At 52.6% G+C, this 57,127-nt stretch carries 55 protein-coding genes and 1 pseudogene (2 of these 56 cut by a window edge); 29 read left to right on the forward strand and 27 right to left on the reverse strand.

Annotated elements, in window-relative coordinates; all coding sequences use genetic code 11:
* Both cpxA and cpxR read right to left on the reverse strand, forming a co-directional pair.
* Positions 1-256: the 5' end (the start) of an envelope stress sensor histidine kinase CpxA gene (gene cpxA / locus O3S68_RS22525; protein ID WP_045512355.1), read on the reverse strand. Its footprint begins 1,118 nt before the window's first position; the window shows 256 of its 1,374 coding nt (coding positions 1-256); it begins with the start codon at positions 254-256; the stop codon falls past the left edge of the window.
* Positions 253-951: an envelope stress response regulator transcription factor CpxR gene (gene cpxR / locus O3S68_RS22530; protein ID WP_269232578.1), complete on the reverse strand. Its 699-nt coding sequence runs from the start codon at positions 949-951 to the stop codon at positions 253-255. Before cpxR ends, cpxA begins: the two co-directional genes overlap by 4 nt.
* A 151-nt stretch (positions 952-1,102) precedes the next feature.
* Here cpxR and cpxP point away from each other — a divergent pair, with 151 nt between their 5' ends.
* Positions 1,103-1,606, forward strand: a complete 504-nt coding sequence (gene cpxP / locus O3S68_RS22535; RefSeq protein ID WP_269232606.1) for a cell-envelope stress modulator CpxP — start codon at positions 1,103-1,105, stop codon at positions 1,604-1,606.
* Positions 1,607-1,790: 184 nt separating this feature from the next.
* Here the strand turns inward: cpxP and O3S68_RS22540 are convergent, their stop codons facing one another.
* A complete protein-coding gene (locus tag O3S68_RS22540; RefSeq protein ID WP_269232579.1) occupies positions 1,791-2,771 on the reverse strand; it encodes a phage integrase in 981 nt (326 codons plus the stop codon).
* A gap of 69 nt (positions 2,772-2,840) precedes the next feature.
* Positions 2,841-3,134 carry a helix-turn-helix domain-containing protein gene (locus O3S68_RS22545; protein ID WP_035942304.1) on the reverse strand — a complete coding sequence of 98 codons (294 nt, stop codon included), beginning with the start codon at positions 3,132-3,134 and terminating at the stop codon, positions 2,841-2,843.
* A 135-nt stretch (positions 3,135-3,269) separates the two neighbouring features.
* Here O3S68_RS22545 and O3S68_RS22550 point away from each other — a divergent pair, with 135 nt between their 5' ends.
* The 10 genes from O3S68_RS22550 to O3S68_RS22595 all read left to right on the forward strand — a co-directional run bounded on the left by O3S68_RS22550 (position 3,270) and on the right by O3S68_RS22595 (position 9,469).
* A complete protein-coding gene (locus tag O3S68_RS22550; protein WP_007369289.1) occupies positions 3,270-3,542 on the forward strand; it encodes a Cox family DNA-binding protein in 273 nt (90 codons plus the stop codon).
* 169 nt (positions 3,543-3,711) lie between these two features.
* Positions 3,712-4,212, forward strand: coding sequence for a replication protein B (locus O3S68_RS22555; protein WP_269232580.1), 501 nt, complete (start codon positions 3,712-3,714; stop codon positions 4,210-4,212).
* Positions 4,213-4,276: 64 nt separating this feature from the next.
* Entirely contained in the window at positions 4,277-4,501 is a 225-nt protein-coding gene (locus O3S68_RS22560; RefSeq protein ID WP_007369287.1) for a DUF2732 family protein, read from the forward strand.
* Positions 4,501-4,788: a DUF5405 family protein gene (locus tag O3S68_RS22565; RefSeq protein WP_269232581.1), complete on the forward strand. Its 288-nt coding sequence runs from the start codon at positions 4,501-4,503 to the stop codon at positions 4,786-4,788. Before O3S68_RS22560 ends, O3S68_RS22565 begins: the two co-directional genes overlap by 1 nt.
* 13 nt (positions 4,789-4,801) lie before the next feature.
* A complete protein-coding gene (locus O3S68_RS22570; RefSeq protein WP_090126120.1) occupies positions 4,802-5,026 on the forward strand; it encodes a TraR/DksA C4-type zinc finger protein in 225 nt (74 codons plus the stop codon).
* Positions 5,023-5,298, forward strand: a complete 276-nt coding sequence (locus O3S68_RS22575) for a DUF5405 family protein (RefSeq protein ID WP_269232582.1) — start codon at positions 5,023-5,025, stop codon at positions 5,296-5,298. The genes O3S68_RS22570 and O3S68_RS22575 overlap by 4 nt, the downstream gene beginning before the upstream one ends.
* Entirely contained in the window at positions 5,288-7,564 is a 2,277-nt protein-coding gene (locus O3S68_RS22580; RefSeq protein WP_269232583.1) for a replication endonuclease, read from the forward strand. Before O3S68_RS22575 ends, O3S68_RS22580 begins: the two co-directional genes overlap by 11 nt.
* Before the next feature lie 485 nt (positions 7,565-8,049).
* Entirely contained in the window at positions 8,050-8,196 is a 147-nt protein-coding gene (locus O3S68_RS22585) for a hypothetical protein (RefSeq protein WP_269232584.1), read from the forward strand.
* Between the two features lie 36 nt (positions 8,197-8,232).
* Entirely contained in the window at positions 8,233-8,541 is a 309-nt protein-coding gene (locus tag O3S68_RS22590; protein WP_269232585.1) for a helix-turn-helix domain-containing protein, read from the forward strand.
* Complete coding sequence (locus O3S68_RS22595) at positions 8,519-9,469, forward strand: reverse transcriptase family protein (protein WP_269232586.1); 951 nt, start codon at positions 8,519-8,521, stop codon at positions 9,467-9,469. The genes O3S68_RS22590 and O3S68_RS22595 overlap by 23 nt, the downstream gene beginning before the upstream one ends.
* Before the next feature lie 138 nt (positions 9,470-9,607).
* Here O3S68_RS22595 and O3S68_RS22600 read toward each other — a convergent pair whose 3' ends face one another.
* The 4 genes and pseudogenes from O3S68_RS22600 to O3S68_RS22615 form a co-directional block, all read right to left on the reverse strand.
* Positions 9,608-10,978 carry an FRG domain-containing protein gene (locus O3S68_RS22600; protein WP_269232587.1) on the reverse strand — a complete coding sequence of 457 codons (1,371 nt, stop codon included), beginning with the start codon at positions 10,976-10,978 and terminating at the stop codon, positions 9,608-9,610.
* Between the two features lie 79 nt (positions 10,979-11,057).
* Positions 11,058-11,492 carry a hypothetical protein gene (locus O3S68_RS22605; protein WP_269232588.1) on the reverse strand — a complete coding sequence of 145 codons (435 nt, stop codon included), beginning with the start codon at positions 11,490-11,492 and terminating at the stop codon, positions 11,058-11,060.
* Between the two features lie 709 nt (positions 11,493-12,201).
* A complete protein-coding gene (locus tag O3S68_RS22610) occupies positions 12,202-13,239 on the reverse strand; it encodes a phage portal protein (RefSeq protein WP_269232589.1) in 1,038 nt (345 codons plus the stop codon).
* Positions 13,239-15,008, reverse strand: a pseudogene (locus tag O3S68_RS22615) (terminase ATPase subunit family protein). The gene O3S68_RS22610 and the pseudogene O3S68_RS22615 overlap by 1 nt, the downstream one beginning before the upstream one ends.
* Before the next feature lie 176 nt (positions 15,009-15,184).
* Between O3S68_RS22615 and O3S68_RS22620 the strand changes: the two are divergent.
* From O3S68_RS22620 to O3S68_RS22670, 11 genes are all read left to right on the forward strand, one after another.
* Positions 15,185-16,042: a GPO family capsid scaffolding protein gene (locus tag O3S68_RS22620; protein WP_269232590.1), complete on the forward strand. Its 858-nt coding sequence runs from the start codon at positions 15,185-15,187 to the stop codon at positions 16,040-16,042.
* A 36-nt stretch (positions 16,043-16,078) separates the two neighbouring features.
* A complete protein-coding gene (locus O3S68_RS22625; protein WP_269232591.1) occupies positions 16,079-17,899 on the forward strand; it encodes a phage tail tape measure protein in 1,821 nt (606 codons plus the stop codon).
* Positions 17,900-17,912: 13 nt separating this feature from the next.
* Positions 17,913-18,389, forward strand: coding sequence for a phage tail protein (locus O3S68_RS22630; RefSeq protein ID WP_269232592.1), 477 nt, complete (start codon positions 17,913-17,915; stop codon positions 18,387-18,389).
* Positions 18,389-19,540 (forward strand): phage late control D family protein, encoded by a 1,152-nt coding sequence (locus O3S68_RS22635; protein WP_269232593.1) that lies wholly within the window; start codon positions 18,389-18,391, stop codon positions 19,538-19,540. Before O3S68_RS22630 ends, O3S68_RS22635 begins: the two co-directional genes overlap by 1 nt.
* 80 nt (positions 19,541-19,620) lie before the next feature.
* Positions 19,621-19,839 carry a DNA-binding transcriptional regulator gene (locus tag O3S68_RS22640; protein ID WP_088237039.1) on the forward strand — a complete coding sequence of 73 codons (219 nt, stop codon included), beginning with the start codon at positions 19,621-19,623 and terminating at the stop codon, positions 19,837-19,839.
* A gap of 92 nt (positions 19,840-19,931) precedes the next feature.
* The gene (locus tag O3S68_RS22645; protein ID WP_269232594.1) at positions 19,932-21,731 is read left to right on the forward strand and encodes an LTA synthase family protein; all 1,800 of its coding nucleotides are present in this window, start codon (positions 19,932-19,934) and stop codon (positions 21,729-21,731) included.
* A 301-nt stretch (positions 21,732-22,032) separates the two neighbouring features.
* A complete protein-coding gene (gene fieF, locus O3S68_RS22650; protein WP_020455946.1) occupies positions 22,033-22,917 on the forward strand; it encodes a CDF family cation-efflux transporter FieF in 885 nt (294 codons plus the stop codon).
* 202 nt (positions 22,918-23,119) lie between these two features.
* Positions 23,120-24,082 carry a 6-phosphofructokinase gene (pfkA, locus tag O3S68_RS22655; protein ID WP_017459651.1) on the forward strand — a complete coding sequence of 321 codons (963 nt, stop codon included), beginning with the start codon at positions 23,120-23,122 and terminating at the stop codon, positions 24,080-24,082.
* A 147-nt stretch (positions 24,083-24,229) separates the two neighbouring features.
* Positions 24,230-25,219, forward strand: coding sequence for a sulfate ABC transporter substrate-binding protein (locus O3S68_RS22660; RefSeq protein ID WP_020455947.1), 990 nt, complete (start codon positions 24,230-24,232; stop codon positions 25,217-25,219).
* 121 nt (positions 25,220-25,340) lie between these two features.
* On the forward strand, positions 25,341-26,099 hold the full coding sequence (locus O3S68_RS22665) for a CDP-diacylglycerol diphosphatase (RefSeq protein ID WP_269232595.1): 759 nt from the start codon (positions 25,341-25,343) through the stop codon (positions 26,097-26,099).
* Between the two features lie 73 nt (positions 26,100-26,172).
* Positions 26,173-27,477, forward strand: coding sequence for an SLC13 family permease (locus O3S68_RS22670; protein WP_020455949.1), 1,305 nt, complete (start codon positions 26,173-26,175; stop codon positions 27,475-27,477).
* Between the two features lie 40 nt (positions 27,478-27,517).
* On the opposite strand, the gene tpiA is transcribed toward O3S68_RS22670, so the two are convergent.
* Complete coding sequence (tpiA, locus tag O3S68_RS22675) at positions 27,518-28,285, reverse strand: triose-phosphate isomerase (RefSeq protein WP_017459647.1); 768 nt, start codon at positions 28,283-28,285, stop codon at positions 27,518-27,520.
* 107 nt (positions 28,286-28,392) lie between these two features.
* Entirely contained in the window at positions 28,393-28,992 is a 600-nt protein-coding gene (locus O3S68_RS22680; RefSeq protein ID WP_269232596.1) for a YiiQ family protein, read from the reverse strand.
* Positions 28,993-29,105: 113 nt separating this feature from the next.
* Here O3S68_RS22680 and O3S68_RS22685 point away from each other — a divergent pair, with 113 nt between their 5' ends.
* Complete coding sequence (locus tag O3S68_RS22685; RefSeq protein ID WP_020455952.1) at positions 29,106-29,525, forward strand: DUF805 domain-containing protein; 420 nt, start codon at positions 29,106-29,108, stop codon at positions 29,523-29,525.
* Here O3S68_RS22685 and fpr read toward each other — a convergent pair whose 3' ends face one another.
* From fpr to O3S68_RS22705, 4 genes are all read right to left on the reverse strand, one after another.
* Positions 29,526-30,272 carry a ferredoxin--NADP(+) reductase gene (gene fpr / locus O3S68_RS22690; RefSeq protein WP_269232597.1) on the reverse strand — a complete coding sequence of 249 codons (747 nt, stop codon included), beginning with the start codon at positions 30,270-30,272 and terminating at the stop codon, positions 29,526-29,528. It abuts the gene before it with no gap.
* A 96-nt stretch (positions 30,273-30,368) separates the two neighbouring features.
* Complete coding sequence (glpX, locus tag O3S68_RS22695) at positions 30,369-31,379, reverse strand: class II fructose-bisphosphatase (RefSeq protein WP_269232598.1); 1,011 nt, start codon at positions 31,377-31,379, stop codon at positions 30,369-30,371.
* Positions 31,380-31,485: 106 nt separating this feature from the next.
* A complete protein-coding gene (gene glpK, locus O3S68_RS22700) occupies positions 31,486-32,994 on the reverse strand; it encodes a glycerol kinase GlpK (protein WP_020455954.1) in 1,509 nt (502 codons plus the stop codon).
* A gap of 21 nt (positions 32,995-33,015) precedes the next feature.
* Positions 33,016-33,864, reverse strand: a complete 849-nt coding sequence (locus O3S68_RS22705) for an MIP/aquaporin family protein (protein WP_017459641.1) — start codon at positions 33,862-33,864, stop codon at positions 33,016-33,018.
* A gap of 495 nt (positions 33,865-34,359) precedes the next feature.
* On the opposite strand from O3S68_RS22705, the gene zapB reads away from it, so the two are divergent.
* Positions 34,360-34,605, forward strand: coding sequence for a septal ring assembly protein ZapB (zapB, locus tag O3S68_RS22710; protein ID WP_086873298.1), 246 nt, complete (start codon positions 34,360-34,362; stop codon positions 34,603-34,605).
* A 172-nt stretch (positions 34,606-34,777) separates the two neighbouring features.
* Here the strand turns inward: zapB and rraA are convergent, their stop codons facing one another.
* The 7 genes from rraA to priA all read right to left on the reverse strand — a co-directional run bounded on the left by rraA (position 34,778) and on the right by priA (position 42,775).
* Positions 34,778-35,263 (reverse strand): ribonuclease E activity regulator RraA, encoded by a 486-nt coding sequence (gene rraA / locus O3S68_RS22715; RefSeq protein ID WP_020455956.1) that lies wholly within the window; start codon positions 35,261-35,263, stop codon positions 34,778-34,780.
* A 92-nt stretch (positions 35,264-35,355) separates the two neighbouring features.
* Positions 35,356-36,285, reverse strand: coding sequence for a 1,4-dihydroxy-2-naphthoate polyprenyltransferase (menA, locus tag O3S68_RS22720; RefSeq protein ID WP_269232599.1), 930 nt, complete (start codon positions 36,283-36,285; stop codon positions 35,356-35,358).
* A 66-nt stretch (positions 36,286-36,351) separates the two neighbouring features.
* Positions 36,352-37,683 carry an HslU--HslV peptidase ATPase subunit gene (gene hslU / locus O3S68_RS22725; RefSeq protein ID WP_020455958.1) on the reverse strand — a complete coding sequence of 444 codons (1,332 nt, stop codon included), beginning with the start codon at positions 37,681-37,683 and terminating at the stop codon, positions 36,352-36,354.
* Positions 37,684-37,692: 9 nt separating this feature from the next.
* The gene (gene hslV / locus O3S68_RS22730) at positions 37,693-38,223 is read right to left on the reverse strand and encodes an ATP-dependent protease subunit HslV (protein ID WP_020455959.1); all 531 of its coding nucleotides are present in this window, start codon (positions 38,221-38,223) and stop codon (positions 37,693-37,695) included.
* Positions 38,224-38,315: 92 nt separating this feature from the next.
* A complete protein-coding gene (gene ftsN, locus O3S68_RS22735; RefSeq protein ID WP_072051649.1) occupies positions 38,316-39,338 on the reverse strand; it encodes a cell division protein FtsN in 1,023 nt (340 codons plus the stop codon).
* 94 nt (positions 39,339-39,432) lie between these two features.
* A complete protein-coding gene (gene cytR, locus O3S68_RS22740) occupies positions 39,433-40,458 on the reverse strand; it encodes a DNA-binding transcriptional regulator CytR (protein ID WP_045512302.1) in 1,026 nt (341 codons plus the stop codon).
* 124 nt (positions 40,459-40,582) lie between these two features.
* A complete protein-coding gene (gene priA / locus O3S68_RS22745) occupies positions 40,583-42,775 on the reverse strand; it encodes a primosomal protein N' (protein ID WP_020455962.1) in 2,193 nt (730 codons plus the stop codon).
* 207 nt (positions 42,776-42,982) lie between these two features.
* Between priA and rpmE the strand changes: the two genes are divergently transcribed.
* Entirely contained in the window at positions 42,983-43,195 is a 213-nt protein-coding gene (rpmE, locus tag O3S68_RS22750) for a 50S ribosomal protein L31 (RefSeq protein ID WP_007369223.1), read from the forward strand.
* Positions 43,196-43,509: 314 nt separating this feature from the next.
* Here rpmE and metJ read toward each other — a convergent pair whose 3' ends face one another.
* On the reverse strand, positions 43,510-43,827 hold the full coding sequence (metJ, locus tag O3S68_RS22755; RefSeq protein ID WP_007369220.1) for a met regulon transcriptional regulator MetJ: 318 nt from the start codon (positions 43,825-43,827) through the stop codon (positions 43,510-43,512).
* A gap of 262 nt (positions 43,828-44,089) precedes the next feature.
* Here metJ and metB point away from each other — a divergent pair, with 262 nt between their 5' ends.
* The 3 genes from metB (at position 44,090) to metF (ending at position 48,783) form a co-directional block, all read left to right on the forward strand.
* A complete protein-coding gene (gene metB / locus O3S68_RS22760) occupies positions 44,090-45,250 on the forward strand; it encodes a cystathionine gamma-synthase (RefSeq protein ID WP_020455964.1) in 1,161 nt (386 codons plus the stop codon).
* Between the two features lie 2 nt (positions 45,251-45,252).
* The gene (locus tag O3S68_RS22765) at positions 45,253-47,685 is read left to right on the forward strand and encodes a bifunctional aspartate kinase/homoserine dehydrogenase II (protein ID WP_020455965.1); all 2,433 of its coding nucleotides are present in this window, start codon (positions 45,253-45,255) and stop codon (positions 47,683-47,685) included.
* A gap of 207 nt (positions 47,686-47,892) precedes the next feature.
* Positions 47,893-48,783: a methylenetetrahydrofolate reductase gene (gene metF, locus O3S68_RS22770; RefSeq protein ID WP_017459628.1), complete on the forward strand. Its 891-nt coding sequence runs from the start codon at positions 47,893-47,895 to the stop codon at positions 48,781-48,783.
* 218 nt (positions 48,784-49,001) lie between these two features.
* Here metF and gldA read toward each other — a convergent pair whose 3' ends face one another.
* The 5 genes from gldA to argE all read right to left on the reverse strand — a co-directional run bounded on the left by gldA (position 49,002) and on the right by argE (position 56,011).
* Entirely contained in the window at positions 49,002-50,105 is a 1,104-nt protein-coding gene (gene gldA, locus O3S68_RS22775; protein WP_045512293.1) for a bifunctional L-1,2-propanediol dehydrogenase/glycerol dehydrogenase, read from the reverse strand.
* Positions 50,106-50,116: 11 nt separating this feature from the next.
* Positions 50,117-50,779 carry a fructose-6-phosphate aldolase gene (fsa, locus tag O3S68_RS22780; RefSeq protein WP_269232607.1) on the reverse strand — a complete coding sequence of 221 codons (663 nt, stop codon included), beginning with the start codon at positions 50,777-50,779 and terminating at the stop codon, positions 50,117-50,119.
* A gap of 213 nt (positions 50,780-50,992) precedes the next feature.
* Positions 50,993-51,853: an AraC family transcriptional regulator gene (locus O3S68_RS22785; protein ID WP_045512290.1), complete on the reverse strand. Its 861-nt coding sequence runs from the start codon at positions 51,851-51,853 to the stop codon at positions 50,993-50,995.
* Positions 51,854-51,945: 92 nt separating this feature from the next.
* Positions 51,946-54,597, reverse strand: a complete 2,652-nt coding sequence (gene ppc, locus O3S68_RS22790; protein WP_269232600.1) for a phosphoenolpyruvate carboxylase — start codon at positions 54,595-54,597, stop codon at positions 51,946-51,948.
* Between the two features lie 262 nt (positions 54,598-54,859).
* Positions 54,860-56,011 carry an acetylornithine deacetylase gene (argE, locus tag O3S68_RS22795; RefSeq protein WP_269232601.1) on the reverse strand — a complete coding sequence of 384 codons (1,152 nt, stop codon included), beginning with the start codon at positions 56,009-56,011 and terminating at the stop codon, positions 54,860-54,862.
* A gap of 169 nt (positions 56,012-56,180) precedes the next feature.
* Between argE and argC the strand changes: the two genes are divergently transcribed.
* Positions 56,181-57,127 carry the 5' portion of an N-acetyl-gamma-glutamyl-phosphate reductase gene (gene argC, locus O3S68_RS22800; RefSeq protein WP_020455971.1) on the forward strand. 58 nt of this gene lie beyond the right edge of the window, so 947 of the gene's 1,005 nt are visible here — the first part of the coding sequence; its start codon is at positions 56,181-56,183; its stop codon lies beyond the right edge, outside the window.

Genomic DNA, 57,127 nt, shown 5'->3' on the forward strand with positions numbered 1-57,127 from the left:
GCAGACGTTGACCCGGCGGCGCCCATTTGTCGATGGCGCGGAAAAGCCTGCGCCACCACATCAGGTCGTTCGGCGGGTCGTTCGACAGTTCCGCTTCAACATGCTGTTCAATCATCACGCCCTGGCGCTGCTCGCTGTCCAGCAACTCCGTCATCTGACGGGAGTCCAGCTTCGGCACCATCAACACCAGCATCAATACCAGCGCCAGCGTTAACCAGAAAATGGCAAAGATGCGGGCGGTCAAACTTCCTATCATGAAGCGGACACCATCAGATAACCTCGGCCGCGCAAGGTTTTAAACCACGGATGCCCATCTTTACGCTCCGGCAGTTTGCGGCGCAGATTGGAAATGTGCATATCAATAGCGCGGTCGAACGGCGTTAAACGTTTACCCAGCACTTCCTGGCTCAGATGTTCACGCGATACTACCTGACCTAAATGTTGAGCCAGCAAGTAAAGCAGGGTGAATTCGGTGCCGGTCAGTTCCAGCGCCTGGCCTTCAAAGCTGGCTTCCTGACGACCCGGATTAAGACTCAGCGCGTCCACTTCAAGGGTAGGCGAGCCGTTATCGGTGCTTTGCTGCTGTTCGCTCCAGTGCGAGCGGCGCAAGATTGCGCGAATACGCGCGACTAATTCACGATCGTTAAACGGTTTTGGCAGATAGTCATCCGCGCCCAGCTCAAGGCCAAGAACGCGATCGAGTTCGCTGCCGCGTGCGGTCAGCATAATGACCGGTGTCTGGTGTGTCTGGCGTAGCTCTTTAAGTGTGTCGATGCCGTTTTTCTTCGGCATCATGACATCAAGCAAAAGCAGGTCGATGGTGTCGTCGAGGAGGTCGAGCGCCTGCTCCCCGTCATGGGCAACGAGCACATTGAAACCTTCCATGTCGAGTAGCTCCTTTAACAAGGAAGTAAGCTCTCGGTCATCATCTACTAAAAGGATTTTATTCATTGTTTAAATACCTCCGAGGCAGAAATTACGTCATCGAGACTTGCTAATCCATGACTTTACGTTGTTTTACACCCCCTGACGCATGTTTGCAGCCTGAATCGTAGACTGATTATCGTTGAATCGTGAGACGAAAAGGTTACTGGAGTAAATGATGCGCATCGTTACCGCTGCCGTCATGGCCTCAACGCTGGCGTTTAGCACCGTTAGCCAGGCTGCTGACGTCGTAACAGGCGATAACTGGCACCCGATTGATGGGGTTGCACAGCGTAGTGTTCAGAGCCATATGTTCGACGGTATTAATTTAACCGAACATCAGCGTCAGCAGATGCGGGATTTAATGAGACAGGCGCGGCACGACCAGCCTCCTGTTAATGTTAGCGAAATGGAGACAATGCATCGCCTTGTCACCGCAGAAAATTTTGATGAAAACGCTGTGCGCGCTCAGGCAGAAAAAATGGCGCAGGAGCAAGTCGCTCGTCAGGTTGAAATGGCGAAAGTCCGCAACCAGATGTACAACCTGCTGACGCCGGAGCAGCAAGCGGTTTTAAACCAGAAACACCAGCAACGGATGACGCAACTGCGCGAAGTGGCGCAGATGCAACAAAGTTCTCCGTCGATGGTTATGAGTAGCAGTAGTACCCGGCATTACCAGTAACAAACCCTGTTTTCCTTGCCATAGACACCATCCCTGTCTTCCCCCACATGATGTGGGGGTTTTTTTTATCAATTACTTACGCATCATTCTAAATAAAACAGCAACTTAGAAAAAGCTGTAACGGTATGGAACGGTTTCAAAACCCTCTGAGTGTGGACACAATGTGGACACTCAGAGAGATGATTTATACCGTCACTCCTCCGTTAAGAGGGTTCAATGCGACAGCATTTTGCAGGTAGTCAGGAGCAAGGTGCGCATAGGCCATTGTCTGCTGAATGCTTGCATGCCCGAGAATCTGTTGCAGGGCAATAATATTTCCCCCGTTCATCATGAAATGGCTTGCGAAAGTGTGACGCAGAATATGTGTTGCCTGATTGGGTGGAATGTCAGGTTTCACGTTGCGTAAGACCCCGCAAAATTTTTCATAATCAACTTTGAACAGCTTCCCGCTGGCTTCCTCTTTCACCTTCTTTTCAAGCTGTGCTGAGATAGGCACGGTTCGCTTTTTGCCGTTTTTAGTTTTCAAAAAGGTAACCCTGCAACTGGCTATCTGCGCCGGTTTTAGAGTGGCTACCTCTGTCCATCTTCCACCAGTGCTGAGGCAGAGGAGAGCAACGAGCAAAGCATCTCCGGTCAATACTCCTAACAGCCTTTCAATTTCTGACTTGTCCAGAAACGTCATTTCCGGGTTGGCTTCTGCCAGTGGCGGCAAACCATGAATGGGGTGTTGCCCGGCAAATTCCTCTAACTGGATCAGCTTAGTAAACATGCCCGATAGCCGATACATGTCACGATTTATCGTTGCCGCGCTGATACCTTCCCGTAAACGTAATGAGCGGTAATCCATTAGGCATTTCTTGCTTAACCTGCTGACTGGCAGATCTCCCAGCCCATTGATAGTTTTGAGCAAATGCCCTCGCTCTTTTTTTCCGTGTTCGTGGTTCTGCCCGTGGTATTGCCACCATGCCTCTAACAGCTCGGTTAGAGTGCGTCTGTCAGTCCGTTGGGCTGCCCATTCTTTTTGGGAAGCGTTCGCAAGCGTGTAGCGCTCAAATGCGATAGCTTCAGCTTTTCTTTCAAACTTCCGGCGAATGCGACGTCCTTCGCGCCCGCGCGGCCTAATGTCCACTTCATAGCGACCATCATCGAGCTTCTTAATTGCCATAAGAAAGCCCTCCGGCGCAATTTTCACTGTCCTGAAAACAGATAGTGAAAATGTAATGTTTATAAATAGTTAGCCAGTCTGTTTCTCTGAGGGGTTCGAGGTTGCTGACTCTTGCCCATTGTGTGCGATAGCCGGTGCTATTTGACCAGCTTGCGGGGCAGTTTTGTCAGTCATTAACCATAAAGTGTATTTCTGAAACTGAGGTGTGTTTGTTACTTGTAGCAGTACCTGCAAACCTGGTGTTTTGTATTCCCCCTCGTAGTTCTTCAATGTGCTGAGCGCTATTCCGCTAATTTCACAGAATTTTTTCTGAGTTAAACCTTCAGCCTTTCTTATGGCTTTTAGTTTTTGTCCCATAGTCATTGACATGGTTTCCCTTTGGAGACTATATTCCCTCCGAAAGGTATCCATAGGGAAACCTTTCGGGGCGTAAAAAACCAACCGCCAAAACGGCTCTAAACGGTTTTGGGAGGGTTGGATCAAGAGAGGGTAGCACAGATGGAAGCTAATGATTATGTGATCCAGTATCCGCTGGATGCGGTACATACTGAGAAATTTGCGGAGTTATTAGGCAAGCCTAAAACGGCTGTTGCAGAAATGGTGAAAGCTAACAAGCTGCCGGTTATTGAGCTGCGCGATCCAAGTAAACCGAATGCTCGCGCCGGTGAAAAGTGGGTTTTCATCCCGGAGTTTAATCGCGCTGTACGTGAAGCGTTCTACAACAGGCCAGTAGAACAGCGTGACGCGTGGCTGCTTTGGATGGGGCTTTGATTATGAACGAACCACGTTGCATAGCTCAGTTATTGCGTAATGAAAGCTCAGTGGCGATAGATTTCACTATCACCCACGGAAAAGGGCGAAAGGGCATCATCATTCGCACTAAAAAAACGGGCGCTTTAAGCGCTATTTTTGCTTTCCTGAAATCGTGGAGGTTCTGGAAATGCCTGTAATGACGCTCGGTATTGTGTCCACACAGCCTGCCGGTTTGCGTAGCCTGGTCAGCAAATATCTGGCCGCGCCTCGCTGGCAGGATTCTTGTGATTTTTATAATCAGATGATGGAGCGTGAGCGCTTAACAGTTTGCTTCCACGCTCAGTTAAAACAGCGTCACGCTACGATGCGTTTTGAAGAAATGAACGATGTTGATCGTGAACGTCTGATAACTGCTATTGATGAATTACGCTCTGCATTTTCAAGATTCCGTCAGGTTGGGATTAGCTTGGTTAAATATATTGGGCGATTAACCATTAGTCAGCGTCGCACATTGTTTATGCATGCGGGATTAACAGAGGAAGAATTTAATCAACCTTACTGGCGTATTAATGAAGACTCCTGTTATTGGCGTGATGCATTGTTTCGCGCGTTGCGTGAGCTATTTAATTTATTCGAATATGCGCCAACAATTTTAACCTCGGTAAAACCCGAGCAATATCTGCATTAAATAATTAACGGTTAAATTTTAACGCACTTAATTGTGCGGGGCTTCTTTTTGTCTGGAGAAAGTCATGCATACAGTAACAGGAAAGCAGTGCGGTAAATTTTCACTAATGTTGCAGCAGGCCAGAGCCGAAGCACAGGCCGATGCGGCTACGCGCTTTTCCTCTCACCTTGACGGCTTAATCCGTCATATAGCTGGCGCTGAGTTATCGCGCGTTGAGATTGTTGAGTTACTCAGTCAGGAATCTATCAAGTTTCATAATATCGGCCTTTCTCGCGGAGAGTCTCTTTAATGTCTCTGATGCACTCCGTATTACTTAATAACTGGCTAAAGATTGCAGTTATGAAAAACGGTGAATTATCGCTTGCCGATCTTAAGCGCGATAAAAAAACCGGAGCGATGACAGAGTCAATTATCGCTATTTATTCGAGTGAATTAAACCTCCTGACGGATGTGGTCAGTTTGCTTGTGAAACGCGCCATTTTTCATAAGCAAACCACCACCGTTGATGAATTATCGAAATTAACCATCGAGCTAACTGGTTATTGCGCCAGTGAGTTAAAAAAACTGAACAGATAGAGGAACTAAATCAATGCCAGATTATATGGATCACATTCAAGAACGGCAGTCAGAGTCACTGGCTCGCCAGGTCAACGCCGCGCGGGTAAAACCCTGCGGCGCTGCTGCGTTGGTTTGTGAAGAATGTGACGCTCCGATTCCTGCTGATCGCCGTGCAGTTTATCCATCTGCTACTCGCTGTGTTTACTGTCAGTCAGCGCATGAGGCGAAAGCAAAGCACTATCGGGGGCGCGCATGAGCATTCGTATCGATATTGGCGAGCGTTATGTCGTCACCAGTGATCGCTTTCAATTTATTTTGCAGGAAAAAAAGACCGCTGAAACAGGCAAGAATGCCGGTAAGGAGTGGCTCGATGTTGTCGGCTATTACCCCAAATTAAACCAGCTCGTTTCCGGCTTGGTGCATCACGATCTCTTGACTGGTGACGCCAGCTCGTTTGAGGCACTAAGTACGCAGGTTGAGCTCCTCAGTCAGCAATGCTTAACGGCTTTTGGTTCAAATGGGCGTTGAAGTTCGGGGGCGTTACGCCCCTACACCGCCACCACCATTCGCAAAAGGCACCGCTAAAGAGTTTGCCGGTGCTTACTCATGGAACGCGCCGCGTGATGCTATTGGGCGCGATAGACCCCTTACACGTGACGAGTTGCGTCAGGTGCAAGGCGTTTTATCCAGGATTGACCGCCTGCCTTATTTTTTACGCTCCCTTTTCACATCGCGCTATGAATACATCAGGCGCAACAAAAGCCCGGTTCACGGATTCTACTTTCTCAAGTCGACTTTTTTACGCCGTTTATGGCCGCGCATAGAGCGAGTAAACCAGCGCAACGAAATGAACACTCAGGCGTCGCTACTATTTCTGGCGGAAAGCGAAACTTATGCGCGCTTGCCGGGAATGAACGATAAGGAGCTGAAAAAATTCGCGACGCGTATAGCCTCGCATTTTTTCGTTATGTACGAGGAGTTAAGCGATGCATGGGCGGAGGCGCACGGTGGTAAAGAATCACTTTTTACCGATGAGGCGCAGGCGCATCTTTATGGTCATGTTGCTGGGGCAGCTCGTGCTTTCAATATCTCCCCGCTTTTTTGGAAGAAGTACCGCAAAGGTCAGATGACAATCCGCCAGGCTTTTTCCGCTGTGTCTCGGCTGATTAACGATGAATGGTGGATTAACCAGCTCAAAGCGCAACGTATGCGCTGGCATGAAGCGCTTTTAATTGCTGCCGGTGAGGTTAATAAAGACCGTTCGCCGTATGCCAGCAAAAACGCAATCCGCGATGTCCATACACGCCGCCTGGCTAACCTTGAATACCTCAAATCCTGTGATCTGGAAAATAAGGTGACGGGCGAGCGTATCGATCTCATTAGCAAAGTCATGGGGAGTATTTCTAACCCTGAGATACGACGCATGGAGCTGATGAATACTATCGCCGGAATTGAGCGTTACGCCGCTGGCGAAGGTGATGACGGGATGTTTATTACATTGACCGCGCCATCGAAATATCACCCGACGCGTCAGGTCGGCAAGGGTAAAGATAAAACTGTGCAGCTTAATCACGGCTGGAATGACGAGGCTTTTACCCCGAAAGATGGGCAGCGCTACCTATGCCGTATATGGAGCCTGATGCGTACCGCTTTCAAAGATAACGATTTGCAGGTTTACGGTATGCGCGTCGTCGAACCGCATCATGATGGCACGCCGCACTGGCATATGATGCTGTTTTGCAAACAAGAACAACGGAAAGCAATTACCGAAATTATGCGCCGCTACGCTCTCAAAGAGGATGGTGACGAACGCGGAGCAGAGCGTAATCGCTTTCAGGCTAAACACCTGAACAAAGGCGGCGCAGCGGGCTACATCGCGAAATACATTGCTAAAAATATCGATGGTTATGCGCTTGATGGCGAGCTCGATCATGATACTGGCAAGCCCTTAAAAGATACGGCTGCCGCTGTGACAGCCTGGGCGTCTACATGGCGTATTCCTCAATTTAAACCGATTGGCCTGCCGACAATGGGCGCATATCGTGAACTGAGGAAATTACCTCGCGGTGTTAGCGTTGCTGATGAGTTTGATGAGCGTGTAGAAGCGGTTCGCGCCGCTGCGGATAGTGGTGATTTTGATTTATATATCGCCGCACAGGGTGGGGCAAATATCCCGCGAGATAGTCAGACTGTGCGCGTAGCCCGCAACGTGACTGATGAGGTCAACGCATACGAGGAAGATATTGAACGGGTGGTAGGAATTTACGCGCCACATCTCGGCGCGCGTCATGTCCACGTCACCCGATCATCGGAATGGCGCATTGTTCCAAAGCTTTTGGCCGTTGAGCCTTTGACTTTAAAAAGCGGCATCGCCGCGCCTCGGAGTCCTGTCAATAACTGTGGAAAGCTCGCCGGTGGTGGCGATCCAGTTATGATCCCCACACCGTCTGAGCATGCCGCAGCGGTGTTGAATCTGGTTGATTGCGGGTTTCTCGCTTGGGATGACCCCGAGGTCATGACGCGGCTCAGAAGTGCATTAAAACACTGCACATCACGACCAAATCGACAGCAAAGAAGTGATGAACCATTAGAACCGCATGACGTCGCGCCATCTGGTAGGTTAACAAAATACGAACGCACAAAAATCCCTCGTATTCGCTCTGACCTCGCTCAATATGGTATTACGCCGAAACGCTGGGAGCTTGAAGTGTTGGCTCGTGGTGCGACCGTGGCTTATGACAGGAAAAAATTCATATATCCGGTTGCAGACGAGTGGCCGGGATTCAAAACTTAGCCCATCCTCTCTAAAAGGAATTACCTTATGCTCTTAAATTACAGTGATGTGCATCCCAAGTTTTAATAGTGAAGCTCTTGGTCGGGTTATTATTGTTTAGAAGGATATATTTTTTATTCTTGTTTTTTATTAATTAATTAAAACTAATGCCAACAAAATATAATTCAATACATAAAGCGAAGCGGATTACTTGCTATGATGCAGACATTGGTTAGTTAGTGAGATAAATCGCCACCAATTGGGTATGCATTACCCGTGGAAAGCAAATGCTTTCTAACATTTACCCCGCGCAACGCCTCTGAGCGACGCAGCTCGTGAGAGTCATCGCTGCTCCAGATGGTATGGCGTATGGGTATTCGAACCCTTTGGGCGACCAAGGGTTCGTGGAGCAGGGGGCTAGTGCTGTTCAATCTCATCCTTATGACGGCGAACCATGGCGCTTGAGCAAACATTCGTTTGCACGCCATGGGCATAAGGAAAAAGTCATGAAAAATGATAAAGTAACCAACGAACAGCAGGCGCAGAACAAGTCAAACCGGAAGAAGTGGGTTTGGGAAGCGATTAAGTGGGGTATTCGACTGCTTGATTTAATCACATGGTTAGTTGACCGCTTCGAAGGGGGAGATGAGTAATGCGCCCTCCCTAGTTTCAATAATGTGGAGTTGCCTATGTTACATAAAGCACTTCGTTTAATAAGGCAATACCATAAAGAATCATTAGTTGAATTATCAATATCTTTAGGTATTCCAAAAGAAAAGATAGTAGAACTTGAAAGCGGAGTTTGGTCACCGTCGATTGAAGTTTTACAGCGATATTCATCCCATTTCGACATACCAGTATCTTCTTTAGTATTTTTTTCAGAATCACTAGGCACACAAGGGCGTTTGTCTAAGCGGTTACGTTTGCATTTGGCTGGAAAAATTCTGGATATCGTAGAGTGGGTAAGTAATAAAAATGAAAAAACGGAAAAAGCTTAAGATCTGCACTAAAAATAAATCTTATGGCATTATAGATTCGCCATTTTATAAACTCAAAAGCAAGAGAAAACTTGCAGAGCTTCTTGGCGTTAGTATGAATGATTTATCCATTTTGAGAAAAGATGAAGGTAATTATTCCGTTTTTGAACAGTTATCTAAAAAAGGCAAGCCCCGAAAAATACAAAAGCCTTTAGAAAAATTAGATGTAGTGCATACTCGCATTGCAAGTTTATTATCACGTATTGTTATGCCAGAATATCTGCATTCTGGGAAGAAAAATTGTTCTAATGTAACGAATGCTAATGCTCATCGTAACCATGAAAAGATGATGACAACCGATATTAAGGCATTTTTTCCATCGACAACAAGAGTAATGATATTCTCCTTTTTCTTTTCAGTGATGAAAACATCACCTGATGTTGCTGATATTTTGTCACATATATGTACCTGTCATGACAGGTTGCCTACAGGAAGTCGAATCAGTATGCCTTTAGCCTACTTTGCAAATTCCAGAATGTTTGGTGAAATATATGAAGTTTGTCAAAAGTTAAAGGTTGAAATGACAGTTTATGTTGATGATCTAACCTTTTCGGGGGCTAATGTAAATCGATTGTTCTGTGCTGTAATTCGTAAGATTATCGGCAAGCATGGTCATATTATGCACCCTACTAAAACGAAATTGTATGCGAAAGATAAACCCAAATTGGTAACCGGAGTTATTGTATTAGGTGACTGTTTAAAAGTTAGAAATGAGCAGCATCGTTTAATGGCTAGGGACATTGAATATTGGAAAATAATTAAAGATGTGGAAAATGCTAAAGAAACATCAATTGCAAAAACACTCTTTGGTCGTTTGCATTCAATGGGGGTTATTGAACCGCGCTATAAATCAAAGGTGCTTACTTTGAAATCTAATACTTCGAGTTAAATTGTACGTTATATGATGGCATGAGGAAATATGATCTGTAGGCATTTCATAAATATAAAATGAAAAAACCATCAATATCAACATTTATTGTTAACATTGATGGGTGTTAGTTTTGTTATTAAGTGTTACAGTGCGCAATCAGTTTTCTGAAGAGTATTTATTTGCTATTAATTTCATTGTTCTTTCCAGGCCCTGATAAACTGTTGCATCTGTGATATTAAGAGTGGCTAAATCCTCAAGAATCTTCTGTTTGTTTTTTATGGTTATCCTTTCTGTCTTAAAGTTGTATAGCGAATCTGATTGTGATTCAGAAGTAATGTCTGGAAATACTGCGTTATTACCAAACAATAAAAAAGCACCAGATTGAGATGAAATTCTTTCATTGTTTATTCGGCTTTTAACAAATATTATCTTTTCCAGATCTTCAGGGTTTATAACATTTTGGAAATAGGGCTTTTCATCTTTAATGTAGTGAGTTAGTTTTAAGCACGCTTCAGTTTCGTTAAATTTTGATTTTTCTATAGTAATATCGAGCTTATCCTTAAGTTCTTGGGAAAGCATGGATAAATTGGATATGCAACTAACGGTATCTGAATCAAAGAATTTTATTCTTTTCCTTGGCGTTTTGAATATTATTACCTGACCATCGATTTCGTTTCCATTCTCATCAATCTTAATAGAGTTACAAGCAAAATAAAGAGCCATTAACGGATTTGATGTAATATCTAATAAGCGTGTAGGTAGGCCATAATGTTGCATTCTGACGAGCTTATCAAGCATTGTTCGGTCATCAATAAATTCCGATGGTCTTGCACTTAAGGCTTCGCGGACTAAACTGGCTTCGGCATGTAAGTACCTGAAATTGCTGTTTTTATTCCTTCTGAAGAGAGAGGGTGCTAATTCATATGATGAATCAGAATGGCCTCGATAAAATGTTTCTTCGTCTTCAGCAGATTGAGAATCAAGAACTATTTTGATAAACGTCTGTAGGTTATCAATGGATGTATTTGTAATTTGTTCATCTGGTAGTGGGGCGGGAATATCAACAGCTTTTTCATCTGTCTCGATACCAAACAACTTAAGTATTTCATCGATGCCTTTTTCTTTTATGGCCCAGTGAGTTCTGTTTAAACCATAAGAGCCAAAGTCTAATTTTTTTATAATAAAGTTTTTGTTTCTGATTTGTATTTTATTGTATTCTTTGTTAATTTCAAAGTGAAAGTTAATGTTTTTACCAGACAGAGATACCTTTGAAATTTTTCCAATGCGGATGTCTACATAAAGAAAATCTTCGTCATCAATATTATAAGCTTCAGTCATAAATATGACGGGGAGGTTTTCAATATAAGCAATTGCACTGCTATTTAATGGTGTGAGTTTTTTGCGAATGTTCTCTGGTGTTCCCTCAAAAACTCTTGCTAGTGGGAAAAAAAAGTCCCCACTTTTTTGTTTAAATGTTATCCAGTAGTCGTAATGCTCTGGGAAACCACCCATGATGAAGTTAATCATTTTGTTTTAACCTATTTTTAAATTAATCCGGCTCACTATTATTTTTTACATCCTACGGTGTACAATACTTGAGGTTATTTTAAGAGGGAGTGATCAAATTCACACCAAAGGTAAGGAGGTTTGTTACTGCTCCTGCAATGACACTAGGTGTCCCATCCTTCACCGCATTGATAACCTTTTCGCCCATCGTTTCATTGCCATCAAGTGCCTCAGGTTTTTTGTTGAGCACCGCCAGTGCCTTCTCGGTCAGTCGTACATCTCGAAAATATGTTTGATAATCTGTTTCGTACTTGATGTATCCATTTTCATCAAGGAAGGTGAATGTGCCCTCAACCACACAACGTAATTGACTTAATGCTTTCATTTCCGGTGAGTTAAGTTGGTCGAAGTAGTCATCGGGTAAAGCGGCATTAAATTTTTCATAGGTAATAACTTGTGGCACGGGAAAGTTTTCCCATAACACTGCAAAGATTTCCGCCGTCTGCTGGTTAAATAAATCGAGGTTTTTCGACATGCAAAATTCCATTTCTTCTGATGGTGAGTGGGTTAAACGCTGGTCAGCGCACCTTGCCTGTTTGGCGCAGAACAATGACCTTAGTTCGCGCGAGGTCGACATGTATACTGACAAGCTGGTCGAGCAGGCAAGCAGCGCAGAGCTAGGTCAGATCATTAAAAATCTACTGAATCACATTAGAATGCACAAATAAAAGGATCCATATCAAGATATTATCTCTCGTTTATTAAAATCCGTGGGCGACTTTTTTGCTGATTGTCGCCAGCGTATGGCATGTGCCTCACAATGTTATTAGCGTATTATGCGTTGAGTAATCCCTTTAAACCTCGACCAAACCGGCACTCTGAATGCCGGTTTTTTTATGCAATTTCCCGTTAGTTTTGCATTCATTAGCCGTGCGTGCATTAGGTGTATGGTTTTGCATGCATCATGCTTGTCCATTCTGACTATGTACCGCCAAAGCTAGCGCGGGTTCAGGGTGTCCATGCAACTGCATTAAAACCGACCCGTAAAGCGGGCAGGCGTGGCGGGGAAAGCATTGCGCGCTGGGGCGGGTATTTATATATTTTATTCGCGCCTGAGCGCGCCGCTGGAGCATTGTCTCGGCGTAAGGCATGTGAGCATGTCGGGGATGTTGCGCGGCGTGTGGTGTCTCTGAGGCTGTCAGGGCGGGGGCATGAAAAAGCCGCCCGCAGGCGGCTGTGATGGTTTACGCGTTGTCGTCCTCAAGGCTGTATTTTTCAAACCGGATGATCTCGTCGCCCGCCCACTCGTTGAGCTCCAGAAAGCGCGACTGCAAAGGCTTCAGTTCGTTTCGCACAAACACCTTTGCCACCTTCTCAACGTCGCCAATAGAGCCCGCCGTCTCGGGCTTGGCTCCCATCAACTGGAACGGCACGCGGTGCGCGTCGAGCAGATCACCGGCGCTGACTTTTTTGATGTTAAAAAAGTCGTCTTTGGTGGCAACTTCCGACAGCGGCACGATTTTAATGCCGTCGGCTTTTCCGTTCGGCGCGTAGAAAAACAGGTTCTTAAAATTACCGAGCCCTTTCGAGTCGCGCATCGCCTTGCGCAGTGCTTCAACGTCCGTACTACTCTGCGCAGCGTCCGTCACGTACATGATGTAACCCGCGTGCGCCCCGTTCTGGTAATACTTACGGCGAAACAGCGTCGCCGATTCATTCAGCCAGGCCGAATTAAGCGCGCTGAGATATTCCGGTATCCCGTAAAGTTCCTGGTTGATATCCGGCTCAAGCAGGTGGAAAACCGACCCGGGCGCAAACTGGTGCGGCTGCGTGTAGTTCTGAATAAACCAGTAGGTGTCGTCCTCCACGCCGCGCCGGGTATATTTCGCCGGTGAGGTTTCGTATTTAACCGGTCTGCCGGACAGGCTTAACCGCGTCTCAATAAACGCGTTGCCGAAAACGATGTAATCCAGGGCGAACCGGCTGAAGTCCTGCCGTGACAGACGGGCATGCGGTATAAACGTCGATACCAGAATATTGCGCTTAACGTACATCGGCGAGCTGTGGTGAACGGCGGCGCGCATGCTTTTTGCCAGGCCGGAAAAACTGATCGGCGGCTCGTACCACTGGCCGTTATCGATGCACTCCACATAATCAAGGATTTCGCGTTTATCCAGCACCGGCACCGGCTCGCCGAAGGTAAACGCCTCCATACTCTGGGCGGGCGCGGCGGTGTGCTGACGCGGTTTCGGTGTGTTTTTTTGCTTTTTATTTTTGCTCATCAGTTGAAGTCCAGAATGGAGGATGACGACTGGCCGGTCGCGGCGGTCAGCGGTTCGTTAATCAGTACGTGCATGATCGCCCAGGCGAGATCCGCATGGCTGGCTTCCTCGGTGCGGCTGGCCTCATAGGTGGCGCTGCGCCCACTGCTGGTCATGGTTTTGCGGATGGACATAAACGACTGCGTGATGTCGGTTGCGCTCACGTCGTATTCCAGGCAACCGCGCGTGATGGTGTCTTTGGCCTTGAGCACCATGGCGGTTTTCATTTCCGGGGTGTAGCGGATGTCACGCGCAGCCGGGTAAAACGAGCGCACAAGCTGAAACACGCCCTGACCGAGCCCGGTTGAGTCGATGCCGATGTAATCCACGTTGTATTTTTGCGTGAGTGCGCGGATAGACTCGGCCTGTGTGGCGAAGTCCATCCCCTTCCACTGGTGGCGCTCCAGAATGCGGAACTTGCCCCCGGCCACCACCGGCGGCGCGATAACCACGCACCCGGCGCTGTCGCCACGGTGCGACGGGTCGTAACCAATCCATACCACGCGGTGACCAAATGGCCGGTCGGCGAACGGGGCGAAGTCCTCCCACTCTTCCATGCTGTCGACCATGCATCGTTGCAGTTCTTCAAACGGAAACACCGATGCTTTGTCGTCGACAAACTCGCACATAAACAGGTTGCGGAAGTCGTCTGCGCTGTTCTCCATGCGGAGCGCGTCAATGTCAAAGAGGGTGCAGCCCCCGGCGAGCGCGTCCTCAATGGTGACAATCTGCCGCCACTGACCATCAGGACACGCCACGCCCCGCGCTAATGCCGCGTGGCTGATATCAATGCTGACCCGTTCGCTGGCGCTGGCGCGCCCCCTGTTAAACAGGTCGCCCGACCAGAACGGATAGGCACCATGCCCGAGCGAGGAAGGGGTCGAAAAATAGGTCGTGCGCAGATGGCTTTGCGACGCCATGCCCGACGCCACTTTGCGCAGTTTCTGGAAGTTGGGGATCCAGAAAATTTCGTCGACATACAGGTCGCCGTTATGGCTCTGCGCGGTGTTGCTGTTGGTGCCGAGAAATAACAGCTCCGCGCCGTTATTGCCGATGACAATCGGGTCGCCGGTCAGGTCGACATCGACCAGGCGCGCAAAGGCGATGATGTATTTGCGGAACACATACGCCTGTGTTTTGGACGCCGATAAAAATATCTGGTTATGGCCGGTTTTCAGGGCGCGTAACAGCGCCTCGCGGGCGAAATAAAACGTTGCGCCAATCTGGCGGGATTTGAGGATGTGCCTGATGCGGTGCTCAAGCCCCGCTTTATGCCATCCGAGCTGATATTCGAAAGACTGGTCGAAGAAAATTTCCTCCAGCTTTTCGACCGCCTACTCGCTGAAAAAATTCTTTTTCGGCTTTTTGCGATCCCCTTTATTGCGGTTGGCCACGTTCGGATTGAGATCCGCCTCATTGCCCGTCTGGCCATAGCGGTTAATGCGGGCAAAGCGTTCCATCTGGCGCGCCAGAAAATCAGCGACTTTGAAGTCGTGTGCGGTCAAGTCCGGCTTGGCGTAAAGCTGGATGAGCCGCGCCTCTAACGTATTTTCGACGCGGTTTAAGGGCGCAGTGTCGTCCCATCCGTCGCGCTGTTTCCAGCTCTGAACCGTGGGGCGTTTGGTCTGCAACATTTCCGCGATTTGCGGCACGGAAAACCCCTGCCAGTACAGGAGCGCCGCCTGTCGTCGCGGGTCGTTTAAGAGTGTCGTGTCGGTGGTGATGGTCATGCCTGCCTCGCCGTTGTTGGTACACGGCAAGGCTACTTAAGCGGGAGCGGCGATTCGCTAAGGTGCTGATGTGTCGCGGGCAAGCCATCCGTGACTGATGGCGAACCAACGGACGAGCCGGGAAACTACCCCCTGACAAAACGTGATCCTTTCTCACACAATCAGGACTCCTGACGATGGCAAAAAAAGTATCAAAATTCTTCCGTATCGGCGTCGAGGGCGACACCTGCGACGGGCGCATTATCAGCGCGTCGGATATTCAGGAAATGGCCGACTCATTTGACCCGCGTGTCTATGGCTGTCGTATCAACCTCGAACACCTGCGCGGCCTGTTGCCGGATGGCGCTTTCGCCCGTTATGGCGATGTGGTCGAACTGAAAGCGGAGAAAATCGAAGATGATTCCGCGCTGAATGGCAAGCTGGCGCTGTACGGCAAAATTGCCCCGCTCGACACGCTGGTCGATATGGTGGCGAAAGGCCAGAAGGTTTACACCTCAATGGAAATTCAGCCGAACTTTGCCAACAGCGGCAAGTGTTATCTGGTTGGCCTGGCGGTCACTGATGACCCGGCAAGCCTCGGCACTGAATATCTGGAATTCTGCCGCACTGCGAAACACAACCCGCTTCAGCGTTTCAAATCCAGCCCGGAGAATGTTTTCTCTGTTGCCACCCTCGCCGAGCTGGAATTCGAAGACCAGCCCGAAACCCTGCTGAACAAGCTGAGCGATTCCGTAAAGGCGATTTTCAGCCGCAAACAGACCAGCGATGACGCGCGTTTTAACGACGTGCACGAAGCGGTGACCACTATCGCCGAACGTGTGCAGACCAGCGAAGACAGCGCCGGTGCGCGTTTTGCCTCACTGGAAACGGAGCTCGCCGCGCTTAAGCAAAGCGTGACCGACGAGGCCGCAAAAAACAGCGCACAGTTCAGCACGATCACCGCCACCCTGGACAAAACCCCCAGCCAGACGCAGCCGCGCCGGAAACTGAGCACCGGCGGCGATGGCGCGGACGCAACCCTGACCGACTGCTAACCGGCCTCCCTTTTTAAGAACAGGAATACAGAGAAAATGCGTAAAGAAACCCGTTTTAAATTTAATGCGTATATGAGCCGCCTTGCAGAGCTGAACGGCGTCGGCGTCGAAGACCTCAGTAAAAAATTCAGCGTTGAGCCGTCGGTAACGCAGACGCTGTTTGACAAAATCCAGCAGTCTTCTTCCTTCCTCCAGCAGATTAATATGGTCGTGGTGCGCGAGCTGACCGAGGAAAAAGTCGGCATCGACGTTAACGGCACGATTGCCAGCACTGCCGACACGGCAAACGGTGACGAGCGTAAGACTGCCGATTTTTCGAAAATGGACGCTTTCCTGTCGATGACGATGAATAAAACCGCGACGGACTTTGACGGGCTTAACGATGCGCTGACCTACGCCGCACCGGTCGCCAAAAATGCCGGGGTCAGTATCGAGCAGGCCGCCGCGATGGTGGGGGCATTGCATGACGCGAAAATCACCGGGTCAATGGCCGGTACGGGGAGCCGCGCGGTGATCACCCGTCTGCAAGCGCCAACCGGCGAAGCGTATAAAGCGATTAAAGAGCTGGGTATCAGCACCGCGGATAAGAAGGGAAACACCCGACCGATATTTGCCATCCTCAAAGAGATTCAGGCCAGCTTTGAAAAAAACAAACTCGGCACCGGCCAGCGCGCCGAATATATGAAAACGATTTTCGGTGAGGAAGCCAGCTCGGCGGCGGCGGTGCTGATGTCTGCCGCCTCGGGCGGAAAGCTTGATGCGCTCACCGCTGCGTTTAAAGCGTCTGACGGCAAGACCGAAGAACTGGTCAAAGTCATGCAGGACAACCTCGGCGGCGACTTCAAAGAGTTCCAGTCGGCTTATGAGGCGGTCGGGACTGACCTGTTTGACCAGCAGGAATCGTCCCTTCGCAAACTGGTGCAGACAGCGACCGGCTACGTACTGCAACTTGACGGCTGGATCCAGAAAAATCAGGGACTGGCGCAAACCCTCGGCGTGCTGGCCGGGGTGGCAACTGCCGTGATTGCCGTCATCGGCGCTATCGGCCTGGTTGCGTTTCCCGTTATTTCGGGCATCAACGCGATTATTGCGATTGCCGGTGTGCTCGGGACGGTCTTCAGCGTCGTGGGCGGTGCGATCATGACGGTACTCGGTGCGCTGACGTGGCCGATTATCGCGATTGGTGTCGCCATCGTCGCCGGTGCCCTGCTTATCCGCAAATACTGGGAGCCTATCAGCGCCTTTTTCAGTGGTGTCATTGAGGGGCTCACGGCGGCCTTTGCGCCGGTCGGTGAAATGTTCTCACCGCTTAAACCGATGTTTGACTGGCTGGGCGAAAAATTAAAGGCGGCGTGGGACTGGTTTAAAAACCTGCTTGAGCCGGTCAAATCTTCACAGGAGCAGCTTAATTCCTGCAAGGATGCCGGTATCGCGTTTGGTCAGGCGCTGGCTGACGCGCTGATGTTGCCGCTCAAGGCGTTCAACAAACTGCGATCCGGTATTGAATGGGTGCTGGAAAAACTCGGCGTGATTAACAAGGAGTCTGACGGTCTTGACGAGAAAGGCGAAAAGGCCAGCCAGGCGAAATCCCGGTCGGAACAGCCAGGCAATGCCACGCCGCCGGGGTCGTATTACCCTCTCACCTCTTCGTATGGTGGCTATCAGGCCTATCAGCCGGTGACCGCGCCCGGTGCCGGTAAAGCCTATAACGACAACCGGCAGAGCACATACAACATCACACTGCAAAACGGCGGCGCACCCGGTGGTGAGCTCGGGAATCAGTTACGGGATGCCGTGGAGCGCGCCGACAGGGAAAAACGCGCCCGCGAACGCGCTGACATGAGAACAGACGGATAAGGGGAACAGAAAAATGATGCTGGCTTTGGGGTTGTTCGTTTTTATGCGTCAGACACTGCCGTTTCAGAATATGCAGCGCGATGCGGAATACCGCTGGCCGTCTAATGCCCGCGTGGGTAAACGTGACGCTTTTCAGTTTCTCGGCGTGGGCGAGGAGAAAATTACGCTCGGCGGTGAGCTTTATCCCGAACTGACGGGCGGCCATCTGTCCTTAACCGCGCTCCGGCTGATGGCCGAGGATGGTAAGGCATGGCCGTTACTTTCCGGCTCCGGGATGATTTACGGCATGTTTGTTATCAACAGCATCAGCGATACCGGCACCGAGTTTTTTTTCGATGGTTCTCCGCGAAAAATCAGCTTTACGCTGACATTAACGCGGGTCGATGAATCACTCGCGGCGGTGTATGGCGATCTGAGTAAACAGGCCGAAACCCTCGTCGGTAACGCGAAAGACGCGGCAACAAAATTAACTTCAACGCTGGGGTTCTGATGTCCGAAATACTCTATAGCAAGGCGGGGAGTTCCCTTGTTCCCGACTTTATGCTGAAACTCGAAAGCAAGGATATTACCGGCAATATCAGCGCCAGACTGATAAGCCTCACCATGACCGACAACCGGGGATTTGAAGCCGATCAGCTTGATATCGAGCTCGACGACGCCGACGGGCTTGTCGCCCTTCCGGTGCGCGGTGCCGTGCTGACGCTCTGGCTTGGGTGGAAAGATTCGGCGCTGGTGAATAAGGGCAGTTTCACCGTTGATGAGGTTGAGCACCGGGGCGCGCCGGATACCGTGACCATCCGCGCCCGCTCGGCTGATTTTCGCGGGTCGCTGAATTCGCGCCGGGAAGAGTCCTGGCACGATAAAACGCTGGGGGCAATCGTTGAGGCCATTGCGGCACGGAACAAATTAACCGCCGCTGTTGCGCCGGAACTGGCAAAAATCCCGCTGCCGCATATCGACCAGGCGCAGGAGTCCGACGCCAAATTTCTGACACGGCTTGCTGACCGCAACGGCGGCGAGGTATCCATCAAAGCCGGTAAGTTACTTTTTCTGCGACCGGGTAATGCCGTTAACGCCAGTGGTAAGCCGATTCCCCAGGTGACGATCACCCGCAGCGATGGCGACCGGCATCAGTTTGCGATCGCTGACCGGGGCGCTTACACCGGCGTGACGGCGCAATGGCTCCATACCAAAGAGCCGAAGCCGAAAAAAGTGAAGGTGAAGCGCAAGCCTAAAGAGCAGCATCTGCGCGCGTTGCAGCATCCCAAAGCAAAGGCAAAAAAGAAGGAGGCCAAAGTCCCCGAGGCGCGGGAAGGTGAATACATGGCCGGTGAAGCGGATAATGTTTTTGCGCTGACAACCGTGTACGCCACAAAAGCCCAGGCGGTACGGGCTGCGACGGCCAAATGGGACAAACTACAGCGCGGCGTTGCTGAGTTCTCAATAAATCTCGCGGTCGGGCGCGCCGAGTTGTACCCGGAAACGCCGGTGAAAGTCTCGGGCTTTAAGAGCGTCATAGATGAGCAGGCATGGATAATCAGTAAGGTGACCCACAGCCTCAATAATAATGGCTTCACGACGGGCTTAGAGCTTGAGGTAAGGCTATCAGACGTTGAGTACGAAGCAGGTGAGGATATATAGATTTTTATTTATATCTTTTTGTTTTATAAGGTTTTATTTGTTAAAATTGAAGCGTCAGTTAAACCGTTGAGGTGCTCACTATGTTTCATTGCCCGTTATGCCAGCACGCCGCACATGCGCGCACCAGTCGTTACATGACAGAGACCACTAAGGAACGTTACCATCAGTGCCAGAACGTAAATTGCAGCGCGACCTTTGTGACGCTGGAGTCCGTGCAGCGTTATATTGTTAAGCCCGGAGAAGTAAAACCGGTCAGACCGCATCCTACCTCGTCAGGGCAGCAAATTTTGTGGATGTGAGTAAAACCCCGCAATTGCGGGGTTCGTTTATGGTAACAAATATATATTTTTGAATTTTTCAGTGGAAAAATAATTCAAGGGGTGTGGGGGACATGAGGTCTAGTTTTAAAGGTGTTGATGTCACTAAAGTCAGTCTTGGGATGCTCAAAAATATCTTTGTTGAATTGTTGTGCATTTTTGTTATTGTCATTTTTATGAAAGAATTTCTTGGGATTACTGGCGATAGTCCTTATGGTATAAATCTTTATGAAGTAATTAGAATTTTATGGCGGTCAGCGCCAGTTATTTTTTTATATCTCGTTTTTCGGTTGTTCGGTTTAAGAGTTATTTTTTCTTTGTATATCATTGCCTTGGTTTTTGGTCTGCTCTCTTTTATTAATGAAAAAAAACTAGCCCTCACCGGTCAGCCACTTTCATATAATGATATTGTTGCTGGCTCAAATATTTCTCTGGCGTCTAAATATCTTTCTTCTAGCAATATATTGCTCTGTGTTGGTGTGATTCTGACCGGAATACTTATGTTATTTTTAGATAGTAGACTAAAGATTCATAAAGCCAGTAAGACAGTTGTAAGCTTACTTTTAATACCTACTATGCTAATGGCTTTTTCAGCCTATTCTAGTGCTTTTAAAGTACTGCCTGACTGGTTGGTTGAAAAGGTTAGCGTTCTCACTAATAAATACGATGTTTATTACGTTTCATGGGATTGGCCGGGTAATGTGAAACGGCATGGCTTACCTCTGCATCTGATTCAAACCAGCCTTCGCTTATCAGTCCCGGATTTACATAAAGACGAATTGAATAACTACTATTCTTTACGTGACCAGTATATTAAAGGTGAGCCAAAGAATAAGACGGTAATATTTATATTGTGTGAGTCATGTTGGTATGATGATAACAACTTCAAAGACCTATATCAGCCTTTAATGGATAATGGCTTTACTGCAATGCGAGCAACTTCTCCGCACTATGGTGCTGGTACGGCAAATATAGAGTTTGAAATGTTAACTGGATTGCCAAGCACTAGTAAGCATCTTTCAGGCATTATTTACCAAGAATATGTTGATACATTCAAGGACAATGCTGATTCCTTTGCTAGTGTTTTAAAAAGGAAAGGTTATATTACATTTGCTGCTCATAACAACAGTCGGTCATTTTGGCGAAGAGACGATGTTTATCGTAAGTTTGATTTTGATGAGTTTGTTGATATAACCCAAATGGGTGATGTGCCGGTCGATATTGCAAAAAATAAGAAACCTTGGCAGTGGCAAGCAGATGATATTTTACTTTACCGTTCAGCGTTAAAAAAATTGCGTGAGAGACAGGGGCAACCACTTTTTATGAATCTCATTACCATGGGTACTCACGGCCCTTACCAATATCTAAATGATTCTGGCGAAACAGTCTATAAATACGAAGTTGCTGAATCAATTTCTCGATTAACAAGTTTTGCTCAAGAGGTTCAACGGGTCGATAAAGATGCAGTTATTATCGTCTATGGTGATCATAAGCCTGCGCTTAACAAATATTTCTATGAACATAATGTTATGCCTCATGATATATTTTCGACTGTTGGAGATAAGGATGAGGATTTTAACTTTAAGCTCAGTGCCTCTCCTTTGGACTTTGGTGATGTACCAGTATTTGTCAAATCTAACGATAAAAGTGCTGTTTCGGAATTTTTACAGCATGCAAATAATAAGCCATACTTTTGTGTAGCTGCGCTTGTGGATAAGTATTTTGTAAACTCGGGGATGTTCGCCGTTAATTACACTCAGCACCATGGTTGCCAGAATCCAATATATACTGACTATAGCGGCTATCAGTCTCTGATAAATAGCGTCCCCTCATGGGTTTACGCGGCATCGTTGTTCGATAATATACCTCAATAAGTTTTTGGGAGTATGAGCCGTTTGGCTAATACTCCCCCTACCTCGTCAGGTCAGCAAATTTTGTGGATGTGAGAAAAGCCCCGCCATTGCGGGGCTTGTTATGTGTCGATGTGGTCAATGTGTGGACATTGAAAGAAACAAATCCTTTTGTTTCATGATGATAGTGATGATGCTAAAACACCATCCCTGTCTTCCCCCACACGATGTGGGGGTTTTTTGCCCGCAATTCCACTGCTTAATTTTCCCATTGCTGTTGCCTGCCTTTCGTTATAATCCCTGCTGGATCCAGGCAGGAGCGTTTATGAATCAATCCTATGGGCGTTTGGTTACCCGGGCAGCAGTTGCGGCGACCGTCATGGCGTCGTCACTGTTGATCATTAAAATATTCGCGTGGTGGTTTACCGGTTCGGTCAGTATTTTGGCGGCGCTGGTTGATTCGCTGGTAGATATCGCCGCGTCGCTAACCAACTTGTTAGTGGTACGCTATTCGCTGCAACCGGCCGATGAAGAACATACATTCGGCCACGGAAAGGCGGAATCGCTGGCGGCGCTGGCACAAAGTATGTTTATTTCTGGTTCGGCGTTGTTCCTGTTTTTGACCGGTATTCAGCACCTTGCTAAACCTGAACCGCTTCGTGATGCTGGCATTGGTATTACGGTCACGCTGATCGCGCTGTTTAGTACTGTGATCCTTGTCACTTTTCAGCGCTGGGTCGTGCGGAAAACCCACAGCCAGGCGGTGCGGGCGGATATGCTTCATTATCAGTCTGATGTTATGATGAACGGCGCAATTCTCATCGCGCTGGGTCTCTCCTGGTATGGATGGCATCGTGCAGATGCATTGTTTGCGCTGGGTATTGGCAGCTATATTTTGTATAGCGCGTTACACATGGGGTATGACGCCGTTCAGGCATTGCTGGACAGAGCCTTACCCGACGAAGAGCGACAGGAAATTTTCACCATTGTCACCTCCTGGCCGGGCGTCAGCGGCGCTCACGATCTTCGCACGCGGCAGTCAGGGCCGACCCGCTTTATTCAAATACATCTGGAAATGGAAGATAACCTGCCGCTCGTTCAGGCGCATCTTATTGCTGAGCAGGTAGAACAGGCGATTCTGCAACGTTTCCCGGGTTCTGATGTGATAATCCATCAGGATCCTTGTTCGGTAGTACCTCAAGGACGATAAGCACGTAGAGGCTTTCGTATTTCGTTGTAAAAAAGTGAGCCAGACCAACTTTTTGTGTATAAATTACCGCCATTTGGTCTGACCTGAATCAATTCAGCAAGCTGGGATTGATATACTATTTGCAGCATAGTTGTTCGCTCCCACAGGGGAGTCGCTTCGGGCCACAGAATTTTATTTTGCATTCCTAAGTTCAGAGGTAGTCATGATTAAAAAAATCGGTGTGTTGACAAGTGGCGGTGATGCGCCAGGCATGAATGCCGCGATCCGCGGTGTCGTCCGCGCAGCATTGACAGAAGGTCTGGAAGTGGCAGGTATCTATGACGGTTACCTCGGCCTGTACGAAGACCGCATGATCCAACTTGACCGCTATAGCGTGTCCGACATGATCAACCGCGGCGGCACATTCCTCGGCTCCGCCCGCTTCCCGGAATTCCGTGAAGAGCATATCCGCGCCGTGGCTATTGAGAACATGAAAAAACGCGGTATCGACGCGCTGGTGGTTATCGGCGGCGACGGTTCCTATATGGGTGCTAAACGCCTGACTGAAATGGGTTTCCCGTGCATCGGTCTGCCGGGCACCATCGATAACGACGTTGCCGGTACTGACTACACCATCGGTTACTTCACCGCGCTGCAAACCGTGGTTGAAGCCATCGACCGCCTGCGTGACACCTCTTCTTCTCACCAGCGTATCTCCATCGTTGAAGTCATGGGGCGCTACTGTGGCGACCTGACGCTGGCAGCGGCGATTGCGGGCGGTTGCGAGTTTATCGTACTGCCGGAAGTGGAATTCAACCGTGAAGACCTGGTAGCAGAGATCAAAGCGGGTATCGCCAAAGGTAAAAAACACGCCATCGTGGCGATTACCGAGCATATCTGCGATATCGACGAGCTGGCGAAGTACATCGAAAGCGAAACCCAGCGTGAAACTCGCGCTACCGTTCTTGGCCATATTCAGCGCGGCGGCTCTCCGGTACCTTACGACCGCATTCTGGCTTCCCGTATGGGTTCTTATGCGATCGAGCTGCTATTGCAGGGCTACGGCGGTCGCTGTGTCGGTATTCAGAACGAAAAAATGGTACATCACGACATCATCGACGCTATCGAGAACATGAAACGCCCGTTCAAAGGCGACTGGCTCGACTGCGCGAAAAAACTCTACTAAGTGCAAAAATGCCCTCAATAGCGAGGGCGTTTTTTTATCCCCATTTATTCTCCAAAGTTATAGCCAATCTTTTTTTATTCTTTAATCATTGGATGCCTTTCTGGCAGTCTGACGACATCAAAATCGATAACTTTAAGAGAGCGGGCGATGAATAAATGGGGCTTGGGGATTACATTACTGCTGGCTTCCACCAGCGTTCTGGCAAAGGATATCCAGTTACTAAACGTCTCTTACGATCCAACGCGTGAGCTGTATGAGCAATACAACAAAGCCTTCAGCGCGCACTGGAAACAAGAGACTGGCGACAACGTTGTGATTCGTCAGTCCCATGGCGGCTCCGGCAAACAGGCAACATCGGTTATCAACGGTATCGACGCCGATGTGGTAACTCTGGCGCTGGCCTACGATGTTGACGCGATTGCAGAACGTGGCCGTATCGATAAAAACTGGATCAAACGCCTGCCAGACAACTCCGCTCCGTACACCTCGACCATCGTTTTCCTGGTGCGTAAAGGCAATCCGAAACAGATTCATGACTGGAACGACCTGATTAAACCGGGTGTTTCGGTGATCACGCCGAACCCGAAAAGCTCCGGTGGTGCGCGCTGGAACTACCTGGCGGCCTGGGGTTATGCGCTGCATCAGAACGGCGGCGATCAGGCAAAAGCGCAGGAGTTCGTCAAAGCGCTGTTTAAAAATGTAGAAGTGCTGGATTCCGGTGCGCGCGGTGCGACCAATACTTTCGTTGAGCGCGGTATCGGTGATGTACTGATTGCGTGGGAAAACGAAGCGCTACTGGCAACCAACGAACTGGGCAAAGACAAATTTGAAATTGTCACCCCGAGCGAATCTATTCTCGCAGAGCCGACCGTCTCCGTTGTCGACAAAGTGGCAGAGAAGAAAGGCACTGAGAAAGTAGCGGAAGCCTACCTGAAATATCTCTACTCGCCGGAAGGTCAGGAAATCGCCGCGAAGAACTTCTATCGCCCGCGTGATGCGCAGGTGGCGGCGAAATACGCCAGCGCGTTCCCGAAACTGAAACTCTTCACCATTGATGATGTGTTCGGTGGCTGGACGAAGGCGCAAAAAGAGCACTTCTCCAACGGCGGTACGTTCGACCAAATCAGTAAACGTTAATCTCCCCAAACGCCCTCGTAAGAGGGCGTCTTCTTTTCTGTCTGCGTAAAATCCAGGATTTTCAACTTGCCGGGCAATTTGCGCTATCATTCCGGTTCTTTCAGCAAAGGAAGCGGAAAAAATGAAAACAGTGCGTCGCGTCGTCATTGTTCTGTTGGTGCTGGCCTTACTGGCAGCGGCGGGAGCGTGGTTGTGGTTTAAAAACAGCGGTAACCCGGATGGGCTGCGCCATATCGTTACCGAACAATGTTTACCAAACATGCGTGAGCATAACTCGCCAAAACCCTGCGCCCAGGTGAACCTGAAAGGCGGCTATGTGCTGATGAAAGATCGCAATGGGCCGCTGCAGTTTTTGCTGATGCCAACGTACCGCATCAACGGCACGGAAAGCCCGTTGCTGCTGCAACCGACAACGCCCAACTTCTTTTGGCAGGCGTGGCAATCCCGCGATGTGATGAGCAAACTGCGTGGCAGCACGGTGCCGGACAACGCCATCTCCTTAACCATTAATTCACGCTCCGGGCGCACACAGAACCATTTTCATATTCATATCTCCTGCCTGCGTCCTGATGTGCGCACGCAACTGAATGACAATGCCGCACGTATCAGCAGCCAGTGGTTGGCATTTCCGGGGGGGCTGCTCGGTCATCAATATTTAGCGCGCCGCGTGACGGAAGCGGAGCTGGTGCAACGCAGTCCGTTTTTGATGCTGGCAGAAGAAGTGCCGGAAGCAAAAGCGCATATGGGCCGCTTCGCGCTGGCATTGGCGCAGCAGGCCGATGGCTCGTTTGTGCTGCTGGCCACCGAGCGTAATCTGTTAGCGCTTAATCGCGCATCGGCAGAGGAAATTCAGGATCATCAATGCGATATCCTGAAATAACCCCACCATAATTCACGTTTACTCCGCCTGCCTGTCACCGTAGACTTGCTGAAAAAAACTACAGGAGACAGGCATGTCGCTCTGGTTTTCTCACCCTCTGTTCCTTCCCTCTGTCATTGTCGGCATCACTATTGTGCTGTGGGCCACCTCGTTATTGCCGGAATTTATCACCGCGCTGCTGTTTTTTACGGCGGCGATGGTGGCGAAAATTGCTCCGCCGGAGGTGATCTTTGGTGGCTTCGCGTCATCGGCTTTCTGGCTGGTGTTCAGCGGGTTCGTGCTCGGTGTGGCAATACGCAAAACCGGGCTGGCGGATCGGGCGGCGAGAGCGTTATCGGCAAAGCTGACCGACTCATGGCTGCAAATGGTCGCAAGCGTCGTACTGCTCAGTTACGCACTGGCGTTTGTGATGCCTTCGAACATGGGGCGCATTGCGCTGTTGATGCCGATCGTCGCGGCAATGGCGGCGCGCGCGGGTATTCACGAAGGCACCCGTTCGTGGTACGGGCTGGCGCTGGCGGTCGGTTTTGGCACTTTCCAGTTATCGGCAACCATTTTGCCCGCTAACGTACCAAACCTGGTGATGAGCGGCGCGGCAGAAGGCTCTTACGGCATTCATCTTAACTATGTGCCTTATCTGCTGCTGCATACGCCGGTGCTTGGCATTTTAAAAGGGCTGATCTTGATTGGCCTTATTTGCTGGCTTTTTCCCGGTCAGCCACGTGCGCCCCGCGAGCAAGCCCCTTCTGAACCGATGAGCCGGGCAGAAAAACGGCTGGCGTGGATGCTGGCGGTGGTGCTGACGTTGTGGGTTACCGAAAGCTGGCACGGCATCGGGCCTGCGTGGACGGGGCTAGCTGCCGCCTGCGTGACGCTGCTGCCGCGCGTGGGGTTTATCACGGGTGATGAATTTTCCAGCGGCGTGAACATTCGCACCTGTATCTATGTGGCGGGAATTCTTGGCCTGGCGATTACGGTGACGCAAACCGGGATCGGTAGCGCCGTTGGTGATGCGCTGCTGCATGTGATGCCGCTCGATCCGGCGCGGCCGTTCACCAGTTTCCTGGCGCTGACCGGCATTACCACCGCCCTGAATTTTATTATGACCGCTAACGGCGTACCGGCGCTGTTTACTACGCTTGCGCAGAGTTTTGCCGACGCCACCGGTTTTCCGTTGCTGTCAGTGATCATGATTCAGGTGCTGGGATATTCCACGCCGCTGTTGCCGTATCAGGCGTCGCCGATTGTGGTGGCGATGGCGCTCGGCAAAGTCCCGGCGAGATCGGGGATGCTGCTCTGTCTGGCACTGGCAGTGGTGACGTATCTGGTGTTATTACCGCTGGATTACGCGTGGTTTAGCGTGCTGGGGAAATTGTGAGGTAAAACCCTCTCCCTGTCCGGGAGAGGGTAAAACAGAATTACGCCTGTTTTGCAGCTTCTGCCGCTTTAACGATCACCGCAAAAGCGTCCGCTTTCAGGGATGCGCCGCCAACCAGTGCGCCGTCGATATCCGGCTGGGTGAACAGCTCTGCTGCGTTGCCAGCGTTAACGGAACCGCCGTACTGAATGATCACTTGTTCAGCCACTTTCGCGTCGGCTTTTGCAATGTGGTCACGGATAAATTTGTGAACAGCCTGTGCCTGTGCCGGGGTCGCGGATTTGCCGGTACCGATAGCCCAAACCGGTTCGTAGGCAATTACCGCGCCTTCGAATGCCGCAGCACCCTGCGTTTTCAGCACGGCGTCGATCTGACGTGCGCATACTTCTTCGGTTTTACCGGCTTCGTTTTCTGCTTCGGTTTCACCGATGCACAGAACCGGCGTCAGACCCTGCGCTTTCAGCACGGCGAATTTCTTCGCGATCAACTCGTCGGATTCTTTGTGGTAAGTACGGCGCTCAGAGTGGCCGATGATGATGTATTTCGCGCCAATATCTTTCAGCATTTCGGCAGAGGTTTCGCCGGTGAATGCGCCAGACAGGTTAACGTCAACGTTTTGCGCGCCCAGTACAATGTGGCTGCCATCAGCGGCGTGTTTGGCCAGATCGAGGTACATTTCCGGCGGAGCGATTGAGACAGCACAACCCGTTACGCCAGCCAGCTCGGTACGCAGGTTTGCAACCAGTTCGTTTACCATGTGGCGGCTGCCGTTCAGTTTCCAGTTACCCATCACTAAAGGATGTCGCATTTTTACTCTCCACGCGCTTGGCGAATTAAGGAATATGGCCGCCCCTCAGGGCAGCATGGTCTGTGAAACAGTATAGAGATTCATCCCCTGAAAGGCTTTGCTTTTTGTCATTTATTGTTCTCTTCCAGCGAATCAGATAGCGTCAGCTTAATCGGTTCAACAGCGAAGGTCAGCCCTTTTTCACCGTTGTCTGCTACCACATAGCGAATCGCGCCTTCCGTTTCGGCGTAGTAAGGTTTGTTTTTGCCGTTAGTCAGCAACTTTTGCAGCTTTTGCGTACTCTGTGCGGCGGTTAACGTCGGTGAAAAGGCGCGGATAAACGCCGCCATATACTCCTGAGCTTTTGCTTTCGCCGCTTTTTGCTCCGGACCTTGCACCGGCAGCCAGGTTATCTGCATCGATTTGATTTTCAGCGTACCGCGCTCCAGCGCCGTCGAGGCGTAGAGGTAATCATTGATTTTCGTGGCTGCGCGCGTCAGGTTCGCCTGATCGCCCCGGCTATCTACCGCGCGAAATTCACTGAGCGCCAGCGTCGGGTTATCGGTGTTGAATTTTTCGCGAAACTGACTAATCGACTGATCAAATGTCGGCGCGCCCGGCAATAAATAGGGCGCAGTGGTGGCGGTCGACGGCTCTTCTGCATGAACCGGTATGCTGAAAACCAGCGCGGAAAAGAGCAGCCAAATGGGATAACGCCATGCTTTCATTCACATCGCCCTCTGTTGAGTTTGCTCACGATTAAAACGATATCGGGCTGGCTTGTCAAAAACTCCCGCCGCCAGGGTAAACTACGCGGCACTACGATAATAAGGAACCTTACATGGGCATACAGCAGTGGTTGTTCTCTTTTAAAGGGCGCATTGGGCGTCGCGATTTTTGGGTCTGGATGATCCTCTGGCTATTGAGTATGACGGTGCTGTTCACGCTCGCCAACGGCGGCATGCTCGATTTTCAGATGGCGGCATTTATCCTTGTGTGCCTGATCTGGCCGACAACCTGCGTGATGGTAAAACGTCTGCATGACCGGGGGCGTCACGGCGCGTGGGGTTTTTTGCTGGTGCTGGCGTGGATGCTGCTGTCGGGCAACTGGCAGGTACTGGGCGGTACGCTGGAGTGGACGGTGGGGCGTCTGATCCCGGTGGTGATTATCGTCATGATGGTTATCGACCTGGGCGCATTTGTGGGCACCCAGGGGGAAAATAAGTACGGCAAAGAGACACTGGATGTGAAATACCGCTGATCACCAGTAGTGTTCGGCGGTGATATGCCCGGGGCGGCGGCGCAGGTGTTTTGCCATCTGGCGGGTATCTTTCAGTAACTGTGTGGTATCGCGCACCATTTGCGGGTTGCCGCACAGCATTACATGGCTGGTTTCGGCGTTCAACGCCAGCCCAACGGCCTCTTCCAGCGCACCGCTTTCAATCAGCGCCGGAACGCGCCCGGTCAGCGAACCGGAAAGTGTCTCCCGGCTAACCACCGTCTGGATCTTAAGCTTCCCTTCGTAGCGTTTTTGCAGCTCCAGCATCAGCGGCAAATAACTTAAATCCGCCGCGTAGCGCACCGCATGTACCAGCACCAGTTTTTTGAAACGTTCCAGATCTTTGCCTTCCTGCAAAATCGACAAGTACGGCCCAATCGCGGTGCCGGTTGCCAGCATCCACAAGGTGTCGCAGTCCGGCACTTCTTCCAGCACGAAGAACCCCGCCGCTTCGCTCACCAGTAACACCTCGTCTCCCGGCTGGAGTGCGGCCAGGCGCGGGCTAAGTTTCCCTTCCGGCACGGTGACAAGGTAGAACTCCAGATCGGGATTGCTCGGGGCGTTCACGTATGAGTAGGCGCGCTGGACGCGCTCGCCGTCAATTTCCAGCCCAAGTTTGGCGAATTGTCCGGCAGTGAAGGGGTGAACGGGGGCATGAACGGTGAGGCTGAATAGCGCATCGGTCCAGAACTGCACCTTTGTGACTTTTCCTGTTACCCAGTCCGCCATGGTTTTCTCCTGTTCTGTAGCGTTGCCTTATCTTCGTGTCTGTCGTGCGAGATTTCCAGCCCGTGAAGGCCGGAAAGCTCAATTGAACAAATACCCTTATAGTATATGACGCTGCACTTCCGGGTCTTTACGATCCAGATAGTGAATAGACTGAATACGGCGAATGGTGCGCGATTTGCCGCGGATCAGCAGCGTTTCGGTGGTGGCGATATTGCCCTTACGGGTGATGCCGTCCAGCAGGTCGCCTTTGGTAATGCCGGTAGCGGCGAAAATAACATTGTCGCTGCGCGCCATTTCATCCAGACGCAGCACATTGCCCGCTTCAATGCCCATGCCGCGGCAGCGTTTTAATTCATATTCGCCAATACGACGGTTCTCTTCGTTATCGCCTTTCACCTGATGGCGCGCCAGCAGGCGGCCCTGCATATCGCCATCAAGCGCGCGGATGACCGCCGCGGAAACCACACCTTCCGGCGCACCGCCAATGCCGTACAGGACATCCACTTCGCTATCCGGCATACAGGTGAGGATGGAGGCGGCAACATCGCCATCGGGAATCGCGAAAACACGTACGCCCAGCGCCTGCATCTCGGCAATAGTATCGTCGTGGCGTGGTTTAGCCAGAATGGTGACCGTCAGTTCACTCAGCGGTTTGCCGAGCGCAGCGGCGACATTACGCAGGTTATCGGCCAACGGCAGATTGAGATCGATAGCGCCTTTTGCACCAGGACCGACAATCAGTTTTTCCATGTACATATCCGGCGCATTCAGGAAACAGCCCTTATCGCCGACCGCCAGCACCGCCAGCGCGTTGGCCTGGCCCATCGCCGTCATGCGCGTCCCTTCGATCGGATCAACGGCAATATCGACCGCATCGCCTTTACCGGTGCCGACTTTTTCACCAATAAACAGCATCGGCGCTTCGTCGATCTCGCCTTCGCCAATCACGATGGTGCCGTCTATATCGACATTGTTGAGCATGATGCGCATAGCGTTAACCGCCGCGCCATCCGCGGTGTTTTTATCGCCACGCCCCAGCCATTTGTAGCCAGCCAGCGCTGCGGCTTCGGTCACGCGGGAGAATTCGATGGCAAGTTCTCGTCTCATAACAAACTCTATAGTGAAAGAAATTGAGCGAAGTTTATCACAGCGAGAAGAGGAGGGTTGGTAGAGCAGCCCTCTCTCCGGGGAGAGAGGGCAAGGTTGAGGCTAATTACTCGTCACGCTCTTCCCACGCCATCGCGCGTTTGACGGCTTTTTTCCAGCCGTCGTAGCGGAAGTTACGCTCGGTGGTTTCGATACCCGGGCGGAATTCGCGTTCGATAACCGCTTTTTCCTGCAGCTCATCCAGATTCTGCCAGAAACCAACCGCAAGACCCGCCAGGTACGCCGCGCCCAGCGCCGTAACTTCACGTACTTCCGGACGCTCTACGCGCGTGCCGAGAATGTCAGACTGGAACTGCATCAGGAAGTTGTTGGCAACTGCGCCACCATCCACGCGCAGCGCGTGTAAACGAATGCCGGAATCCGCCTGCATCGCTTCCAGTACATCGCGTGTCTGGAAGGCGATAGACTCAAGCGTAGCGCGAATGATGTGGTTCGCATTGACGCCACGGGTCAGACCGAAAATAGCACCGCGCGCATACGGATCCCAGTACGGTGCACCCAGACCGGTAAAAGCCGGTACTACGTACACACCGTTGGTATCTTTCACTTTGGTGGCGAAATATTCGGAGTCGAACGCGTCGCTGATAAGTTTCATCTCGTCGCGCAACCACTGAATTGACGCCCCCGCCATAAACACCGCACCTTCCAGCGCGTAGTTCACTTCACCTTTCGGACCGCAGCCGATAGTGGTCAGCAGACCATGCTCAGATTTCACCGCTTTCTCACCGGTGTTCATCAGCATAAAGCAGCCGGTACCATAGGTATTTTTCGCCATCCCTTCTTTCACGCACAGCTGGCCAAACAGCGCCGCCTGCTGGTCGCCCGCGATCCCGGCGATAGGAATACGTGTACCGCCTTTACCACCAATGTTGGTCTGACCGTAAACTTCAGACGATTTACGTACTTCCGGCAGCATGGCGCGCGGAATATCCAGCGCCTCCAGCATTTTGTCATCCCAGTCCAGCTCGTGGATGTTAAACAGCATGGTACGCGAGGCGTTGGTGTAATCCGTCACGTGAACGCGGCCCTGGGTCATTTTCCAGATAAGCCAGGTATCAACAGTACCGAACAGCAATTCACCGCGTTTCGCACGTTCGCGGGAGCCTTCAACGTGGTCGAGGATCCATTTCACTTTGGTGCCAGAAAAATACGGGTCAACCACCAGACCCGTGGCGTTGCGCACATACTCTTCCATGCCGTCGCGCTTCAGTTTTTCGCAAATATCGGCGGTGCGGCGACACTGCCAGACGATGGCGTTATAAATTGGCTTGCCGGTTTCACGTTCCCAGACGATCGCGGTTTCACGCTGGTTAGTGATACCGATAGCGGCGATCTCGTCGGAATTGATATCCGCTTTCGCTAACACTTCGACCAGCGTTGAGCTCTGCGATGCCCAGATCTCCATCGGGTCGTGCTCAACCCAGCCTGGCTTCGGATAAATTTGTTCAAACTCGCGCTGTGAGACGCTGATGATGTTGGCGTCATGATCCATCACGACGGCGCGGGAGCTGGTAGTGCCCTGGTCGAGCGCAACGATATATTTTTTGTCAGTCATGGTTATGTTCCCGTAGTCACATTACAGCGAAGCTTTTTGTTGAGTCGTGGAGGCGGTGCCTTTTTCTTCTGCCGCCTCACTGGTTCCAGACGGCAGATGGCGACCAATCAGTTTACGATAACCGAATGCGCCGAGCGCCGCGCCTACGATCGGCCCGAACAGCGGGACGAGGAAGTAGGGAATATCTTTGCCGCCGGTAAAGGCAACGTTGCCCCAGCCAGCAAGCCAGGCGAACGTTTTCGGTCCAAGGTCACGCGCCGGGTTCATGGCGAATCCCGTCAGTGGCCCCATGGATGCACCGATAACCGCAATCAACAAACCGATGAGCAAGGGTGCCAGCGGGCCGCGCGGAATACCGTTACCGTCGTCACCCAACGCCATGATGACGCCCATCAGCACAGCGGTAATCACCATTTCAACGGCGAAGGCCTGCACAAAGTTGATGTGCGGGTTCGGGTAGGTAGAGAAAATACCAGCCAGATCAAGACTTTCAACACTGCCGCGCACCATATTGTGCGTGTGTTCGAAATCGAGGAAAAGATTGTAGTAAAGCCCGTAAACAAGTGCAGCCGCGCAAAACGCGCCGGCAAACTGAGAAATGATGAAGGGAACAACTTTGCGCCCATCAAAACTAGCGAAGAGCCATAATGCAATAGTCACAGCCGGGTTCAGATGTGCGCCGGAAACCCCTGCAGTCAGGTAGATGGCCATCGCCACACCCAAACCCCAGATGATACTGATTTCCCATTGGCCGAAGGTGGCGCCAGCCACTTTCAACGCCGCGACACAGCCGACACCGAAGAAAATCAACAACCCGGTGCCGAGAAACTCGGCGATGCACTGGCCTTTTAAGGTTGATGTCTGACTCATAATCGGATCCTGCAAAAGAGTAATGGTTATTGTTAGCACGGGCGATCGCTCCCCCATGATGTCGTGTAGACATAGTGTTAATTTATCGTTAACGAGCAAAAACGAGAAATATCGAAATTAAAATGTGTGTACTGCGTCAATAAAATGAGCGTTTTCGAGCGCTGAAGCGCGTTTTTGCACCATAGCGAAATGTGAGCTGAATCATTTTTGTAACCCAGGCCTTAACAATTTAGTGGTAGGCGTGCGCGTTGCACCAGGATGAGGACGAAAAGTGTTGCAAAGCGCAAACAGCGCGGCTCTGCGCTGGACAGGGGCTGGTGGGCTTCATACAATCGGGGACAAGCGAGATCCGCTCAATATCATAAGGCGTCGCCGATTTTCGGGACGGGGATTTTTAAAGACACGCATTATTCGGGTTGCAAGAAAGCGGTGACGCACCTGCAACGCGAAGATATTAAGTGTGTATCCATCAGCGCCTTGCAACTCAGGAGAGGTATGACAATGTCATTAGAAGTGTTTGAAAAACTGGAAGCGAAGGTGCAGCAGGCGATTGATACCATCACGCTGCTGCAGATGGAAATCGAAGAGCTGAAAGAGAAAAACAATAGCCTGGCGCAGGACGTACAGTCTGCTCAGCAGAGCCGTGAAGAGCTGGAGCGTGAAAACCACCAGCTGAGAGAGCAGCAGCACGGCTGGCAGGAACGCTTGCAGGCGCTGCTGGGGCGTATGGAAGAAGTCTGATTACGCTTTTCGTGCTGTCGCGGCACTGGCTGCGCGTATTCACCCCGGTAACGGCGTTGCCGGAGAAACGGGCTTAGCTACAGCGCGAAATGGGCAGGGAAAGTACTGCGATGTCGGATAAGTGAAGCGCCATCCGGCAAAAAGAAAAAGGGCACCTGACGGTGCCCTTTTTTTACTCGATATCGAGGGGATCTTCGGAAAGGATAATGCCAGTGCTATCGGCATAAAGATGGTCGCCGGAGAAGAAGGTCACGCCGCCGAAATTGACACGTACGTCGCTTTCGCCGATACCTTCGCCCGCTGCGCCAACCGGAATGGCGGCAATTGCCTGAATCCCAATATCCAGCTCTTCAAGATCGTCTACCTGGCGTACTGAGCCATAGACTACAATTCCTTCCCACTCGTTTTGCACCGCAGTGCGGGCGAGATCCGCGTCGATTAACGCACGACGCATTGAACCACCGCCGTCGACCAGCAGGACGCGACCACGGCCGTTTTGTTCGAGCAGATCGTACAGCAACCCGTTATCCTCGAAACATTTCACCGTGATGATTTGTCCGCCAAACGACGACCGTCCGCCAAAATTGGAGAACAGCGGTTCCACGACGTTGATCTCTTCCTGGTAAATATCACAAAGCTCAGAAGTATCGTATTTCATAGGATTAGCGTTCAGTTGCTGCGAGAACCGTCAGTATATCGCGCATCACGCGCTGTTGGCAAAATCATCAATTGTTCGTTGATATTTATCAGTTAAAGATGCGTTTGACTGAGGATTATTCCTAATACAAACAAGAGATTAGTTAACAGTGCACCTTTTACCGTGCGTTCCAGCATCGGCGGCATAGCGCGCGGGTCGAGCTCGCGCAGCACAAAGCGCGCCTGTTTGATAAGCAGTGGTGCTGCCAGCACAAACAGCCAGCCCCACAGGCTTTGCAGCGAAAGCAGGTTAAACAGCGCAAGGCATAACAGCGCGCCAACCAGCAGGCCAGCATGGTAACGGCGTGCGTTAATTGGTCCTAAACGGACGACAAGCGTATTTTTGCCGTTTTCGCGGTCACTTTCGATATCGCGCAGATTGTTGATATTCAATACCGCCGTCGCCAGCAGACCACAGGCGGTCGCGGGCAGAATAACGGCCGGGATCAGCATATGCGTCTGCAAATACCAGCTACCCATTACGCTTATCCAGCCGAAGAAAAGCAGCACGGAGATATCGCCAAGGCCAAGATAACCGTATGGACGCTTGCCGACGGTGTAGGTAATGGCGGCAATAATCGACAGCACACCGAGCGCAAGGAAACCGATGAAATCCGCCATCGTTTGTGTCGCCGCGGTTACCAGCAGCAGCCCGGAGATACAACTCAGCACGATGACAATCATCAGCGCGCGCTTCATCTGCGCAAGGGAAATGGCGCCTTTTTGCATGCCGCGCAACGGACCAATGCGATCCGGTTTATCGCTGCCTTTGACCGCATCGCCGTAATCATTGGCGAGGTTGGAGAGGATTTGCAGCAATCCGGCGGTGATAAGTGCGAGCACCGCCACCAGCGGATCAAAATAGCCCTGCCACCAGGCCAGCACTGTGCCAACGACAATCGCGGCGAAAGCCAGCGGTAATGTTTTCGGTCGCAGGCTTTCCAGCCAGGCCTGGGTGAGGCTAAGAGATTGCGTTTCGTTCATAAGGTCAGCCAACAAAAATGGGGGCAAAAGCCCCCATCGAGTGTGATGAAAACGTTGTGGCCGGGATTATAAGATAAAACGGCTCAGATCTTCATCTGCCACTAAAGCATCAAGGTGCTTACTCACATAGTCTGCATCAATGGTGATCGTCTCGCCGCCCAGATCGCTGGCGTCATAGGAGATATCTTCCATCAGACGTTCCAGCACCGTATGCAAACGACGCGCACCGATGTTTTCGGTGGTTTCGTTCACCTGCCATGCGGCCTGAGCAATACGTTTGATGCCGTCTTCGGTGAAATCAATGTTTACGCCTTCGGTCGCCATCAGCGCTTTGTATTGTACGGTGACAGACGCGTTTGGCTCGGTCAGGATGCGTTCGAAATCTTCCGTGGTTAACGCTTTCAGCTCAACGCGGATTGGCAAACGGCCTTGCAGTTCCGGGATCAGATCCGACGGGCTGGCAATCTGGAACGCGCCAGAGGCAATAAACAGAATGTGGTCGGTTTTCACCATGCCGTGTTTGGTCGATACGGTGCAGCCTTCCACCAGCGGCAGTAGATCGCGCTGCACACCCTCGCGGGAAACATCCGGGCCCGAAGTGTTACCGCGTTTACAGATTTTGTCGATCTCATCGATAAACACGATCCCGTGCTGCTCAACGGCTTCGATAGCGTCCTGTTTCAGCTCTTCCGGGTTCACCAGTTTCGCCGCTTCTTCTTCAATCAGCAGCTTCATCGCGTCTTTGATTTTCAGCTTACGCGGTTTCTGCTTCTGGCCGCCCAGGTTCTGGAACATGGACTGGAGCTGATTGGTCATCTCCTCCATGCCCGGAGGCGCCATAATTTCTACGCCCATCGGCGCGGCAGCGAGATCGATTTCAATCTCTTTGTCGTCGAGCTGGCCTTCGCGCAGTTTTTTGCGGAAAGACTGGCGCGCAGCGGATGGTTCAGCGGCTTGTTCCGGCTGGCCCCAGTTGTTTTTCGCTGGTGGGATCAGCACGTCGAGAATGCGCTCTTCGGCCATCTCTTCCGCGCGGTAGCGGTTTTTCTCGATCGACTGACTACGCACCATTTTCACTGCCGCATCGGTCAGATCGCGGATGATAGAATCCACTTCTTTCCCAACGTAGCCGACTTCGGTGAACTTGGTCGCTTCAACTTTGATAAACGGCGCATTGGCCAGTTTTGCCAGGCGGCGGGCGATTTCGGTTTTACCGACGCCGGTTGGGCCAATCATCAGAATGTTTTTCGGCGTGACTTCATGGCGCAGCTCTTCATCAAGCTGCATGCGGCGCCAGCGGTTACGCAGGGCAATCGCCACAGAACGCTTCGCCGCGTCCTGGCCGATAATGTGTTTGTCCAGTTCGCTGACAATTTCGCGTGGGGTCATTTCAGACATGGGAGATCCTTACGCTTTATAGGCTAATTCTTCGATGGTGTGGAAGTGGTTGGTGTAGATGCAGATATCGCCTGCAATCCCCAACGCCTTCTCAGCAATTTCGCGTGCGCCAAGCTCGGTGTTTTCCAGCAACGCGCGGGCAGCGGCCTGGGCGTATGGCCCGCCGGAACCGATGGCGATCAGGTCATTTTCCGGCTGGATCACATCGCCGTTACCGGTGATGATCAGCGACGCGGTTTCGTCGGCAACCGCCAACAGTGCTTCCAGCTTGCGCAGCATGCGATCGGTGCGCCAGTCCTTTGCCAGCTCGACAGCCGCTTTCACCAGATGACCCTGGTGCATTTCCAGTTTGCGTTCGAATAATTCAAACAGAGTGAAGGCATCGGCCGTGCCGCCGGCAAAGCCCGCAATGACTTTGTCGTTATACAGGCGGCGAACTTTTTTCACGTTGCCTTTCATTACGGTGTTGCCCAGTGTGGCCTGGCCATCACCGGCGATAACGACATGGCCGTTACGGCGTACGCTTACGATTGTTGTCACGAGCAGACCCCTTGGTTACAAATGCACAATACAGCGCCCCGCACGGTGTACGGGGCAGAATGCAATTATAAATGGGGGGTGTTTTAGGGGTTTCAACCCCCGGCGGCAAGACGGATGCAGTTTGCGTGACCGGCCATTTTCAGGCGGCTGATGGTGGCATCGGCGCTCTCTTTGCCTTTCACCGGGCCCATCACCACGCGATTCCAGCCGTTGTTGCTGGTAATACGCGAGTCGAAACCTTCAAATGCCAGCTGTGCACGTACGGTTTCTGCCTGATCCTGGCCTTTAAACGAACCGCACTGGATAAGCCAGCGGCGATCGTCCTTTTTCTCAGCCGTTTGCGGTTGCGCCTTCGGCGTTTCCACTTCACGCGTTACCGGCGCGGCTTGTTGCGTTTTCGGCTGTGACGCAGCGGTATGCGGCGGCGTTTGCAGCAGATCCTGATACGGTTGCGAGGTGGCCGGTTTTTGCTGCGTTGTGCTTTGCGTCTGGCGCGGCGGTGGCGTGGTTTGCGTAGTACGCGCCTGCTGCTGCACCGGCTGCTCCGTCACGCGCGGTTGCGTGCGCGGCTGCTGTGCTTGTACCGGCTGCGACTGCGTCCACTGCTGTTGCTGCTGTTGCATCTGCACCTGTTGCTGCGCCTGGCGCTGACGTTGCAGCGTTTGCTGGCGTTGCTCCGGCGTCTGTTCGTTCCACGGCACTTCGTTGAGCTGCGTCGGCTGCTGGCGCATGTCGGCCTGCATCTGCGCTAAAAGCTGACGCTGTTCGTCGGTCAACTGCTCCGGTTTTTGCACTTCACCACCGGCCGTCGGCTCGGTTGGCGCTCGTACGCCAGGCTGGCGGCTTTCCAGCTCTTTAATGTAGCGCCAGCGCTCTTCCGGTTTCGGCGGCAGGCCGTTGCCGGTCATTTTCTGGTTTTGCAGTGACTCGGATTCTTCTTTTTTGTGGTGCGTAATAAAGTACAAACCACCGATAAAGGCGACCAGCACGGCGGCCGCAATGGCGACCATAGCTGGAGAGACCGCAGACTTGCTGCGCTGTTTTTTCCTTGAGTTACTCGTCTTTCGCCGCGCAGGAGCCGACTGGCTGCGGCGTACATAATCTCGTTGTGCCACTATCGTTTCGCTGTATTTATTTCGTTTATCAGCCCGCCATGTTACTTAAGCGACGGGGTTTTGACCAGAAGAGGGCGTCTGAAAGGCCGCGCCTTTACTTCAGCGCCCGGGTGCTGCCGCGCAGGATCAATTCACACTCCAGCAAGCGCGAACCGCTGCTTACGTTATGCCCCTGCAACTGCTCCAGCAGCAATAACATGGCTTCGCGACCAATCTGATAACGCGGTTGCGAAACGGTGGTCAACGGCGGGTCGCTGAATTCAGCCAGGGAAATGTTATCAAAGCCGATGATCGATAAGTCGTCCGGTACTTTCAAACCCCGGCGTTTAGCTTGCGACAGGGCGCCAAGCGCCATCACATCGCTGTGACAGAACACGGCCGTTGGCGGCTTCGGTAGCATCAATAACTGATCCAACGCCCGCGCGCCCGCCTCAAAAGTGAAATCACCGCGCGTGATGTAATGCGGATCAACGGTCACGCCAGAGCGGCGCAGCGCCTGAACATAGCCCTGCAAGCGGTAATGGCACAGCGGCATCTCTTCCGGACCGGCGATACAACCGATCCGCTGGTGACCTTGTTCCTGCAAATAGTTAACGGCATTAAAGGCGGCGGTCAGGTTATCAATATGCACCGTCGGCAACTCCAGCTCCGGCGCGAATTCGTTAGCCATCACCATTGGCGGCAAATTGCGTTGCTCTTCAATGCTGGCGTCAAACGGCAAACGCGAGCCGAGCAGCAACATGCCGTCGATTTGCTTGGTGATAATCAGGTCGATAAAGGTTTTTTCCTGCTGATTTTGATGGGCGCAGTCGCCAATCAGCACCAGATAGCCGTGTTCCGCGGCGGTCACTTCAATGCCGCGAATAATCTCGCTGAAAAAGGGATCGCAAATATCCGGCACAATCACCAGCAGTGTGCGTGATTCATTGCGTTTGACGTTGCGTCCCATCGATTGAGGCAAATAACCCACTTCCATTGCCGCTTGTTCCACCCGATTGCGGGTAGCCTGCGACACTTTTTCCGGGTTCATTAATGCACGTGACACAGTTGCCGTCGAAACCTTTGCTTTCATGGCAACATCTTTCATGGTCGCTGCCGCAACCTGATTTTTGGGTTTCACCTTGTTCTCCTCGCATGCACGGCGCAGGCGTTGTCACATTTTTATCAGATAGTTAAGCGCACCGGTTACAGAATTTTCATGAAAAGTGTGATGAAAGTTGAATTTTATACGCCGGCTCGCAGCGTTAACTTTCAATCGGGTCGACATCCAGCACCCATTTCACCCGCCGAGCGTCCGGCAGGGTGTTAATCAGGGCCAGCGCGCCGGTGACGATATGCTGCAGGCGAATACGGGAAGGATGTTGTAGCAGCAACTGCCAGCGGTAACGCCCGGCGCGTTTGGCCGCCAGCGCCGGAACCGGGCCCAGGATCCAGAGCTGGTTGTCCGCCAGTGGGCTGGCTTGCAGCAGATTTTTAAGCTGTTGCAGAAACAGCGGCGCGTGCTGGTTGTTCTGATCTTCCGCGCGGATCAGCACATGGCTGGTCCACGGCGGCAATTGCATGGTTTGCCGCTCCGCCAGCGCCTGTTCCGCGAAGGTGTCATAGCCTTTATGCAGCAGCGTTTGCAGAAGCGGATGTTCCGGGTGGTGCGTTTGCAGTACCACTTCGCCCTGTTTGCCTGCGCGCCCGGCACGGCCGGAAACCTGGGTATAAAGCTGGGCGAAACGCTCGGCAGCGCGGAAATCTGCCGAAAATAACGCGCCGTCGACATCCAGCAGCGCAACCAGCGTGACATCCGGGAAGTGGTGGCCTTTTGCCAGCATTTGCGTGCCAATCAGAATGCGCGCACCGCCGCGATGTACTTCGGCAAGATGCTGCTCCAGCGCGCCTTTGCGGCTGGTGGTATCGCGGTCAATGCGTGATAGCGGCACACCGGGAAACATCGGCGTTAACGCGTGTTCCAGCTGTTCAGTGCCAAGGCCAACAGGCAATAAATGTGTAGAACCGCAGGACGGACACTGGCGCGGCACCGGGCGCTGGCTGTCGCAGTGGTGACAGCGCAAATGCTGCTGCGCCTGGTGGAAGGTGTAATAGTGGTCGCAGCGCGGGCATTCCGCTATCCAGCCGCAGTCATGACACAGCAATGCAGGCGAAAAACCACGGCGGTTAAGGAACAAAATAACCTGATTTCCCGCCTGTAAATGCTGGCGCATACGGTTGATGAGCGCTGGCGCCAGGCCGGCCTGTAACGGCTGGCCTTTCAGATCCAGCACATGCTGCATCGCCGGTCGCGCGTGGCCTGCCCGGCGTGTCAGGCGCAGCAGATGGTATTTGCGTGACCGCACGTTGTGCAGAGTTTCCAGCGCAGGCGTTGCCGAGCCAAGAATGATCGGGATCTGCTCACTGTGAGCGCGGTAAACCGCCAGATCGCGGGCGTGATAACGCCAGCCTTCCTGCTGTTTATAGGAGCTGTCATGCTCTTCGTCGATGACGATCACGCCAAGGTTCTTAAACGGGGTAAACAGCGATGAGCGTGTGCCGATCACAATCGCCGCTTCACCGCTCTTTGCTTTTTGCCATGTGATCAGGCGTTCGCTGTCGTTCAGCCCGGAGTGCAGCACTTCAACTGGCGCGTTAAAGCGCTCGCGAAAACGGGCGATAGTTTGCGGTGTCAGACCAATTTCCGGCACCATCACCAGCGCCTGCTTTCCCTGCGCCAGCACGTTTTCCAGCACGCTTAAATAGACTTCTGTTTTACCTGAACCGGTCACGCCCGCCAGTAACCAGGCGGAAAAGCGATCCGCTGCGCTGTGAATAGCGCCAACGGCGGTGGCTTGCTCTGTGTTCAGGCGCAGCCGGTCGCCGCTTACGGAAAATGTCGTGCGCCAGTCATTAAAGGCTGGTGTTTCGCTGTTCATCTCCGCCAGCCCTTTGGCGCGCAGCGCTTGCAGGGTAACGCTTTTCAGATCCAGCGCTGCCAGTTGATGCTGCCAGATTTTGCCTTTTCGCAGCGCCGAGAGCGCCTGTTGTTGTTTGGCTGATTTGACGCGGTTGATGTCCATCGCCTGGCCCTGCTCGGTCGCAAACCAGTAGCCCTGGAACTCCGCGCTGGCGGGCTTAGTCTGGCGCAGCAGAACGGGAAGGGCGTTGAACAACACATCCCCGATCGGATGGTGGTAATAATCCGCAGCCCACAGCAATAACCGCCAGACCGCCGGGGAAAAAACCGGTTCGCTGTCGAGCACCTCTTCCACGCTTTTAAGATCGGCCAGCGGCAGCTCGCTTTCGTCGCCCACTGACAGCACAATGCCGACGCGGTGCTGGTTACCAAACGGCACACGCACGCGACAACCCGCGCGCGCGGACATCTCATCCGGCAACAGGTAATCGAACGTGCGGGGCAACGGTACAGATAGCGCAACGCGGGCGACGGGCATCTCATCATCCTGACTTGAAAACTGGCGGGATAGTATACACATTGTTGCTACCGGTGAGCGGATCAGTTTGCATGTGCTGGCTAATTTCTGTATGATTCGCCGCCTTTGATGCGTTTTGAACGTGCCAAAGATACACTTACATATTAACTCGCGTGGTGTCTGGCGTTAGGGCTGGAAGAGCGACGCGGCCTTAAACTGAGGTTTCCCATGAAAAAAGGTATTCACCCGAATTATGTAGCGATTACTGCAACCTGTTCTTGCGGTAACGTGATCAAAACCCACTCCACCGTGGGTCACGACCTGAACCTGGACGTATGCGGCAAATGCCACCCGTTCTTTACTGGTAAACAACGTGTTGTTGATACCGGTGGTCGTGTTGAGCGTTTCAACAAACGCTTCAGCATCCCGGGCAGCAAATAAGTTGCCAAAGAAAAAAGCGCCGAAAGGCGCTTTTTTTGTCTCTGCGTTTTGCCGAAGGGGCGATTTTTTGTGATAAAAGTCACAAAAATATTGCTCTGCTTAAAAAGCGAGCATATGCTTTTCGCCATCCATTCCTGTGACATTGAGCGGAAAAAATGAGCGATTTGCTGACGGCTGTGAAAAACGTATTTATGTCTTACCTGCTCTCGCTGGCGGAAGTGCACCCGGAAGTGACGCGCTTCTGAGTGAGCCGATAAGATAAACAGATTGAAACAAAAAGGGCGGAAGATATCTTCCGCCCTTTTTTGTTGCGATCAGTATTCCCACGTATCCGGGTCGATCCCCAGTTCACGCATAATCACTTTCGCCTCTTCCGGGATTTCGTCGCTGCGCTCTTTACGCAGGTCTTCATCGTTCGGCAGGGGTTGACCGGTAAACGCATGCAAAAACGCTTCACACAACAGCTCGCTGTTGGTGGCGTGACGCAAGTTGTTCACCTGACGACGGGTACGTTCATCGGTGAGGATTTTTAACACCTTAAGAGGAATGGAAACCGTAATTTTTTTTACTTGCTCACTCTTCTTGCCGTGCTCAGCGTATGGGCTGATATATTCGCCGCTCCATTCAGCCATGAGATACCTTTAATCCTCTCAGTCATTAGTCTAAACCCGGACACCGCCGGGCCGTAATTCCGCGTAGTTTACCGTAGAGTCAACATGGTGACACGGTGTATCGCTCAGCTACCGGTACTAAAGCGTATAATTTTAACGGCTATTGTACTTTTGCTCAATCTATACGCAAAGAAGTTTAGATGTCCAGATGTATTGACGTCTATTGTCGCAATGATTACTCTGTCGTGAGACTTTTCATCCATTAAGCCAGGAAGCCTTCACCATGACGCGTAAACAGGCCACCATCGCAGTGCGTAGCGGATTGAACGATGACGAGCAGTACGGTTGCGTTGTCCCGCCTATTCATCTCTCCAGTACTTATAATTTCACCGGCTTTAACGAACCCCGTGCGCATGACTATTCGCGTCGCGGCAACCCAACGCGTGATGTGGTTCAGCGTGCGCTGGCAGAACTGGAAGGTGGCGCGGGCGCGGTATTGACCAATACCGGCATGTCGGCAATTCATCTGGTGACGACCGTCTTTCTCAAACCAGGCGATCTGCTGGTTGCGCCGCACGACTGCTATGGCGGTAGCTATCGCCTGTTCGATAGTCTGGCGAAACGCGGTTGCTACCGGGTGAAATTTGTTGATCAGGGCGATGAGCAGGCATTGAAAGCGGCGCTGGCGGAACAACCGAAGCTGGTGCTGGTCGAAAGCCCAAGCAACCCGCTTTTGCGCGTTGTGGATATCGCGAAAATCTGCCAGCTTGCGCGTGAAGCTGGCGCAATCAGCGTGGTGGATAACACGTTCCTGAGCCCGGCCCTGCAAAACCCGCTGGCGCTGGGCGCGGATTTGGTGCTGCACTCCTGCACCAAATATCTCAACGGCCATTCCGATGTGGTGGCGGGCGTGGTGATTGCAAAAGATGAGGCGACTGTCACCGAACTGGCATGGTGGGCGAATAACATTGGCGTCACCGGCAGCGCCTTCGACAGCTATCTGCTGTTGCGCGGTCTGCGTACGTTGTCGCCGCGCATGGAAGTGGCGCAGCGTAATGCTCAGGCGATCGTCGATTTCCTGCAAAAACAGCCGTTGGTGAAAAAACTGTACCACCCGTCTCTGCCGGATAATCAGGGGCACGAGATTGCTGCGCGTCAACAAAAAGGCTTTGGCGCGATGTTAAGTTTTGAGCTAGATGGCGACGAACAAACGCTGCGTCGTTTCTTAAGTGGTCTATCGTTGTTTACGCTGGCGGAATCATTAGGCGGGGTTGAAAGTTTAATCTCCCACGCCGCGACAATGACCCACGCAGGCATGGCGCCGGAAGCGCGCGCCGCAGCGGGAATTTCTGAGACGCTATTGCGTATCTCAACCGGTATTGAAGACAGTGAAGATCTAATTGCCGATCTGGAAAATGGCTTCCGGGTCGCAGCTGAGGGGTAAACATGAGTGTGATTGCGCAGGCAGGGACGAAGGCTCGTCAGCTGCACAAATTTGGTGGGAGTAGTCTGGCGGATGTGAAATGTTACCTGCGTGTCGCAGGGATCATGGCGGAGTATTCACAACCGGGCGACATGATGGTTGTCTCGGCCGCAGGCAGCACCACCAACCAGCTGATCAACTGGCTGAAATTGAGCCAGACTGACAGGCTTTCTGCGCATCAGGTTCAACAATCGCTGCGTCGTTATCAGAGTGATTTAATCAGTGGGCTGTTGCCCGCCGCTATCGCCGACGGTCTGACCAGCGAGTTTATTCACGATCTTGAACACCTGGCGGTGCTGCTGGATGGTGGCATCACCGACGCGGTTTACGCCGAAGTAGTTGGCCATGGTGAAATCTGGTCGGCGCGTTTAATGGCCGCCGTGCTGAACCAGCAAGGTCTGGATGCCGCCTGGCTGGATGCCCGCGATTTCCTGCGTGCCGAACGCGCGGCACAGCCGCAGGTAAATGAAGGTGCGTCTTATCCGCTGCTGCAACAACAGCTGGCGCAGTATCCGGGCAAACGTATTGTGGTGACGGGCTTTATCAGCCGCAACGAAGCCGGTGAAACCGTGCTGTTGGGACGTAACGGTTCGGACTACTCGGCCACGCAAATTGGCGCGCTGGGCGATGTTACCCGCGTAACCATCTGGAGTGACGTGGCCGGTGTTTACAGCGCGGACCCGCGTAAGGTGAAAGATGCCTGCCTGTTACCGCTGCTGCGCCTTGATGAAGCCAGCGAGCTGGCACGTCTGGCGGCACCGGTGCTGCATGCGCGCACGCTACAACCGGTCTCCGGCAGCAATATCGATCTGCAATTGCGCTGTAGTTACCACCCGGAACAGGGGTCGACACGCATTGAACGCGTGCTGGCTTCCGGCACCGGGGCGCGGATTGTCACCAGCCATGATGACGTCTGCCTGATTGAGTTTGTTGTACCGTCCGGGCAGGACTTCAAACTGGCGCACAAAGAGATTGACCTGATCCTTAAACGTGCGCAGGTACGCCCGCTGGCGGTTGGCGCACATGCTGACCGCAACCTGCTGCAGCTTTGCTACACCTCGGAAGTGGTCGATAGCGTCTTTAAACTGCTTGATGAAGCCGGTTTACCGGGCGAATTGCGTTTGCGTCAGGGGTTGGCGCTGGTAGCGATGGTTGGTGCGGGTGTTTGTCGCAATCCGTTGCACAGCCACCGTTTCTGGCAGCAGCTTAAAGGCCAGCCGGTGGAGTTTATCTGGCAATCTGACGAAGGTATTAGCCTGGTCGCCGTGCTGCGCGTTGGCCCAACGGAAAGCCTGATTCAGGGGCTGCACCAGTCGCTGTTCCGCGCGGAGAAACGCATAGGTCTGGTGCTGTTTGGTAAAGGCAATATTGGTTCCCGCTGGCTGGAGCTGTTCTCGCGCGAGCAGAGCGCGTTGTCGGCGCGTACCGGTTTTGAATTTGTGCTGGCGGGCGTGGTGGATAGCCGCCGCAGTTTGCTGAGCTATGAAGGGCTGGATGCCAGCCGTGCGCTGGCGTTCTTTAATGATGAAGCGGTAGAGCAGGATGAGGAGTCGCTGTTTTTGTGGATGCGCGCCCATCCGTACGACGATCTGGTGGTGCTGGATGTCACCGCAAGCTCGCAGCTGGCGGAGCAGTATCTGGATTTCGCCAGCCACGGCTTCCATGTGATCAGCGCCAACAAACTGGCCGGAGCCAGCACAACCGATACCTATCGTCAGATCCACGATGCGTTCGAAAAAACCGGTCGCCGCTGGTTGTATAACGCCACTGTTGGCGCCGGTCTGCCGGTGAATCATACCGTGCGCGATCTGCGTGAAAGCGGTGATTCGATTCTGGCGATCAGTGGAATTTTCTCCGGTACGCTCTCCTGGCTGTTCCTGCAATTCGACGGCACCGTGCCGTTTACCGATTTAGTGGATCAGGCCTGGCAGCAAGGGTTGACCGAGCCGGATCCGCGCGTTGACCTTTCCGGCAAAGATGTGATGCGCAAGCTGGTCATCCTCGCCCGCGAGGCGGGCTACGATATCGAACCAGACCAGGTGCGCGTAGAGTCTTTAGTGCCTGCGGGTTGCGAAGAGGGATCGGTCGATCACTTCTTTGAAAATGGCGATGAGCTGAATGAACAGATGGTGCAGCGCCTGGAAGCCGCCCGTGAAATGGGGCTGGTGCTGCGTTATGTGGCGCGTTTTGATGCCAACGGTAAAGCGCGCGTCGGCGTCGAGGCCGTTCGGCCGGAACACCCGCTGGCGGCGGTTTTGCCGGGGGATAATGTTTTTGCCATTGAAAGCCGCTGGTACCGCGATAACCCGCTGGTGATCCGCGGGCCGGGCGCGGGGCGAGATGTGACCGCTGGCGCTATCCAGTCGGATATCAATCGCCTCGCACAGTTACTGTAATTCCTTTCTTTTATCCTCTCCCGGGACAGGGAGAGGATGCTGTGCGGCATCATGAACTTTTTTCATCTTCGCTGAACATTCCTCACACAGAATAGTGATTTTCCTGTTGACGCCCCGATCGTTTTCCGTCATTTTTACATCTGGACGTCTAAACGTATAGAAGTTCACAAAACAACAGACAATGACACGCGATTGATGAGGTAAGGTATGAGCTTTTTTCACGCCAACCAGCGGGAAGCCCTGAATCAGAGCCTGGCGGAAGTTCACGGCCAGATTAATGTTTCCTTTGAATTTTTCCCGCCGCGCACCAGTGAAATGGAACAGACCTTATGGCACTCCATCGATCGTTTAAGCAGCCTGAAGCCGAAATTTGTTTCGGTAACTTACGGTGCAAATTCGGGTGAGCGCGATCGCACACACAGTATCATTAAAGGCATCAAAGATCGCACCGGGCTGGAAGCGGTGCCGCATTTGACCTGCATCGATGCCACACGTGACGAGTTGCGCACTATCGCGCAGGATTACTGGAACAACGGCATCCGCCACATTGTGGCGCTGCGCGGTGATTTACCCCCGGGCGGCGGTAAGCCGGATATGTACGCCGCCGATCTGGTGACGTTGTTAAAAGAGGTCGCCGATTTTGATATCTCCGTCGCCGCTTACCCGGAAGTTCATCCGGAAGCGAAAAGCGCACAGGCCGATCTGCTGAACCTGAAACGTAAAGTGGATGCGGGCGCGAGCCGCGCGATTACGCAGTTCTTCTTCGATGTGGAAAGCTATCTGCGCTTTCGCGATCGCTGTGCAGCAACCGGTATTGATGTTGAGATCGTGCCGGGCATCCTGCCGGTCTCCAACTTTAAGCAGGCGAAAAAATTCGCCGATATGACCAATGTGCGTATCCCGGCGTGGATGTCGCAAATGTTCGATGGCCTGGATGACGACGCGGAAACCCGCAAGCTGGTGGGCGCAAATATCGCCATGGATATGGTGAAAATTTTAAGCCGCGAAGGGGTGAAAGATTTCCACTTCTATACGCTGAACCGCGCCGAAATGAGTTACGCCATTTGCCACACGCTGGGCGTTCGCCCGGCAGTGTAAGAATCCTTGCAGTGGAAAAATTAAAGAAAAGCCGGATTGCGATCCGGCTTTTTTATGGCTGACTGAAAACCACGCCTTATGTATGCGCGTGGTCATCAACCGATTTTAGCTCTGCCTTGTTTTGGATTTACATCTCACAGGGTTGGCAGAGACGCTTTTTAGGCGCTTGATACTCCTCGTGAGGGCGCAATCAGAGCCACCCACTGTAAACCTGAGCGCTATTCCCACTCTTCAAGAAAACGCTGCCCGTACTGATCGGCGACCAGTAGCGCGGCATAGACCTGATCCGGTGTCGCACCGCCCGGCATATTGTGAATGGTTTCCCCTTGTGCACAGGCAGCCTGCGCCACGATGCGCATTTTCTCTGGAATGTCAGTTTTAATCCCCAGTTGCGCCAGCGTTATTGGCAAACCCACGGTATGACACAGGGCGGCGACGGTTTCGATCTCTTCCAGCGGCGCGTTTTCCAGTACCAGTTGAGTTAAGGTGCCAAACGCCACTTTTTCGCCATGGTAGTAATGATGCGCTTCCGGAATTGCCGTGATGCCGTTATGAATGGCGTGTGCTGCCGCCAGACCGCCACTCTCAAAACCGACACCGCTGAGGTAGGTATTGGCTTCCACCACGCGCTCCAGCGCAGGCGTCACCACATGCTGTTCGGCGGCGAACATCGCTTTTTCACCCTCTTCAAGCAGCGTGTTGTAACACAGCTCCGCCAGCGCGAGGGCGGATTGAGTACATTGACCGCCCGCCATGGTTTTTGCGCCGCTGCGTGAACAAGCACGCGCTTCAAACCAGGTCGAGAGTGCATCACCAATCCCGGCTGCCAGCAAACGCGCAGGGGCTCCGGCGACAATTTTGGTGTCGACAATCACCCGATCCGGGTTGTTGGGTAGCAGCAAATAACGGTCGAACTCACCACTGTCGGTGTAGATAACCGACAGCGCGCTACAGGGCGCATCGGTCGATGCGATAGTGGGGGCAATCGCCACCGGCACGTGCATGAAATGCGCCAGTGCTTTGGCAGTATCCAGCGTTTTACCGCCGCCGATGCCGAGTACCGCGCCGCAGCGGGCGCTTTCTGCCACACCGCGCAGCCGGTCAATTTCGTTTTGTGAACATTCGCCGCCGAACGGCGCGATTTCACAGGCCAGCCCGGCATCTACCAGGCTTTTTTGCAGCGTTTCCTGCGCAAAACCGAGAACAAATTTGTCACCGACCACCAGCCAGCGATCGGCCAGCGGTTTGAGATAGTCACCGAGGCGGGTGATAACGTCTGCACCCTGGATATACTTGCCCGGCGACTGGATGATGCGGTCCATATACTACCTCCTTACAGGTTGAGGTTGCCAAAAGCTGTTTTCCAGTCCTGTTCAAACTTCTCAATGGCTGACTCTACTGCGGGTGTATTGAGCATTTGTTGCGCTACATCTAATGGGAGCGTGATCGCTTCGCATCCGACCAACAAACACTCCAGTGCCTGGCGCGGCGTTTTAAAACTCGCGGCCAGCACTTTGCTCTCTGGCGCATGGAGTTTCAGCAGGGTTTGCAGCTCCTGCACCATGCGGATCCCGTCTCCGCCCTGTGCATCGACGCGGTTAACATACGGGGCGACATATTTTGCGCCAGCCAGCGCGGCAAGCAGCCCCTGCGCGGCGCTGTAAACTGCCGTACCCAGCGTGACAATGCCCTCTTTTTTCAGTTGCTTGATGGCGGCCAGGCCTTCAGCAGTGACCGGAATTTTGACCACAATATCCGGCACGGCGTTATTGAGGCGTTTGGCCTCCGCCACCATGCCATCCGCTTCGCGGCTCATCACCTGGGCAAACAGCGTTCCTTGTGGGCCAATAGCGCGCTGCAGGCGTGGCAATACGTCCCAGAGGGAGTCTTTACCGGCGGCGATAATGCTTGGATTGGTGGTTACACCCGCCAGCGGGTAAATCCGCGCCAGGCGCTCCACTTCCGCTACGTTTGCGGTGTCGAGATACAGTTCCATCATGCTTCCTCATATAGCGTTTCTGCACACAGCATAAGAGCGCGGGTTGTGTGCTCGCCATATAACAAATCTGCCAAACACTGGACAAATGTGATCGAGAGAGCAAAGTGCGAGCTGGCTCACAAGTTGCGTGATAGCGGATGAAAAGAGGCCTTGTAGGGTGCTGTTGAAACAAAAGTGGTTTTTTTAACGTACAAAAATCCAGTGCTGGCGTTATTCGTCCAGCGGGGACTTTTCGCTGAGATGGCTGTGATACTGCTGGCGGTATTCCGAGGGGGAGCGTTCCGTATTTTTACGAAACAGGCGGCAGAAGTAATTACTGTCAACAAACCCGCAGCTGTGCGCCACTTCTTTCACTTTTAAATCGTACCCTTTGAGCAGCGTTTTAGCGTGCTCTAGCCGGGTATGAGTCAGATATTCGTTGAAGCCAACAGAACCGGTTTTCTGAAACAGGTGCGACAGGTAATTGGGTGAGATATAAAACGCCTGCGCCACCGATTCACGCGTGAGCGGCAAAGCGTAATTTTCGTCGATATAGTCGCGAACAGCTTCGAACAGCGCCTGACTGCGCGATGCGGTTTGGATCTGGCTACCAAGCAAGTCATGACAGTGACTGAGCAGGCTGGTGACGATCAGGCGTGCGGTTTGCTGTTCGTGCGGCTGCATCTGCATTTCATGCAGCGTTTGCAGCAAGAAAGAGCCGACGCGCGGGCCGCGACGCGCAACATGTTGTTTCGCCAGGTTTTGCAGCATGGCGCCATCCCACTGCGTGACGTTAAAACTGAGCTGTTGCTTGCCAAACAGCACGCTTAATGTGGTGGCCGGTAGCTGCCATTGTGGATGATTCCAGCTACCTGCGGGAACATACAGCACGTCGTGCTGCGACATCCGCGCGGTTTCGCCGTTGATCCCCGTATCGGTCACCGTTCCTTCCAGCACAATTTCCAGACGCGGGAAATCCACCTGGCAGGCCTGCGCAGGCGCGGTTCCGGTCACGCCCGCAAAGTATATCTGCCGTAGCGGGGCCGGGCCGTTTATCAGGCGCGAGATAAGATGGCTGACATCGAGACTCATGATGTCCCTTTGGTTGCTGGCGAAGGGACAACCTTAACTGGCGGGATCAAAAAAGGCCACAACCAGTGTGGCCTTTTGCGATGATAGCGAAATTAACCGGTATTACGCATACCCGCTGCTACCCCGGCGATCGTGACCATCAGCGCTTGCTCAACGCGGTGATCCGGCTCTTTGCCTTCTTCTTCCGCAAGGCGCGAGCGGTGCAGCAGCTCGGCCTGCAACACGTTCAGCGGGTCGGTATAGATGTTACGCAACTGGATGGATTCGGCGATCCACGGCAGATCGGCCATTAAGTGCGAGTCGTTGGCGATTGCCAGTACCACTTTGATATCCGCTTCCAGCAGTTTGCGCAGCTCACTACCCAGCGCCCACAGTTCAGGTTTCACCAGACGCTGATCGTAATATTCCGCCAGCCACAGGTCGGCTTTCGAGAACACCATCTCCAGCATGCCCAGACGAGTGGAGAAGAAGGGCCAGTCGCGGCACATGGCTTCCAGCTCGCTCTGTTTGCCGTCTTCCACCACTTTCTGCAACGCCGCGCCCGCGCCCAGCCAGGCTGGCAGCATCAGGCGGTTTTGCGTCCAGGCGAAGATCCACGGGATTGCGCGCAGCGATTCAACACCGCCGGTCGGGCGACGTTTCGCCGGGCGAGAACCCAGCGGCAGTTTACCCAGTTCCTGCTCCGGCGTGGCGGAACGGAAGTACGGTACGAAATCTTTGTTTTCGCGCACATAGCCGCGGTACATATCGCAGGAGATGGTTGAGAGCTCGTCCATAATATGGCGCCACTCGGTTTTTGGCTCCGGCGGCGGCAGCAGGTTGGCTTCCATAATCGCGCTGGTATAGAGCGACAAACTACTGATGGTGACTTCCGGCAGACCGTATTTGAAGCGGATCATTTCGCCCTGTTCGGTAACGCGCAAACCCCCTTTCAGGCTGCCTGGCGGTTGCGAAAGCAGTGCGGCGTGAGCCGGCGCGCCGCCACGACCAATCGAGCCGCCGCGACCGTGGAACAGTGTCAGTTCGATTCCTGCTTTTTCGCAGGTTTTGATTAATGCGTCCTGCGCCTGGTACTGTGCCCAGGAAGCGGCCATCACGCCCGCGTCTTTCGCCGAGTCGGAGTAGCCAATCATCACCATCTGTTTGCCCTGGATAAAGCCGCGATACCAGTCGATATTCAGCAACTGGGTCATCACGTCGTCGGCGTTATTCAGGTCATCAAGGGTTTCAAACAGCGGCGCGACCGGCAGCGCAAAACCGATACCGGCTTCTTTAAGCAGCAGGTGAACTGCCAGCACGTCTGAAGGCGTCTTCGCCATTGAGATCACATACGCGGCGATGGATCCGCGCGGCGCTTCGGCGATCACCCGGCAGGTGTCCAGCACTTCGCGGGTCTCTTCGCTTGGCTCCCACTGGCGCGGCAGCAGCGGACGTTTAGAGTTCAGTTCGCGGATCAGGAATGCCTGTTTGTCCGCTTCCGACCAGCTTTCGTAGTCGCCAATACCCAGGTAACGCGTTAATTCGCCCAGCGCTTCCGTATGACGGGTGCTCTCCTGGCGAATGTCGATGCGTACCAGCGGCACGCCAAAACTCTTCACGCGGCGTAATGTATCGAGCAGTTCCCCGTTGGCGATAATGCCCATGCCGCAGGCCTGCAACGATTTATAACAGGCGTAGAGCGGTTCCCACAGTTGCTCGTTTTGCACCAGCAGTCCGGCCGGTTTCGGTAATTTCTGGCCTTTCAGGCGCGCTTCCAGCCAGGCCTGGGTGGCCATCAGATCGCCGCGCAGCTTCTTCATCAGATAGCGATACGGTTCACGCGCGCCTTCTGCGCCCGCCAGTTCGCGCAACTCGTCGGTACACTCCACCATCGACAGTTCGGAAATCAGCAACTGAACGTCCTTCAGGAACAGATCGGTTGCTTTCCAGCGGCTGAGCAGCAGGACATGACGGGTGATATCAGCGGTAACGTTCGGGTTGCCGTCACGGTCGCCGCCCATCCACGAGGTAAAACGCACCGGCACAAAGTCCACCGGCAGTTTGTAATTGAGGTTCTCTTCCAGCTGTTCGTTCAGCTCGCGCAGGTAATTTGGCACGCCTTCCCACAGGCTGTTTTCCACCACCGCAAAGCCCCATTTGGCTTCATCTACCGGGCTTGGGCGGTTTCTGCGGATTTCATCGGTATGCCAGGACTGGGCAATCAACTGGCGCAGGCGGCGCATCAGTTGGTGGCGTTCATAATCGGCGATATCGCTGTTATCTAGCTGCTTTAAGCAGTTATTCACTTCCACCATTTTGTGGATCAGCGTACGGCGAGTAATTTCGGTCGGGTGCGCAGTCAGCACCAGCTCCAGCGACAGTGATTCAATCGCTTTAATAATTGTGGCTTCGTTGAGATTGGGTTGGTCTTTCAGCTTTCTGATGGTCTGGGCAATCACTTCCGGGTTGCTGGCCGCTTCGCCTTTCGCTGAAATGCTATGGTATTGCTCAGCGGTGTTAGCAAGGTTCAGGAACTGGCTAAACGCGCGGGCTACCGGCAGCAGTTCGTCATTGGACAGATTCTGCAAAGTGGTGAGCAGTTCCTGACGGCTGGCTTCATTCCCGGCGCGGGAGGATTTGGACAGCTTACGGATTGTTTCTACCCGGTCGAGAATGTTCTCGCCGAGAGCATCCTTAATGGTATCTCCCAGCAGTTTGCCGAGCATACTGACATTACTACGCAAAGCGGAATATTGTTCGTTCATGTTACCCCAGACACCCCATCTCATTTTATTTTGTTATACCTGCCGTTGCGCAGATATAAGACACCGTCTTTTATAAAGCCACGTAAAACCCACCGCGTCAATTGTTGCGAAATCGCTTCAGCAAACGAATAAATGTCGGCAATTTACGAAATTTAATTCGCATCGTGTCCAATAAGTATTGCTTATGGGATCGTGACAATTGTCACGCTTTTTCGCACATAAAAACCCCCTCCTACGAGGGGGTAAAAAAGCGAAAATCACTTCAGTGCCAGCAGAAATGATGAACGACCTGGGTGATGAGTTCGCGTGTTGGTTTAATAAAGCGGGTTTCCAGATATTCATCCGGCTGATGTGCCTGGTTAATAGACCCCGGCCCCAGCACCAGCGTCGGGCAAAGTGTCTGAATAAAGGGCGCTTCGGTGCAGTAGTTCACTACGTCGGTTTCGACGCCGAGCAGTTTTTCTACTACTTCTACCAGTTGGTGATCCGGCGGGCATTCGTACCCCGGGATCGGCGGGTGCAGTTCAGAAACGGTCAAACGACCCGGCCAGCGGGAACTTACCGGCTCCAGCGCATCGTTTAACAGCCCATTGAGATCGTTAAGTGTCATGCCCGGTAGCGGACGAATATCCATATGCAGTTCGCAACAGGCGCAGATACGGTTTGCCGCATCACCACCGTGAATATGCCCAAGGTTCAATGTTGGATACGGCACGGTGAACGCGTCGTAGTGATAACGTTCTTTCAGGCTGTCGCGCAGTTGCAGAATATGGCCGATGGCATCGTGCATCAGTTCGATGGCGTTGACGCCGCGCGCCGGATCGCTGGAGTGGCCGGATTGACCAAGAATGCGAATCGCATTGGAGATATGGCCTTTATGCGCACGCACCGGCTGCAAAGAGGTCGGTTCGCCAATGATGGCGCAGTCCGGGCGCAGCTGCGTGTTCTCGGAGAAATAGCGCGCACCGGCCATGCTGGTCTCTTCATCGGCGGTGGCGAGCACATACAGCGGCTTGCTCAGTTTTGTCACATCGACGTCACGCAGCGCATCAAGAATAAAGGCGAAAAAGCCTTTCATGTCGGCGGTGCCCAGACCGTAGAGCTTGTTGTCATGCTCGGTGAGCGTAAACGGGTCGCGCGTCCAGCGCCCATCATCGAACGGCACTGTGTCGGTGTGACCGGTCAGCAACAGGCCGCCCGCGCCGATTCCGGCACTGGCAAGCATATTGAATTTGTTACGGGTGCCGGGAACCGGCTGCACTTCAACCTTGAAACCGAGATCGCCAAACCATCCAGCCAGCAAATTGATTAAAGACGCATTGCTCTGATCCAGCGCTTCTTCCGTCGCGCTGATCGACGGCGTGGCTATCAGGGCGCGGTAGATCTCGATAAATGGTGGCAAATTCATTTTCATTGTTGACATACCTGAGTTCGTGATAGTATCAATATTCATGCACTAAATGTGAATAAAAATACATTAATGTTGAGCGTAAAGGAACCCATGCGGCGACTTTGCTCAGCGACGCGGGATTGATGCCGAGTCTTTCCCTGGCACACATGACGTAAGAAGGTAAACCGCCCCAATGTTGAACACATTAATTGTGGGTGCCAGCGGTTATGCTGGTGCAGAGCTAGTGACCTATGTAAATCGCCATCCTCATATGAACATAACCGCTTTGACGGTTTCTGCGCAAAGTAATGATGCAGGAAAATGTATCTCTGATTTACATCCGCAGTTGAAAGGCATTGTTGATCTCCCGTTACAACCGATGTCCGATATTGGCGATTTCCTGGAGGGCGTTGATATTGTCTTCCTCGCCACTGCCCATGAAGTGAGCCACGATCTGGCGCCAACCTGCCTGGCGGCGGGATGTGTGGTGTTCGATCTCTCTGGTGCGTTCCGCGTTAACGATCCCGCGTTTTACGAAAAATTCTACGGCTTCACCCATCAGCATACCGATCTGCTGGCACAGGCGGTGTATGGGCTGGCGGAGTGGAACCATGACAAACTGAAAGAAGCGCAATTAATTGCCGTGCCGGGGTGCTATCCGACGGCGGCGCAGTTGTCATTAAAACCGTTGATCGACGCCGGGCTGCTGGATCTGAACCAGTGGCCGGTGATCAACGCCACCAGCGGCGTAAGCGGCGCGGGGCGCAAAGCGGCGCTTTCTAACAGTTTCTGCGAAGTGAGCCTGCAACCATACGGTGTTTTCAACCATCGCCACCATCCGGAAATCGCCACTCACCTTGGCGCGAGTGTGATCTTCACTCCGCACCTGGCGAGCTTCCCGCGTGGGATCCTTGAAACTATCACCTGCCGTTTGCAACCGGGCGTTACCCACGCACAGGTGGCGGATGTGTTCAAACAAGCGTATGGCGATAAACCGCTGGTGCGTCTGTATGACAAAGGCGTTCCGGCGTTGAAAAACGTGGTTGGCCTGCCGTTCTGCGATATCGGTTTTGCGGTACAGGATGAGCACCTGATTGTCGTCGCCACGGAAGATAACCTGCTGAAAGGCGCGGCGGCGCA

It is taken from the genome of Kosakonia sp. SOY2 (genome assembly GCF_027109175.1).
In the GTDB taxonomy this organism is placed as follows: domain Bacteria; phylum Pseudomonadota; class Gammaproteobacteria; order Enterobacterales; family Enterobacteriaceae; genus Kosakonia.

What these genes read in the sequence shown, in the direction of transcription:
- cpxR (WP_269232578.1), bottom strand. Translation starts at nt 951, where the DNA reads ATGAATAAAATCCTTTTAGTAGATGATGACCGAGAGCTTACTTCCTTG.
- cpxP (WP_269232606.1), top strand. Translation starts at nt 1,103, where the DNA reads ATGCGCATCGTTACCGCTGCCGTCATGGCCTCAACGCTGGCGTTTAGC.
- O3S68_RS22540 (WP_269232579.1), bottom strand. Translation starts at nt 2,771, where the DNA reads ATGGCAATTAAGAAGCTCGATGATGGTCGCTATGAAGTGGACATTAGG.
- O3S68_RS22545 (WP_035942304.1), bottom strand. Translation starts at nt 3,134, where the DNA reads ATGACTATGGGACAAAAACTAAAAGCCATAAGAAAGGCTGAAGGTTTA.
- O3S68_RS22550 (WP_007369289.1), top strand. Translation starts at nt 3,270, where the DNA reads ATGGAAGCTAATGATTATGTGATCCAGTATCCGCTGGATGCGGTACAT.
- O3S68_RS22555 (WP_269232580.1), top strand. Translation starts at nt 3,712, where the DNA reads ATGCCTGTAATGACGCTCGGTATTGTGTCCACACAGCCTGCCGGTTTG.
- O3S68_RS22560 (WP_007369287.1), top strand. Translation starts at nt 4,277, where the DNA reads ATGCATACAGTAACAGGAAAGCAGTGCGGTAAATTTTCACTAATGTTG.
- O3S68_RS22565 (WP_269232581.1), top strand. Translation starts at nt 4,501, where the DNA reads ATGTCTCTGATGCACTCCGTATTACTTAATAACTGGCTAAAGATTGCA.
- O3S68_RS22570 (WP_090126120.1), top strand. Translation starts at nt 4,802, where the DNA reads ATGCCAGATTATATGGATCACATTCAAGAACGGCAGTCAGAGTCACTG.
- O3S68_RS22575 (WP_269232582.1), top strand. Translation starts at nt 5,023, where the DNA reads ATGAGCATTCGTATCGATATTGGCGAGCGTTATGTCGTCACCAGTGAT.
- O3S68_RS22580 (WP_269232583.1), top strand. Translation starts at nt 5,288, where the DNA reads ATGGGCGTTGAAGTTCGGGGGCGTTACGCCCCTACACCGCCACCACCA.
- O3S68_RS22585 (WP_269232584.1), top strand. Translation starts at nt 8,050, where the DNA reads ATGAAAAATGATAAAGTAACCAACGAACAGCAGGCGCAGAACAAGTCA.
- O3S68_RS22590 (WP_269232585.1), top strand. Translation starts at nt 8,233, where the DNA reads ATGTTACATAAAGCACTTCGTTTAATAAGGCAATACCATAAAGAATCA.
- O3S68_RS22595 (WP_269232586.1), top strand. Translation starts at nt 8,519, where the DNA reads ATGAAAAAACGGAAAAAGCTTAAGATCTGCACTAAAAATAAATCTTAT.
- O3S68_RS22600 (WP_269232587.1), bottom strand. Translation starts at nt 10,978, where the DNA reads ATGATTAACTTCATCATGGGTGGTTTCCCAGAGCATTACGACTACTGG.
- O3S68_RS22605 (WP_269232588.1), bottom strand. Translation starts at nt 11,492, where the DNA reads ATGTCGAAAAACCTCGATTTATTTAACCAGCAGACGGCGGAAATCTTT.
- O3S68_RS22610 (WP_269232589.1), bottom strand. Translation starts at nt 13,239, where the DNA reads ATGAGCAAAAATAAAAAGCAAAAAAACACACCGAAACCGCGTCAGCAC.
- O3S68_RS22620 (WP_269232590.1), top strand. Translation starts at nt 15,185, where the DNA reads ATGGCAAAAAAAGTATCAAAATTCTTCCGTATCGGCGTCGAGGGCGAC.
- O3S68_RS22625 (WP_269232591.1), top strand. Translation starts at nt 16,079, where the DNA reads ATGCGTAAAGAAACCCGTTTTAAATTTAATGCGTATATGAGCCGCCTT.
- O3S68_RS22630 (WP_269232592.1), top strand. Translation starts at nt 17,913, where the DNA reads ATGATGCTGGCTTTGGGGTTGTTCGTTTTTATGCGTCAGACACTGCCG.
- O3S68_RS22635 (WP_269232593.1), top strand. Translation starts at nt 18,389, where the DNA reads ATGTCCGAAATACTCTATAGCAAGGCGGGGAGTTCCCTTGTTCCCGAC.
- O3S68_RS22640 (WP_088237039.1), top strand. Translation starts at nt 19,621, where the DNA reads ATGTTTCATTGCCCGTTATGCCAGCACGCCGCACATGCGCGCACCAGT.
- O3S68_RS22645 (WP_269232594.1), top strand. Translation starts at nt 19,932, where the DNA reads ATGAGGTCTAGTTTTAAAGGTGTTGATGTCACTAAAGTCAGTCTTGGG.
- fieF (WP_020455946.1), top strand. Translation starts at nt 22,033, where the DNA reads ATGAATCAATCCTATGGGCGTTTGGTTACCCGGGCAGCAGTTGCGGCG.
- pfkA (WP_017459651.1), top strand. Translation starts at nt 23,120, where the DNA reads ATGATTAAAAAAATCGGTGTGTTGACAAGTGGCGGTGATGCGCCAGGC.
- O3S68_RS22660 (WP_020455947.1), top strand. Translation starts at nt 24,230, where the DNA reads ATGAATAAATGGGGCTTGGGGATTACATTACTGCTGGCTTCCACCAGC.
- O3S68_RS22665 (WP_269232595.1), top strand. Translation starts at nt 25,341, where the DNA reads ATGAAAACAGTGCGTCGCGTCGTCATTGTTCTGTTGGTGCTGGCCTTA.
- O3S68_RS22670 (WP_020455949.1), top strand. Translation starts at nt 26,173, where the DNA reads ATGTCGCTCTGGTTTTCTCACCCTCTGTTCCTTCCCTCTGTCATTGTC.
- tpiA (WP_017459647.1), bottom strand. Translation starts at nt 28,285, where the DNA reads ATGCGACATCCTTTAGTGATGGGTAACTGGAAACTGAACGGCAGCCGC.
- O3S68_RS22680 (WP_269232596.1), bottom strand. Translation starts at nt 28,992, where the DNA reads ATGAAAGCATGGCGTTATCCCATTTGGCTGCTCTTTTCCGCGCTGGTT.
- O3S68_RS22685 (WP_020455952.1), top strand. Translation starts at nt 29,106, where the DNA reads ATGGGCATACAGCAGTGGTTGTTCTCTTTTAAAGGGCGCATTGGGCGT.
- fpr (WP_269232597.1), bottom strand. Translation starts at nt 30,272, where the DNA reads ATGGCGGACTGGGTAACAGGAAAAGTCACAAAGGTGCAGTTCTGGACC.
- glpX (WP_269232598.1), bottom strand. Translation starts at nt 31,379, where the DNA reads ATGAGACGAGAACTTGCCATCGAATTCTCCCGCGTGACCGAAGCCGCA.
- glpK (WP_020455954.1), bottom strand. Translation starts at nt 32,994, where the DNA reads ATGACTGACAAAAAATATATCGTTGCGCTCGACCAGGGCACTACCAGC.
- O3S68_RS22705 (WP_017459641.1), bottom strand. Translation starts at nt 33,864, where the DNA reads ATGAGTCAGACATCAACCTTAAAAGGCCAGTGCATCGCCGAGTTTCTC.
- zapB (WP_086873298.1), top strand. Translation starts at nt 34,360, where the DNA reads ATGACAATGTCATTAGAAGTGTTTGAAAAACTGGAAGCGAAGGTGCAG.
- rraA (WP_020455956.1), bottom strand. Translation starts at nt 35,263, where the DNA reads ATGAAATACGATACTTCTGAGCTTTGTGATATTTACCAGGAAGAGATC.
- menA (WP_269232599.1), bottom strand. Translation starts at nt 36,285, where the DNA reads ATGAACGAAACGCAATCTCTTAGCCTCACCCAGGCCTGGCTGGAAAGC.
- hslU (WP_020455958.1), bottom strand. Translation starts at nt 37,683, where the DNA reads ATGTCTGAAATGACCCCACGCGAAATTGTCAGCGAACTGGACAAACAC.
- priA (WP_020455962.1), bottom strand. Translation starts at nt 42,775, where the DNA reads ATGCCCGTCGCCCGCGTTGCGCTATCTGTACCGTTGCCCCGCACGTTC.
- rpmE (WP_007369223.1), top strand. Translation starts at nt 42,983, where the DNA reads ATGAAAAAAGGTATTCACCCGAATTATGTAGCGATTACTGCAACCTGT.
- metJ (WP_007369220.1), bottom strand. Translation starts at nt 43,827, where the DNA reads ATGGCTGAATGGAGCGGCGAATATATCAGCCCATACGCTGAGCACGGC.
- metB (WP_020455964.1), top strand. Translation starts at nt 44,090, where the DNA reads ATGACGCGTAAACAGGCCACCATCGCAGTGCGTAGCGGATTGAACGAT.
- O3S68_RS22765 (WP_020455965.1), top strand. Translation starts at nt 45,253, where the DNA reads ATGAGTGTGATTGCGCAGGCAGGGACGAAGGCTCGTCAGCTGCACAAA.
- metF (WP_017459628.1), top strand. Translation starts at nt 47,893, where the DNA reads ATGAGCTTTTTTCACGCCAACCAGCGGGAAGCCCTGAATCAGAGCCTG.
- gldA (WP_045512293.1), bottom strand. Translation starts at nt 50,105, where the DNA reads ATGGACCGCATCATCCAGTCGCCGGGCAAGTATATCCAGGGTGCAGAC.
- fsa (WP_269232607.1), bottom strand. Translation starts at nt 50,779, where the DNA reads ATGGAACTGTATCTCGACACCGCAAACGTAGCGGAAGTGGAGCGCCTG.
- O3S68_RS22785 (WP_045512290.1), bottom strand. Translation starts at nt 51,853, where the DNA reads ATGAGTCTCGATGTCAGCCATCTTATCTCGCGCCTGATAAACGGCCCG.
- ppc (WP_269232600.1), bottom strand. Translation starts at nt 54,597, where the DNA reads ATGAACGAACAATATTCCGCTTTGCGTAGTAATGTCAGTATGCTCGGC.
- argE (WP_269232601.1), bottom strand. Translation starts at nt 56,011, where the DNA reads ATGAAAATGAATTTGCCACCATTTATCGAGATCTACCGCGCCCTGATA.